This window comes from Streptomyces sp. NRRL F-5727, assembly GCF_000719555.1.
GTDB lineage: Bacteria > Actinomycetota > Actinomycetes > Streptomycetales > Streptomycetaceae > Streptomyces.
Genome location: NZ_JOGX01000015.1, coordinates 1 through 57,671, shown reverse-complemented (window position 1 = coordinate 57,671; position 57,671 = coordinate 1). Strand labels below are relative to the sequence as shown.

Here is a 57,671-nt window from a genome sequence, read left to right as displayed (position 1 = left end):
TTCAGGGGAGCGAGACCCGTCGGGTACGGCGCCGGGAGCGGGGTAGCAGTCTGGGCACGGCGGCGGCCGCGCACCCGACGGACCCGCCCCCGGCGTCGTACCGCGCCGGTCTCTCCTCGACACTTGGGGGTGTCCGTGGCACGAATCCGGGTCCTGGTGGTGGACGACCACCGCGTCTTCGCCGAGTCGCTGGCCGCCGCGCTCGCGGCCGAGCCGGACGTCGACGTCGCCGCGGCGGGCAGCGGTCCCGCCGCCCTGCGCTGTCTGGACCGGGGGGTCGCGGAGGGACGCCGCTTCGACGTGCTGCTCGTCGACGCCGACCTGGGCGCGGCGCCCGCGGCCGTACCCGCGGCGCCGGAGGGGGAGCCCGCCGGGGACGGGATCGCGCTGGTCGCCGGGGTGCGGAAGGCCCAGCCCGCGGTCCGCGCGGTGGTGCTCGCCGAGCGGGACGATCCCCGCAGGGCCGCGCTCGCGCTCCAGGCCGGGGCCTCCGGCTGGGTGGCGAAGGACTGCTCGCTCCAGCGGCTGCTCGCCGTGGTCCGCGGGGTGCTGCGGGACGAGACGCACCTTCCGCCGGCGCTGCTCACGGGGGTGCTGCGGGAGCTGACGGCGGCCCGGAAGCACCGTACGGAGAGCGAGCGCCTGGTGGAGTCGCTGACCCCGCGCGAGCGGGAGGTGCTGCGCTGCATGGTGGCGGGGCTCGGCCGGAAGGCGGTGGCGGAGCGGCTCTTCCTCTCCCCGCACACGGTCCGTACGCACATGCAGAACGTGCTGGGGAAGCTGGGTGTCCACTCGACGCTGGCGGCGGTCGCCCTGGCCCGGCGGGCGGGCGTCGGCCCGGCGCCGCTGCCGCGGCTAGCCGGGGACGTTGTCGAACGGGGCGGTCAGCCGGCGTAGCAGGGCGGCCAGTTCGGCCCGCTGCGGGCGGCTGAGCTGGGCGAGGATGGCCCGCTCCTGCGCGAGCAGCCCGGCCAGCGCCTCGTCGGCGCGGTCGCGCCCCTCGGGGGTGAGCCGGACCAGCACCCCGCGCCGGTCGCTGGGGTCGGGCAGCCGCTCGACCAGGCCCTTCTTGGTGAGCCGGTCGATGCGGTTGGTCATGGTGCCGGAGGTGACCAGGGTCTGGGTGAGGAGCTGGCCGGGGGAGAGCTGGTACGGGGCTCCGGCGCGGCGCAGCGAGGTGAGGACGTCGAACTCCCAGGGCTCCAGCTGGTGCTCCGAGAAGGCGAGGCGGCGGGCGCGGTCGAGGTGCCGGGCCAGCCGGGAGACGCGGCTGAGGACCTCCAACGGTTCCACGTCGAGGTCCGGGCGCTCTCGGCGCCATGCAGCGACCAGCCGGTCGACCTCGTCCTCCATGTGATCAGTGTAGTGGGTCTGTTGACATAAAGTCTCTTGTATTCGAGTTTCTCGATGTCATGAATCTTGACGTCGAGATATAGTTCCCGCAACTATGGGGAAGAGACCCGGCCGGAACCGGTTCCGTTTGGCCGACTCTCGCCTGCAAGGGGGCTTCGAACATGCATTCCGTCGACTCCGTCGTCGCACCGGTGTGGGACCCGCGGCAGTACCTCCGCCACTCCGCGCACCGCACCCGCCCCTTCCTCGACCTCCTCCACCGAATACCCCCGCTCCCCGGCCACGGCCGCCCCGCCCGCATCGCCGACCTCGGCTGCGGCCCCGGCAACGTCACGGCCCTCCTCGCCGACCGCTGGTCCGACGCCCACATCACCGGTTTCGACCTCTCGCCCGAGATGCTCGAACAGGCCGAGAAGGACTGGGCCGGCACCACCTCCGGCGGCGGCTGGCTCGACTTCCGCCCCGCCGACGCCGCCCACTGGACCCCCACCGAGCCCTACGACCTGATCGTCTCCAACGCGGCCCTCCAGTGGGTCCCCAACCACCCCGAGTCCTTCGCCGCCTGGATCGACGGCCTCCGCCCCGGCGGCACCCTCGCCTTCCAGGTCCCCGCCAACTTCACCTCCCCCAGCCACGCCCTCCTCGGCGAGCTCTGCGCCCGCCCCGAGTGGCGCGCACGCCTCCACGACCAGGGCCGCCGCTTCGTCCACATCCTCGAACCCGCCGACTACCTGGCCCGCCTCACCGCCCTCGGCTGCGAGACCGACGTCTGGGAGACCGTCTACTGCCAGCTCCTCCAGGGCGAGGACGCCGTCCTCGACTGGGTCAAGGGCACCGCCCTCCGCCCGGTCCTCACCACCCTCGCCGACGACCCCGACGCGACCGAAGCCTTCCTCGCCCAGTACCGCGCCCTCCTCCGCGACGCCTACCCCCAGGGCCCCGACGGCACGGTCTTCCCCTTCCGCCGCGTCTTCGCGGTGGCCCGCAAGCCGGGGTGACCGGCCGGGCCGGAAAAGCGGCCGCCCCGCACCGGAGGGATCCGGTGCGGGGCGGCCGTCGGCTGCCGTGAGGCGTCAGGAGAAGGTGTTGTAGATCTGGTAGCCGCCGCCGAGCCGGGCGCGGGCGGAGAACTTGTTCGGGCTGGTGCCCAGGTAGCGGTACAGGTCGCCGTTGGTGGCGACGCCGAGCAGGTCGGCCTTGCCGTCGGCGTTGAGGTCGCCGGGGGCGGCCAGGTGCTTGTAGGTGTTCCAGCCGCCACCGATGTGGATGCGCGTCTTGAACGGGATGGTGCCGTTGCCGGTGCCCGTGTAGAGGTACAGGTCGCCGCCGGTGGTGCGGGCCAGCAGGTCGTTGCGGCCGTCACCGGTGTAGTCGCCGGCGCCGAGGATCTTGTTGTACGCGCCCCAGCCGTTGCCGACGTTGATCCGCGAGGCGAAGGCGGTGCCCTTGCCGTTGCCCTTGTAGAGGTACAGGACGCCGTTCTTGTCGCGGGCCAGCAGGTCGGCCTTGCCGTCGCCGCTCAGGTCGCCGGCACCGACGAGGGTGTTGTAGATGCCCCAGCCGGAGCCGATGATCTCGCCCTCGATGGACAGCTCGCCGTCGAACACCACGGCGACGTCGGACGACGCGTCCGGGTTCATCGAGGACAGGTGCGTGTAGTTGATGCCCTGGAACAGACCCGGGGACTCGAAGATGTCCTCGCGCGGGTAGAGGCCGCCCTTGGTGTTGTTGGTGTACCACCACAGCGTGCCGGCCGAGTCGCGCCCGAAGACGCCCTCCTTGCCGGTGTACGGGTTGCTGCCGGAGCCCGCGAACTGCGCGATGCCCTGGAAGTCGCCCGCGCCGCCGTACATCTGGCGGCCGGCGAGGGTGCCGTCGCCGTTCGGCGCGTAGAAGTACATCGTGCCGTTGTTGTCGCGGGCGAAGAGGCTGCCCTCGCCGGCGGGCAGGATCTGGTTGTACGTGTTCCAGCCGGTGCCGATGGCCTTGCGGGTGGCGAACGGCCTGCTGTTGACGCCGGTGCCGGCGTAGAACCACAGGGTGCCGGTGTAGTCGCGGGCGTAGAGGTCGCCGCGGCCGTCGCCGTTGCCGTCGCCGAGGCCGGCCACCTGGTCGTAGATGTGCCAGCCCGGGCCCACGGAGATCCGGCTGCCGAGCGGCTTGGCCAGGTCACCGGTCGCCAGGTACAGGTACACGTTGCCGGTGGTGTCGCGGGCGAGCACGTCGGCGCGGCCGTCGCCGTTCATGTCACCGGGCGACGTGATCTTGTTGTAGACCTGCCAGCCGCCGCCGACCCGGTAGGTGTACGGGGTGCCGGACGGGTCGACGTCCTGGTACAGCGTGAGCGTGCCGTCCTCGGAGAGGACGAGCACCTCGGGCTCCTCGGTGTAACCGCCCTGCTGGCCGATCGGGACGATCTCCTTGGCGACACCCTCCTCGTAGCGGTGCAGCTCGAACGTCTCCTCGCCGGGGACGTCCGTGTACAGGTCGCCGTCGATCCCGCGGAAGATGAGGTCGTCGATGCCGTCCAGGTTCAGGTCCGACAGCAGCGGGGAGGCGGCCTCGGCGGCGGCGGCACCGGCACGGGCGCCGTCCTGGCCGGGGCGCGGCAGCTGCTTCGGCGGGGTGAAGGACGGAAGCCGCTTCTCGACCGACGGGCTCGGCGCCGGGGTGTCGGCCGAGGCCGGCGTCGACAGGAGCATGCCGGCGGAGAGGGCGAGAGCGGTGCACGCGGCGATGCGGCGGCCACGCCCGGAGAACACGGAGCGCAAAAGATCCCCCCCTGGGGAACGAAGAGAAATGGGTATCCGGACGGGTTCGCGACGCCTGCGCGCGCGTACTCGCGTGCGCGGGGCGAACATCCACCCGAATATGAGCGTGAGTGTAACGCGCCCCACCGACACCGAGGCGAACGGATAAAGAACGGGGCGCCCCGCACCGGGAAACCGGCACGGGGCACCCCGCCGGGGCCCCAAGGCGTCAGCCCATGAGGTTGTAGACCTGGAAGCCGGTACCGAGCTGGGCGCGCGGCGCGAACCTGCCCGGCGCGGTGTTCGTGTAGCGGTACAGCGTGCCGCCGGACGTCGCCGCCAGCAGGTCCGCCTTGCCGTCGGCGTTCAGGTCGCCGGCCGCCACCAGGTGCTTGTAGCCGCCCCAGCCGCCGCCGATCCTCACCCGGCCCTTGAAGGGCGACGTCGGGTTGCCCGTACCGGCGTACAGGTACAGGTCGCCGGCCTTGGAGCGGGCCAGCAGGTCCGTGCGGCCGTCGCCGGTGTAGTCGCCGGCGCCGAGGAGCTTGTTGTACGCGCTCCACCCGTCGCCGACCCGGATCCGGGACGAGAACGCGCTGCCGAGGCCGTTGCCCTTGTACAGCCACAGGACGCCGGAGCCGTCGCGGGCCAGCAGGTCGCCCCTGCCGTCGCCGCTCACGTCGCCCGGGCCGACCAACGTGTTGTACGCGCCCCAGCCCCAGCCGATGAACGTGTTGTCGACGTACAGGCCGCCCTGGTACACCTCGGCGAAGTCGGACGCGGCGTCCGGGTCCAGCGACGAGAGGTGGGTGAGGGCGGCGCCCGCCCAGCCGCCCACGGAGCCGTACTGCTGCCGCGGGAACAGGACGCCGCGCGTCGTGTTCGTGTACCAGTACAGCGTCCCGCCGTTCGAGCGGGCGATGATGCCCTCCTTGCCCGTCGTCGGGATGCTGCCGGCGTTCGCGAACTGCGCCACGCCGGACCAGCCGCCCGTGTCGCTGGACTTCACCCGGGGCGAGAGGACGCCGCCGCCCCGGGGGTTGTACGTGTACACCGTGCCGGCGTTGTCCCGGGCGCCCAGCCGGCCGTTGCCCGCGGGGACCAACTGGTTGTAGACGCCCCAGCCCTGGCCGATGTACCGGCGGGTCGAGAACGGGTGGCTCAGGTCGCCGGTGCCGGCGTAGAACCACAGCCGGCCGGTGAAGTCGCGGGCGTAGACGTCGGCGACGCCGTCCCCCGTGTTGTCCCCGACACCGACCACCTGGTCGTAGCCGCCCCAGCCGCCGCCGATCCGCTTCCGGGTGGACAGCGGGCCGGTCCGGTGGCCGGTGCCCAGGTACAGGTACAGCTCACCCGCGTGCGTCCGGGCGAGGACGTCCGCGCGGCCGTCGCCGTTCACGTCTCCCGGCGAGACGACCTTGTTGTAGACCTGCCAGCCGGTGCCGACCCTGGTCTCGGAGTACGAGCCGTAGTAGGCCGCGTCCTCGTACATCATCATCGTGCCGTTCTCGGAGAGGACGAGCACCTCCGGACCGGTCCCGCCGTACTGGTTGCCGACCGGGACCAGGTCCTTGGCGACCTCCGCGCCGCGGCCCCCCAGCTGGAACTCGCCGTCGTGTCCGTGGTCCAGCGTCGTCGCCGCGTAGACCTTGCCGTTGATCGAACGCAGGACCGTGTCCTCGTAGCCGTCGCCGTCGACGTCCGACAGCAGCGGGTCGATCGCGGTGGCCGCGGCGGCGCCCGCGCGGCCCTCGGCCGCGGGCAGCAGCGCCCGCTTCGGCAGCTCGGACGGGACGGCCGGCTTCTCGGCCGACGGACGCGGCGCCGGCGAGTCGGCCGACGCGGGGCCCGCCAGCAGCATGCCGGCGGAGAGGGCGAGCGCGGTGCACACGGCGACACGGCGGGCGCGCCCGGAGAAAGCGGTACGCAAAGTGATCCCCCCCTGGGGAACGTGAGAACAGGCATCCGGGCCGGGGCTCCGCACCACCTCCGCGCGGCACACATACAAGGCCACGTGCGGAGGGCGGAACAACCCCCCGGATGTGGGGGGATCATAGCGTTGATCGTTGAGGTGACAACGAATCTTTTCGCGATGCGCAAGAACGGGCCCGGCGGACATCCGCCGGGCCCGAACAGGCGCTCAGTTCTTCCGGTGCCCTATCAGCCGAGGCTTCTGCTCCAGCCCGTCCAGACCGTGCCACGCCAGGTTCACCAGATGCGCCGCCACCTCGGCCTTCTTCGGCTTCCGCACGTCCAGCCACCACTGGCCCGTCAGCGCCACCGACCCCACCAGGGCCTGCGCGTACAGCGGCGCCAGCTTCGGGTCGAAGCCGCGGGCCTTGAACTCGAGACCCAGGATGTCCTCGACCTGCGTGGCGATGTCGCTGATCAGCGACGCGAACGTGCCCGTCGACTGCGCCACCGGCGAGTCACGGACCAGGATCCGGAACCCGTCCGTGTAGTTCTCGATGTAATCCAGAAGGGCGAAGGCCGCCTGTTCGAGCAGCTCCCTCGGGTGGCCGGCGGTCAGGGCGCCCGTCACGCCGTCGAGCAGCTGCCGCATCTCCCGGTCGACCACGACCGCGTACAGCCCCTCCTTGCCACCGAAGTGCTCGTACACCACCGGCTTCGACACCCCGGCCTTCGCCGCGATCTCCTCCACCGACGTGCCCTCGAAGCCCTTCTCCGCGAAGAGCGTCCGGCCGATGTCCAGAAGCTGCTCCCGGCGCTCGGCGCCGGTCATCCTCACCCGGCGGCCACGCCGGGGCTTCTGCTCGCTGGTGCTGCTGGAACTGCCGTCGATCGCCACGTCATCCATCATGCCGCGTCGGCGGGCGTGGCCTGGCGCCGGGCGTCGATACGGGACCGCGCCGGCCAGCGCACGTCCGTCGCCCAGCCCGCCAGCTCGAACCAGCGGATCAGCCGGGCGCTGGAGTCGATCTGCCCCTTCAGCACCCCGTGCCGGGCCGACGTCGGGTCCGCGTGGTGCAGGTTGTGCCAGGACTCGCCGCACGAGAGGACCGCCAGCCACCACACGTTCCCGGAGCGGTCGCGCGACTTGAACGGACGCTTGCCCACCGCGTGACAGATCGAGTTGATCGACCACGTGACGTGGTGCAGCAGGGCCACCCGGACCAGCGAGCCCCAGAAGAACGCCGTGAAGGCGCCCCACCACGACCACGTCACCAGACCGCCCACCACCGGCGGGATCGCCAGCGACACGATCGTCCACAGCACGAACTGGCGCGAGATCCGCCGGATCGCCGGGTCCTTGATCAGATCCGGGGCGTACTTGTGCTGCGGCGTCTGCTCCTCGTCGAACATCCAGCCGATGTGCGCCCACCACAGGCCCTTCATCAGCGCCGGGACCGTCTCCCCGAACCGCCACGGCGAGTGCGGGTCGCCCTCCGCGTCCGAGAACCTGTGGTGCTTGCGGTGGTCCGCCACCCAGCGGACGAGGGGCCCCTCGACCGCCAGCGAGCCCATGATCGCCAGCGCGATCCGCAGCGGCCGCTTCGCCTTGAACGAACCGTGCGTGAAGTACCGGTGGAAACCGATTGTGATGCCGTGGCAGCCGATGAAGTACATCGCCGTCATCAACCCGAGGTCCAGCCAGCTCACCCCCCAGCCCCACGCCAGCGGCACCGCCGCCAGCAGCGCCGCGAACGGCACCGTGATGAACAGCAGCAGCGTGATCTGCTCGACGGAACGCTTGCTGTCCCCGCCGAGCGTGGCGGAGGGGAGGGTCTGGACCGGATCGGTCGCCTCGGACGCCGAGGTCACCTCGGGGCTGATGGTCATGCGTGTCCCTGGGGGGTGTAAGGGAGGGGGTGCGTACGGTGAAGAGCGCACCGAGGCTACGGCTGCGTAACCTACGGCGACGTAAGTATGGCAGCGCGGCGGCACGCGGCAAGAGGGCACAAGCGGGGGGCTCCCCGACGTCCAGGGAATGGACACCTATCCTGGGTCCGTCGGACAGCGCGGTCCGCAAGCCTCCAGAACCCTCCAGACGTGCTTGAACACTGCAAGGAGCCGCACCTGTGAGCAGTGCCGACCAGACTCCCACCACCAACGCCGAGCTGCGCGCCGACATCCGCCGACTGGGCGATCTCCTCGGCGAGACCCTCGTGCGCCAGGAGGGCCACGAGCTCCTCGACCTCGTCGAGAAGGTCCGCCGCCTCACCCGAGAGGACGGCGACGCCGCCGCCGAGCTGCTCCGCGGCGTCGAACTGGAGACGGCCGCCAAGCTCGTCCGCGCCTTCTCCACCTACTTCCACCTGGCGAACGTCACCGAGCAGGTCCACCGCGGCCGCGAGCTCCGCGAGAAGCGCGCCGCCGAGGGCGGCCTGCTCGCCCGCACCGCCGACATGCTCAAGGACGGCGACCCCGCCCACGTCCGCGAGACGGTCAAGAACCTCAACGTGCGCCCCGTCTTCACCGCGCACCCCACCGAGGCCGCCCGCCGCTCCGTCCTCAACAAGCTCCGCCGCATCGGCGCACTCCTGGAGACGCCGGTCATCGAGGCCGACCGGCGCCGCCACGACCTCCGCCTCGCCGAGAACATCGACCTCATCTGGCAGACCGACGAACTCCGCGTCGTCCGCCCGGAGCCCGCCGACGAGGCCCGCAACGCCATCTACTACCTCGACGAACTGCACGCGAACGCCGTCGGCGACGTCCTGGAGGACCTCGCCGCCGAACTGGAGCGCGTCGGCTTCGAGCTCCCCGCCGGCACCCGCCCGCTCACCTTCGGCACCTGGATCGGCGGCGACCGCGACGGCAACCCCAACGTCACCCCCCAGGTCACCTGGGACGTCCTGATCCTCCAGCACGAGCACGGCATCACCGACGCCCTGGAGCTCATCGACTTCCTCCGCGGCCTGCTCTCCAACTCCATCCGCTACACCGGAGCCACCCAGGAACTCCTGGACTCCCTCCAGCGGGACCTGGACCTCCTCCCCGAGATCAGCCCCCGCTACAAGCGGCTCAACGCCGAGGAGCCGTACCGCCTCAAGGCCACCTGCGTCCGCCAGAAGCTCCTCAACACCCGCGAACGCCTCGCCGCCGGCACCCCCCACCAGGAGGGCCGCGACTACCTCGGCACCGCCGAACTCCTCCGCGACCTCACCCTCATCCAGACCTCCCTGCGCGAGCACCGCGGCGGCCTCTTCGCCGACGGCCGCATGGCCCGCACCATCCGCACCCTGTCGGCCTTCGGCCTCCAGCTCGCCACCATGGACGTCCGCGAGCACGCCGACGCCCACCACCACGCCCTCGGCCAGCTCTTCGACCGCCTCGGCGAGGAGTCCTGGCGGTACGCCGACATGCCGCGCGACTACCGGCAGAAGCTGCTCGCCAAGGAGCTCCGCTCCCGCCGGCCGCTCGCCCCCACCCCGGCCCCGCTCGACGCCCCCGGCCAGAAGACCCTCGGCGTCTTCCACACCGTCAAGGAAGCCTTCGAGCGCTTCGGCCCCGAGGTCATCGAGTCCTACATCATCTCGATGTGCCAGGGCGCCGACGACGTCTTCGCCGCCACCGTCCTCGCCCGCGAGGCCGGCCTCATCGACCTGCACGCCGGCTGGGCCAAGATCGGCATCGTGCCGCTCCTGGAGACCACCGACGAGCTCAGGGCCGCCGACGTCATCCTCAACGACATGCTCGCCGACCCCTCCTACCGGCGCCTCGTCTCGCTGCGCGGCGACGTCCAGGAGGTCATGCTCGGCTACTCCGACTCCTCCAAGTTCGGCGGCATCACCACCAGCCAGTGGGAGATCCACCGCGCCCAGCGGAGGCTGCGCGACGTCGCCCACCGGTACGGCGTCCGGCTCCGCCTCTTCCACGGCCGCGGCGGCACCGTCGGCCGCGGCGGCGGCCCCTCGCACGACGCGATCCTCGCCCAGCCCTGGGGCACCCTGGAGGGCGAGATCAAGGTGACCGAGCAGGGCGAGGTCATCTCCGACAAGTACCTCATCCCCTCCCTCGCCCGGGAGAACCTGGAACTGACCGTCGCGGCCACCCTCCAGGCGTCCGCCCTGCACACCGCGCCCCGCCAGTCCGACGAGGCCCTGGCCCGCTGGGACGCGGCCATGGACACCGTCTCGGAGGCCGCCCACACCGCGTACCGCAAGCTCGTCGAGGACCCGGGCCTGCCGGCGTACTTCCTCGCCTCCACCCCCGTCGACCAGCTCGCCGACCTGCACCTGGGCTCCCGGCCCTCCCGCCGTCCCGGCTCCGGCGTCTCCCTCGACGGACTCCGCGCCATCCCCTGGGTGTTCGGATGGACCCAGTCCCGCCAGATCGTCCCCGGCTGGTACGGCGTCGGCTCCGGCCTCAAGGCCCTGCGCGAGGCCGGCCTCGAAGCGGTCCTCGGCGAGATGCACGAGCGGTGGCACTTCTTCCGCAACTTCCTCTCCAACGTCGAGATGACGCTGGCGAAGACCGACCTGCGGATCGCCCGCCACTACGTCGACACCCTCGTCCCCGACGAGCTCAAGCACGTCTTCGAGGCCATCGAGGCGGAGCACGCGCTCACCGTCGAGGAGGTCCTCAAGGTCACCGGCGGCGAGAAGCTGCTCGACTCCAACCCGGTCCTCCAGCAGACCTTCGCCATCCGCGACGCCTACCTGGACCCGATCTCCTACCTCCAGGTCGCCCTGCTGGCCCGCCAGCGGGCCGCCGCCGAGGCCGGCGAGGACCCGGACCCGCTGCTCGCCCGGGCCCTGCTCCTCACCGTCAACGGCGTGGCCGCGGGCCTCCGCAACACCGGCTGACGCCACCGGACACGAGAAGTGCCCCCACGGGAATCCCGTGGGGGCACTTCTCACCAGCGGGGTACGTCAGTTCTGCGCGGCCTTGCGGCGGCGCAGCACCAGGAACGCACCGGCGGCCGCGAGAGCGGCGGCCACGCCGGCCAGCACGCCGACCGGCGCGCTCGAACCGGTCTCCGCGAGGTTGCCCTCCTCGGAGCCGCCCTTGGTGTCGGTCTCGCCCTTGACCTCGCCCGTGGCGGTGGTCTCGCCGGTGGCCGTGGTCTCGCCGGTGGTGGAACCGCCGGTCGCGGTGGTCTCGCCGGTGGCGGTCGACTCGCCGGTGGTGGTCTCACCGGTGGTGGTCTCGCCCGTGGTGGTCTCACCGGTCGTGGTCTCACCCGTGGTGGTCTCACCCGTGGTGGTCTCACCGGTGGTGGTCTCGCCGGTCGTCTCGCCCGTGGTGGTCTCACCGGTCGTGGTCTCACCGGTGGTGGTCTCGCCGGTCGTCTCACCCGTGGTGGTCTCGCCGGTGGTCTCACCGGTGGTGGTGCCACCGGTGGTCTCCTCGCCTTCGGCGGCGCAGGTGTGGGACAGGTTGAAGAACTTCACCTGCTCGCCCTTGACCGTCGCGACGGCGGAGGTCAGCTCCGCGCCGGCCTCGGAGGCCACGTACGCGTGGTCGTCCTTCGGCGGGCCGAAGGAGGTGATCTCGATCGGGGTCCCGTTGTCGAACGTGACCGTCAGCTTCACGAAGTCCGTGCCGCCGCCGGGGATCACGAAGTGCCACCCGTCCTGGTCGGCCGGGATGGTGTCGGGGCACTCGCCCTGCTCGAAGTCGGCAGCCTTGATCGGCGTCGTCTGGTGCAGCTTGAGCTCGTACTCACCGCTGGTGGCGGAGGCGGTCGTCGCCAGGGCCAGGGAGCCCGCCATGGCCGCGACAAGCGTGGCGGCGGGAATCAGGGAGCGTCGCATGTGCAGTCGTCCATCTGTGGGATGAGGGATGCCGTGGGAGGTGGCGGGGGCAGCCTATCCGTCGCTTTAAGCCACGCTTAACCCAGAGGGTGATAACGATCCCGCCAGGAACTGGTTGAATCCGGCCGTACCGCGCGGTCTCCGTCAGAGCGCGACGAACGCCGCCACCCACAGACCGGCCCCCGCGCCCGCCAGCGACCAGGCCGTCCGCCGCAGCCGCAGACCCCCCGCCACCAGCGGCGCCGCCAGCACCAGCGCCCCGCCCAGCGGCAGCCAGGCGTGCAGCCCGCCGCCCCAGCCGGTCCGCACGCCCTCGTCCGTCCCCGGCTTCACCACCACCGGGATCACCGACCCCGGCCCCGCCGCCACCGACCGCTCGACCACCAGCGTCCGCCGCGGCGAACCGGCGTCCTCCGGCGCGTACGTCCCGGAACACCGCTCGTCCGTGCACCCGGTCACCGTCAGCGTCCCGTGTTCACGCCCCTTCGCCAGCAGGACGTGCTGCGCCGACCCCCACGACGCCCACACCCCCGCCACGACGAGCAGGACGGCGACGAGGACCATGGCGGCGTTCCGGACGTGCGTCATGACCCGCGATCGTACAGTCGTACGGCCGAAAGTCGACGGTCAGGAGTTGTACGCCGACTGGGCCCGCTCCAGACCCTCCGTCACCAGGCACTCCACCGCGTCCGCCGACCGGTCCACGAACCAGTCCAGCTCCTTGCGCTCGGTCGACGAGAAGTCCTTCAGCACGAAGTCCGCCACCTGCATCCGGCCCGGCGGACGCCCGATCCCGCACCGCACCCGGTGGTAGTCGGAACCCATCGACTTCGTCATCGACTTCAGGCCGTTGTGCCCGTTGTCCCCGCCGCCCAGCTTCAGCCGCAGCGTCGCGTAGTCGATGTCCAGCTCGTCGTGGATCGCCACCACGTGCGCGGTCGGCACCTTGTAGAAGTCCCGCAGCGCCGTCACCGGACCACCGGACAGGTTCATGTACGACATCGGCTTCGCCAGCACCACCCGCCGGTTGGCCGGACCCACCGGACCGAGCCGGCCCTCCACGACCTGCGCCTGCGCCTTCTGCGCCCGCTTGAACTTCCCGCCGATCCGCTCCGCCAGCAGATCCACCACCATGAAGCCGATGTTGTGGCGGTTGCCCGCGTACTCCGGCCCGGGATTGCCGAGGCCGACGATCAGCCAGGGCGCGTTCGCGTCGTCGGTCACCGACATCTCCTCGCGTCGAAAAAAGAAACGGGGTGACGGGCCGCACGGCCCGTCACCCCGTCACGTCGGACAAGAGCCTACGGCTCAGGCCTCGGCGGCGGCCTCGTCGCCCGCGGCGGCCTCGGCGGCCGGCTCCTCGGCCTGGGCGGCCAGGACCTGGAGGACCACGGCGTCGGCCTCGGTCACCAGGGTGACGCCCTTCGGGAGCGCGATGTCGGCGGCGGTCACGGACGCACCGGCCTCCAGGCCCTCGACGGAGACCGTCACGGACTCGGGCAGGTGGGTGGCCTCGGCCTCGACGGAGAGGGTGTTGAGGACGTGCTCCAGCAGGTTGCCGCCGGCGGCCAGCTCGCCCTCGGCGACGACCGGAACCTCGACGGTGACCTTCTCGCCGCGCTTCACGAGGAGGAGGTCGACGTGCTCCAGGTCGCCCTTCAGCGGGTCACGCTGGGCGGCCTTCGGGATGGCCAGCTCGGAACCCTTGCCCTCGATGTCCAGGGACAGCAGGACGTTCGGGGTACGCAGCGCCAGCGTGGTCTGGTGCGTCGGCAGCGTGATGTGGATCGGCTCCGAGCCGTGGCCGTAGACGACCGCGGGGACGTTGCCGGAACGACGGATCTTGCGGGCGGCGCCCTTGCCGAACTCGGTGCGGACGGCGGCGGCGAGCTTCACCTCGGACATGTGCACTCCTCGTAATGGTGGTGACGGTTGCGACTGTCACCCGGCCGCCGACTGGCGATGGCCTGCTACGAAGAGCGCGTCGATAACGGAGCGCCGACCCTTGACGGGCACGGCCTCCCTCGCCGAGCAACCTCAGCAGTCTACCCGGCCGCCCCCGACCCCCCAAATGGATCACACCCCCGGCAACGGCGGAGGGCCGCCTCCCCCGAACGGGGAAGACGGCCCTCACCGGAACCTGTGGCTCAGTGCTCCTCGAAGAGGCTCGTCACCGAACCGTCCTCGAACACCTCGCGCACCGCGCGCGCGATCGTCGGCGCGATCGACAGCACCGTGATCTTGTCCAGCTCCAGCGAACCCGGCACCGGCAGCGTGTCCGTGAACACGAACTCGCTCACCTTCGAGTTCTTCAGACGGTCCGCGGCCGGACCCGACAGGATGCCGTGCGTCGCCGTCACGATGACGTCCTCGGCGCCGTGCGCGAAGAGCGCCTCGGCCGCCGCGCAGATCGTGCCGCCGGTGTCGACCATGTCGTCCACCAGGACGCAGACGCGGCCCTTCACGTCACCGACGACCTCGTGGACGGTCACCTGGTTGGCGACGTCCTTGTCACGGCGCTTGTGCACGATCGCCAGCGGCGCGTCCAGCCGGTCGCACCAGCGGTCGGCGACCCGCACGCGGCCCGCGTCCGGGGAGACGATCGTCAGCTTCTCGCGGTCGACCTTGCCGCCCACGTAGTCCGCCAGGACCGGCAGCGCCGACAGGTGGTCCACCGGGCCGTCGAAGAAGCCCTGGATCTGGTCCGTGTGCAGGTCCACGGTGAGGATCCGGTCCGCGCCGGCCGTCTTCATCAGGTCCGCCACCAGACGGGCCGAGATCGGCTCACGGCCACGGTGCTTCTTGTCCTGACGGGCGTAGCCGTACGACGGCACGATCACGGTGATGCTCCGGGCCGAGGCCCGCTTCAGAGCATCGATCATGATCAGCTGCTCCATGATCCACTTGTTGATCGGAGCCGTGTGGCTCTGGATCAGGAAGCAGTCCGCGCCGCGCGCCGACTCCTGGAAGCGGACGTAGATCTCACCGTTGGCGAAGTCGAACGCCTTGGTCGGAACGAGACCGACACCCAGCTGGTGCGCGACCTCCTCGGCCAGCTCGGGGTGGGCGCGGCCGGAGAAGAGCATCAGCTTCTTCTCGCCGGTCGTCTTGATCCCGGTCACAGCACTGTCTCCTCAGACGTGTTCTCTGGCCGCAAGACCCGCGCTCCCGGAGCTCCCGGGCGCGTGTGCGAACCAGCCGAATTTGTGTGCACGTATCACGGTACGCCGACTTCGACGTACCTGTTTCCGGTCAGCTTGCGCCGGCGGACCCTTCCGAGCTCGCCTCGGCCGCCTGCGCGGCGGCGCTGCCGGGCCGCTTCCGGGCGACCCAGCCCTCGATATTCCGCTGCTGGCCCCGGGCCACGGCCAGCGCACCCGCCGGCACGTCCTTCGTGATCACGGACCCGGCGGCCGTGTAGGCGCCGTCCCCGATCGTGATGGGAGCCACAAACATGTTGTCCGAACCGGTCCGGCAGTGGGACCCGATCGTGGTGTGGTGCTTGGCCACGCCGTCGTAGTTCACGAAGACGCTCGCCGCGCCGATGTTCGAGTACTCGCCGATCGTCGCGTCGCCCACGTACGACAGGTGGGGGACCTTGGTGCCCTCGCCGATCGTCGCGTTCTTCATCTCGACGTAGGTGCCGGCCTTCGCCTTCGCACCGAGCCGGGTGCCCGGCCGGAGGTAGGCGAACGGGCCCACGGAGGCACCCTCGCCGATCACGGCGGAGTCGGCCACGGTGTTGTCCACCCGGGCGCCGCGGCCCACGGTGGTGTCCCTCAGCCGCGTGTTCGGCCCGACCTCGGCGTCCTCGGCGACGTGCGTGGCGCCCAGCAGCTGCGTACCCGGGTGGATCACCGCGTCCGGCTCGAAGGTCACCGTCACGTCGACGATCACGGACGACGGGTCGACCACGGTCACGCCGGCCGTCATCGCGGCCTCCAGCAGCCGCCGGTTCAGCAGCGCGCGGGCCTCCGACAGCTGCACGCGGTTGTTGATCCCGAGGATCTCGCGGTGGTCGGCGGCCACGGACGCGCCGACCCGGTGGCCCGCCTCGCGCAGGATCGACAGCACGTCGGTGAGGTACTCCTCGCCCTGGCTGTTGTCCGTCCGCAGCTGCTTGATCGCCTCCGCGAGCAGCGCGCCGTCGAAGGCGAACACGCCGGAGTTGATCTCCCGGATGTCCAGCTGGCCCGGGGAGGCGTCCTTGTGCTCCACGATCGCGGTCACGGCACCGGTGGCGACGTCCCGCACGATCCGCCCGTAACCGGTCGCGTCCGGCACCTCGGCGGTCAGCACGGTGACGGCGTTCCCGTCGGCGGCGTGCGTCTCGGCGAGGCCCCTCAGGGTCGCCCCGGACAGCAGGGGGGTGTCGCCGCAGACGACCACGACGGTCCCCTCGGGCGCGGCCCCCAGCTCCTCCAGCGCCATCCGCACCGCGTGCCCGGTGCCGTTCTGCTCCTCCTGCACGGCGGTACGGGTCCCCGGGTACACCTCCTCCAGGTGCCCCCGCACCTGCTCCCGCGCGTGCCCCACGACCACGACGAGGTGCTCGGGCTCCAGCTCGCGGGCGGCGGACACGACGTGCCCGACGAGCGAACGCCCGGCGATCTCGTGCAGCACCTTGGGGGTCTTGGACTTCATGCGGGTGCCCTCACCCGCTGCGAGGACGACGACGGCTGCCGGGCGGTTGGCGCTCACGGATATGCCCTTCGGCTTTGGGTGGTGGACGCACGAAGGATACCGGGGCGTTGTAGGGCGGCCATGAGGAAGGGCCCTGACCTGGGAGGTCGGGGCCCTTGACGGTCGCGCGCGAGCGCTGGCTCCCCCGCAAGGATTCGAACCTTGTCCTGCTGGTACCAAAAACCAGTGTGCTGCCAGTTACACCACAGGGGACGGCGCCTCAGACCATACCGGAGACGGTTCGCGGAAAGGGCTCCGTCGAGATGCCGCCGAAGACCCAGGGGGGCGCCCGTAGGGTGGGGGCATGACCGCAACGGGGGCAGATCGGGACGCGCCGGGCGCGCGGGCCGTGTGGTGGTGGGAGCGGCGGCGGAGTGTCGTGCTCGATGTCGGGCTGGCGCTGGCGTCGGCGGTGGAGTGCGCCGTCGAGGGGGTGTCGTTCGCCTCGAAGGCGGGGGCGCCGGAGGCGCTGGGGGCGCTGTTCGGGTTCCTGGTGGGGGCCGTGCTGCTGGTGCGGCGGCGGTGGCCGATCACCGTGGTGCTGGTGTCGATCGCGGTGGCGCCGGCCGAGATGGGTTTCCTGATGGGGATCGTCGGGCTGTACACGCTGGCGGCGTCGGAGGTGCCGCGGCGGTACACGGCGCTGCTCGCGGGGATGGCGACGGTCGCCGTGTTCGTCGTGACGGCGGTGGAGATGCGGCGGGACATCGCCGCGCAGGCCGACGACTTCGATCCGAGCACCTGGTACGTGCCGGTGATGGCGCTGTTCATGACGCTGGGCCTGAACGCGCCGCCGTTGCTGTTCGGGCTCTACATAGGGGCGCGGCGGCGGCTGATGGAGAGCCTGCGGGAGCGGGCGGACTCGCTGGAGCAGGAGTTGTCGCTGCTCGCGGACCGGGCGGAGCAGCGGGCGCAGTGGGCGCGGCAGGAGGAGCGGCGGCGGATCGCGCGGGAGATGCACGACGTGGTGGCGCACCGGGTGTCGCTGATGGTGGTGCACGCGGCGGCGTTGCAGGCGGTGGCGCTGAAGGATCCGGAGAAGGCGGTGCGGAACGCGGCGCTGGTGGGTGACATGGGGCGCCAGGCGTTGACGGAGCTGCGCGAGATGCTGGGGGTGCTGCGGGAGGAGGAGCCCGCGGTGGCTCCGGCGGCGGTGCCGCTGGCGGCGGTGGGGCGGGCGGCCGCGGCGGCGGCGGAGGCGGCGGCGGGGCCGGGGCTGGGTGCCCTGGAGGAGCTGTGTCAGGAGTCGCGGCTGGCCGGGACCGTGGTGGAGCTGGTGGAGCTGGGGGAGGCGGGGGCGTATCCGCCGGAGGTGGAGCGGACGGCGTACCGGGTGGTGCAGGAGGCGCTGACGAACGTGCACAAGCACGCGCCCGGTGCGGAGGTGGTGGTGCGGCTCGCGCACCGGGGGTCCGAGGTGGCGATGCAGGTGGAGAACGGTCCGTCGGACGCGGGTGCGGCGGACGCGGGGCTGCCGAGCGGGGGGAACGGTCTGGTGGGGATGAAGGAGCGGGTGGCGCGGCTGGGCGGCGTCTTCGTGTCGGGCCCGACGGACGCCGGCGGCTTCAAGGTGTCGGCGGTGATCCCGGTCGGGGACTAGCCGGCCGTGAGGCGGGTGGGCTGGGTGCCGGTGACGAGGGTGGCGAGGGCGGCGTCGATGTCGCGGCCGAGGTACCAGTCGCCGGCGTGGTCGAGGCTGTAGACGCGGCCTTCGGCGTCCATGGCGAGGACGGCCTGGTGGTCGCCCTCCTCGCCGAGGGGGGCGAGTTCGGTGCCGAGGGCGCGGCCGAGGTCGGCGAGGGTGCGGGCGAGGTGGAGGCCGGCGAGGGGGTCGAAGTGGAGGGTGGCGGGCGCTATCTGGCGTCCGTGGCCGGGGGCGGTGAGGCGGAGGCCGCCGAACTCGGCCCAGGCTTCGACGGCGGCGGGGAAGACGCTGTGGCGGTGGCCGGCGGGGGAGACGTGGGCGCGGAGGGTGTCGGCCCATTCCTCGGCGCGTTTGATGTCCCAGCGTCCGGGCTGCCAGCCGGCGTCGCGGAGGGCGGCGTCGACGTTGACGGGGAAGCGGGTGGTGTCGGACATGGGCCGGGTCAGCCGTTCTCGGTGGGGGTGACGGTGCGGACGCCGAAGTGGTCGAGGAGTGCGGCGCAGGAGCGGCAGGGGGCGGCGTAGCTGCCGTGGAGGGGGTCGCCGTCCTCGCGGATGCGGCGGGCGGTGATCTTGGCGTGTTTGAGGCTGCGGCGGGCCTCGCCGGGGGTGAGGGGCTTGCGCTGGGCGCGCTTGGAGCGGTTGTTCTCGGCGGCGCTGAGGTGCCGGGAGAGCAGGATGGCCTCCGGACAGCGTCCGGTGAAGCGTTCGCGCTGGCCGCTGGTGAGCGTGTCGAGGAAGTCCTGCACGAGGGCGTGGAGGACGGGCGGGTTGTCCCCGCGGCCTGCGGTGCAGGTGAGGGTCTCGCCGCGGACGGACAGGGCGGCGCCGACGGCGGGGAGGATGCCGTCGCGGCGGTGGAGCAGTAAGGGGGCGCGCCCGTGGTCGGTGTCGCTGCTCCAGTTGAGGCGTGGGTCACCCTGCGTGGGCGTCGTGCTGGCGTACATGGTGCTGGTCTTCCCCTCCTGCAATCCCCCGAGTTGCGGTGCACAGCCTGCCAAATAGGGAGCCATATGGGGAAGCTGGGTGGGGGTTTCGGCTTGTCGGTGTGTCGGAGCCGTGGTCGGCCTGTCATGGCTTCGTGACGGTTGGTGACGGTGGGTGTGCGGGGCGGGCCGGTGGGGGCGCGGGCCGGTTCGTGGTCTTGTGGCAGCGCATAGGCTGTGCGGGATCGGTCGGGCGCGGCTGCGTGCAGTGGCGTCCGGCAGCAGGAGCAAGCAGCAGCCAGTGACGCCATGCAGGGGGCAACCGCCATGACGACAGGTCGGCTCGGTCAGTCCGTGCCACCGAACGCGGCCTATGCCGGGCAGGTCGTGCGTTTCCCGGATCCGGTGCGCGCCTCGCGGCATCCGCGCGGGGTCCGGGTGGACGAGCGTGGGTTTCCGGACTTCTCGCCGTACGCGCGTGCGGCGGCGGAGATCGCGGAGCCTCCGGAGGGCTTCGGCGTCGACGAGCTGCGGCTGACGGACTACGTGTCGGCGAACGCGGCGATGGCGGCGACGGGTCACGAGCTGTGGGACACGATTCCGGCGGTGGCGACGCCGCACGGCTGGACGTGGCACCACGTGGCGGGTTCGCGGCGGCTCGAGCTGGTGCCGGTCGAGGTGAAGGCGCTGCTGCGGCATCACGGTGGTGTGGCGACGGCGGCGGTGGACCACGCGAAGCGGGGCACGCGGCCGCTGCAGGAGACGCGTCCGGTGCACTTCGGGCTGCCGAAGGGCCGGGTGGCGGTGTCGGAGCAGCAGTTGCAGGGCGTCGAGGAGGACCTGGGCTACCGGCTGCCGGGGGCGTACCGCTCGTTCCTGAAGGCGGCGGGCGGGTGCGCTCCGGTGGGCGCGGCGCTCGACGCGGAGCTGGGGCTCCTGGTGGACCAGCCGTTCTTCACGGTGCGCGAGGAGGCGGGGGTCAACGACCTCGTCTACGTCAACAAGTGTCTGCGGGACCACCTGACGAAGGACTACCTGGGGGTGGCTTTCGTGCAGGGTGGTCTGATCGCGGTGAAGGTGCGCGGTGCGGCGGTCGGTTCGGTGTGGTTCTGCGCGTACGACGACGTGCGGGACTCCGGCGAGGAGGCCGCCGGCTGGTCGGTGAACGAGCGGGTGGAGCGGCTGCTGCTGCCCTGTGGTGTGGACTTCGACGCGTTTCTGCTGCGGCTGGCGGGCAATCCGCCGGAGCTGGAGACGGTCGCGAACCTGATGGTGGACGGCGGCTTCGCGCGCGCCGTGCCCGTGGTCCCGGTGGGAGGCTGAGCCGGCTGTGGTGACGTTCGCGCAGGCGCAGGAGCGCGCCGAGGAGTGGATCAACGGTGATCTGCCTCCGTATCAGCACCAGGAGGTGCAGGTGCGGGAGTTCGGGCTGGGTTTCGTGGTGTGGGCGGAGGACCGCGAGGGCGGTCCGACGGCCGACACGGGCCGGCAGCGGCTGGTGATCGCGCGGGATTCGGGCGAGGGCACGCTGTGGCCGGGGCTGCCGGTGGGTGAGGTGATCCGGCGGTACGAGGAGGAGTACGGGGCCGCGGGTGAGGAGGCCGCGCCGGCCGCGTCGGCGCCGCCGGCGCGGATCGACCTGAACCAGACGTCGTTCCTGCTGAGTCCGCCGGAGTGGCTGCAGGACGCGGCGGACAAGATCGGTCTGCCGCAGCGGCCGAACGCGTCGCAGGAGGAGCGGTCCGAGGCGGAGTCCGAGGAGCCCGAGGGGCCCGAAGCGGGTGCCGGCACGGGCGGTGTCGCGGGTTCGGTGTCCTCGGAGGAGTCGGACGCGGAGTACGAGCCGACGGCGATGGACGGGGTTCCGGCGTCGGCGCCGGCCAGCCCGTGGGTGGACGCGAACGCGTCGTCCGGCGGGGTGGAGGGGGTGCCGCTGCCGGCGACGGTGTTCGCGCCGCCGCTGTCGGGCGCGGACGACGACGACTCGCCGGTGCCGGTGGTGGGCGCGGACGCGCCGACGGCGCTGATGCAGGGCGGGAGCGCGCTGCCGAAGACGGCCGTGGCGCCCCGTCTGGACCCGGCGGCGCCTCCGCCGCCGGGTGCGACGCCGCCGCCCGCGGTTCCGGGTCCGGTTCCGGCCGCGGCGCCGGGCGTGACGCCGGCGCCCGCGCCGGGGGCGACGCCGCCTCCGCCGGCGGTTCCGCCGGTCGTGCCGGGGGCCGGGGACATCGCGGACGCGGCGACGAGCAAGGCGACGCTGCCGCCGAAGAAGGCGGCGGCCCGTGGGCCGGTGGCGCCGCCGCCTCCGCCGGGGGCGCCGGGGGTTCCCGGCGGGACCTCGGGCGGGGCCGCGCCCGCGCCCGCGTACGTACCGACGCAGCTGGTGCCGCAGACGCCGCCGCCCGTTCCGGGGCAGCAGGGGACGCCTCCGCCGCCCGCGCCGCCGGGTCCGGTGACGCCTCCGCAGCCGGTGCACCACGCGGCGACGATGCTGGCGCATCCGGGGCCCGCCGGTCCCGGTGGCGGCCAGACGCCGCCGCCCCCGCCCCCGCCGCCGGGCGCTCCCGGTGGTCCGGGGACGCCGGCGCACGGGATCGAGCACGCGCCGACGATGCTCGCCCAGCCGGGTCCGGCCGGTCCGGGCGCGCCGCTGCCGCCGCCGGGGCCCGCTCCGGCGGCGCCGCGGCCGCCCGCGCCGGTGCCCGCCCCCGCGCCTGCCCCCGCTCCGGCTCCGGCTCCGGCGTACGGGTATCCGCAGCAGCCGCCGGCCGGCGTGCCGACGGTGGGCCCCGGGTACCAGGCGGTGCTGCGGTACCGGGCGCCGGACGGTTCGGAGCAGCAGATCATCCGGCGTTCGGCGCCGGGCACCCCGCATCCGGAGTGGCAGATCCTGCACGAGCTGCGCGGGCTCGGTGTGCCGCCGCAGCAGGTCCTCGAGCTGCACACGGAGCTGGAGTCCTGTGAGCTGCCCGGTGGCTACTGCGCGCGGATGATCCGCGAGACGTGGCCGCAGGCGCGGATCACCAGCATCGCCCCGTACGGCCGGGATCACGCCGGCCGGCAGCAGGGCATGCGTCAGCTGCTCACGCACCAGGGCGAGTTGCACCAGGTGGCGGACGGTCCGGCGCGGCCCGCGCCGGTACGGGCTCCGCTGCCGCAGGTGCAGCCGGCGCCGCCGCTGCCGCCGGAGGGCGTGGCGCAGGAGCTGGCGGGTGCGTTCGGGCCGGGGATCCTCCGGTTCGACCAGCGGGCGGTGTCGCGCCAGGGGGTGCCGGAGCTGGTGGCGGTGACGCTCATGTGGGCGGGCCTGCCGGCGGACTTCGGGCCGTTCTTCTGGGCGCAGCCGGCGATGCCGGTGGTGCCGACGCTGGCGGAGCTGGCGCAGCAGCGGCAGGTGCAGGCGGCTCCGGACGCGAGCTCCTACCTGGTGCTCGGTTCGGACTTCGGGCGGGCGATCTGCGTCCAGTACGGGACCGCGCACATCGTGGCGGTGCCGGTGGAGGCCGGGCCCGGCGGGGCGTCAGTGCCGCCGCAGTTCGTGTCCACGGGGCTGCCGGAGTTCGTGCGGTCCATGGCGCTGCTGGGGCGGATGTGGCGGCTGCGGTTCGGGCTGACGCCGGAGCAGGCGGGGCGCTGGACGGTCGACTTCCAGGCGCAGCTGGCGATGCTGGACCCGGCGGCGCTGTCGTCGCCGGAGAACTGGTGGTCGGTGCTGCTGGAGCAGATGTGGGACGGCCTGCTCTGACCTGCGCCTGAGGCTCCGTCAGAGCAGAATGTGACGAAGGGCGCTCGATGTGTGATCACGTCGGGCGCCTTTTGTCCGTTCTTATGCCGCATCCTGGAGGGGACCGGAGGGAAGGGGCGCCAGGATGAGTTTCGCCGTCGGACGGGGGCGGGGGTACCGCCCGGAGCAGGTCGACCGCTACCTCGCCGCGCTGTCGGGGGACCGCGACGAGGCATGGGAGCGGGCCGCGCGGCTCACCGTCCTCGCCAAGGAGATGGAGACGGAGCTGGCGGCGCTGCGGGAGGCCGTCGCGGCGCTGAAGCCGCAGCGGTACGAGGAGCTGGGCGAGGCCGCCCAGCAGATCCTGAAGCTCGCGGAGCAGGAGGACGAGCGGCTCGTCCGCGCCGCCGAGGCGGAGGCCCAGGCGCTCGCGGAGGCGGCGGACGCGGCGGCCCGCGAGGCCCGGGAGGCGGCCGGCGCCTACGCGGAGGGGGTACGGGCCGCGGCCGAGGCGCAGGCCCGCGCGACCCTGGAGGCCGCCCGGGAACGGGCCGAGGAGTTCGGCACCATCGCCCGCCGCGACGCCGAGGGCGCCAGGACGGCGGCGGCGGAGGCGTACGAGGAGACCGGGCACCGCGCGGCCGAACTGCTGGACCGGCAGGCCGAGGAGCACCGCACCCGCCGCGCCGAGGCGGAGCGCGCCGCCGAGACCGCCGCGGCGGAGCTGGACGCCCGGCACGCCGCCCAGGTCGCGGAGGCCGAGGCCCGCCTGGAGGAGGCCCGCCGCGCCCTCGCCCGCACCGAGGAGGAGGCGCGGCACGGCCAGGAGGACGCCGAGGCGCGGGCGGAGGAGATCCTGGCGGAGGCCCGGATGAAGGGCGAGCGGATCGAGCGCGAGACGGACCGCGTCCTGCGCGAGCACGACGAGGCGCGCGAGGAGATCCACGCCCACATGGAGCACATCCGCACCTCGCTGGCGGCCCTGACGGGCCGGGTGACGGCCCCGCAGCCGGACGGGAAGGAGGCGGCCGGGGCGGCGGGGGAGCCCGGGCCCGGTCCGGGGGCCGGTCCGGGTCGGGGTCCGGGGGCCGGTCCGGGTCCGGGTCCGGGGGCCGGCTCCGGTGAAAACCCCGAGGCGGAGGACGGCGCCGCCTCCTAGGCTCCCGCCCATGCCTCTGCGGATGCGGCTGACGGCCGTGAACCTGGACTGCCCCGACCCGCTCGCCCTCGCCGCGTTCTACGCGCGGGCGACCGGGCTCCCGCTGCACGAGCGCTCCGACGCGGAGTTCGCGGGCCTGGTCGGGGAGCACGGCCTGGTCCTCGGCTTCCAGCGGGCCGACGACCACCGGCCGCCGACCTGGCCGGACGGCGAGGTCCCGGCCCAACTCCACCTCGACTTCGAGGTCGACGACCTCGACGCGGCGGTGACCGAGCTGACCGCCCTCGGCGCCACCCTCCCGCCCACCCAGCCCCACCCCGACCGCTGGCGCGTCCTCCTGGACCCGGCGGGCCACCCCTTCTGCCTCTCGCCCAGGAAGCCCCACAGCACCTGACCTGCGGGAAGCGGTACTCTCTCGATCTTTCACCAGGGAGGGGAACCCGCACACATGATCCACGCACGTCCGCACGGCGGCAGAATCGCCGCAGCAGCGCTCACCGTCGCCCTCGCCGCCGCGGGCGTCACGGCCCCGGCGTTCGCCGCGCCCGGGGCGGCGTACGCGGCGGAGGACCAGCAGTCCACGACGGTGCCGTACCCGAAGGGGTACGTGGAGCTCCTCGGGGGCGGGGAGAAGGGCTTCTTCACGCGGTTCCGGTACACGGTGAGCTGGACCTCCTACGCGACCGGGGTCTCGCAGGTGGTGCACGATGCGCCGACCGGCGACCGGTACGTCGTCGGCGCCTCAGACGTCCTCGTGACGGGGAACCACTCGACCTCGCTGGCGGAGGCGCGCGTGTTCACCGTCCGCGACCTGGCCTCGGGGGCGCAGCCGTACGTCGTGGACCTCGACGCGCTGGCGGAGGACGGCGAGCGGTACGTCTACCGGGGGGCGGTGGGCGGCACTCTCGTCACCCATCTGAAGAAGGCGGACGGGACGGTGGAGGGGCGGCTGGTCACCCCGGGCCCGGACGGCCCGCAGCAGCGACCGGTGGCGGGGCTCCCCACCGACATCAGGGGATTCCGGGTCACCGAGACCACCGCCGGCACGGCCGCCCTGGTCGTCGTCGCCGGGCCGGAGGATGCCCCCCGGTACACCCGGAGCGTCCTCGACGTCGCCTCGGGCACGGTCACCGACGACTTCCCCCGGGCCAACCCCTACAACAGCCCGCCCGTCTCCGTCTCGGCGTCGCACGTCGCCTGGGTCGACGAGACGGCCCCGACCCGAGTGGCCGTCGCCGCCCGGGGGACAGGCGGGACGGGGCCGGTCCGGACAACCGGCGTCGCGGCCTTCGACCCGTACGCCCTGCTCGGCGGATGGCTGGTGCACGGTGGGATCACCCGGCCCGAGACGATCAGCACCGGCGGAGCGCTGATGGCGGAGCGCGCGGACGGCAGCGGGACGCCCGTGCGGGTCCTCGACACGATGGGCTGGCTCGTGCCGGGGCCGGGCGGCTCTCTGATGGCGCGGGGCGGCTCGGTCGAGCACGGCGAGGGTCTGTACCGGATCACCCTGGACCCTGCGGGGCTGCCCGTCGCGGAGCTCGTCGCGAGCACGGGCGAGCCGTCCGTCCTCGTGTACGGGGGCGCCGAGGTGCCCGACACGATCGACCTGAGCCGGACGAAGTCGGAACTGTTCCGGTGGAAGCTGGCCGGGCGGATCGGGAACGCGCGCGTCACGATCACCCGCATGGACGGTCCCCTCGGCGACGAGCCGGTCGTGATCGGGAACCTGGTGCCGATGGGGCCGGACGGGATCGGTTTCACGTGGAAGGGCGAGGATTTCAACACGCTGGGCCGTCCCGCCGAAGCCGGCCGGTACAGCTGGAAGTTCGAGGCGAGGCAGTTCAGCGGGCTCGGTGAGCCGGTCAGTGCCTACGGGACGTTCACCGTCCACCGCGCCCTCGGGCTCCACGACTTCGACGGCAACGGCTCGCCCGAGCTTCTGACGCGGACCGGCGGACGCGCGAAGGCCGTGGACCTCGTCCTCGACCCGGCCACCAGGGCACCCTTCGCCTTCCAGGAGGCGGCGTTCGGCGGTGACTTCGACTGGGCGGCGTACGACCGCCTGGAGTCGGTCGGCGACGTCGCCGGCTCGCGGCTCGCCGATGTCGTCGCACGGGACCGGAGCGGAGTGCTCTGGCTGCACCAGGGCGCGGGCGACCTGCGGCAGCCGCTCCGCCAGCGCGTCCGGATCGGCGGCGGGTGGAACACGTACGACAGGCTCGCCGGCGGCTCCGACCTGACCGGTGACGGCCGGGCGGACCTCGTCGCCACCGACCGGGCGGGCGTGCTGTGGCTCTACGCCGGCACCGGGAACGCCTCGGCGCCGTTCAAGACCCGCAAGCGGGTCGGCGGCGGCTGGGGGATCTACAACGACCTCACCGCCACCGGGAACCTCGGCGGCGACCGCGCGGGCGACCTGGTCGCCCGGGACCGGTACGGGGTCCTGTGGCTGTACCTCGGCAAGGGCGACGGCACCTTCGCACAGCGCGTGCGGATCGGCGGTGGCTGGGGGGTCTTCCGTCAGCTCGTCGGCATCGGCGACGCGAACGGTGACGGGCGGCAGGACCTGCTGGCCTCCGACGGCTCCGTCGACTTCTTCTACGCCGGTACGGGCGACTGGCGGGCGCCGTTCAGGGCGTCCCTGCGGACCGGGCTGGCGCCGGGGGCGACCGAGCGCTTCTGACCCGGCCGAGCCCCCGCCGCCCGGCCCCGGGCGACCACCGGGAGCCGGAGCCGGGGACGCCGAAGGCCCCGAGGACCGGTCCTCGGGGCCCTCGGCTCCGGATCGACTCCCCCGAGCCCGACCCAGAGCCTCAGGGGGTCACGGGGTGGCGCCGCCCGTGCAGATCAGCCCGGAGAGACCGAAGTTGCCGTACGTGTTGGAGCTGGCGCCGCCGGGCTGGATCGTCCCGTCGTACTTGTACCCGTACGACATCTTGCTGTAGACGGCGGCCTTCACGGGGAGGTTGTTCCTGTACGAGGCGATGCCGAACTCGAAGTCGTACGGCCCGAGGCCCGCGATGCTGACGCACGCCTTCGTGCTGGCGATCGTCGCGTGGATCGTGTTGAGGTCGTAGTACTCGGAGAGGCAGAGCCGGTCCGCCGGGCACGTGGCCGCCGCCGCGGTCGGGGCCGTGGCCGTCATCCCCGCGAGGGCGAGCCCCGTGGCGAGTACCGCCGTGCCCAGTCTGCGCTTCGTTCCCATGGGTGTCGTTCCTCCTCGTTCCGCCAAGGGGCGCGCGGTGCGTCGGCGCATCCGGCGCGGTCCCGTGTCGGGAGCAGAGTCTTCCTCCTGCCGGATGTCCCTTTCCATGCGAGGAAATCGCAGACAATAATCTTGGCCGTCCGGAAGCTCTTCGCCGGCCGCCCCTGCGGCCCGACCGACGAGGTGGGTCCCCAGGTGCGCCTCTCCCCTGACGACAGACGCTCCCTGAAGCGGGTCCTCCAGGAGCGCCGGGCCGCGATCGATCCCACGAGCAGGGGCTTTCCCCGGCGCTCGCCGGGGCCGGGACGGCGGGCCGCCGGGCTGAGCCAGGAACAGATGGACGACCTGCTGCTGCGGTCCCGGGGCACGTACAACCGTTTCGAGAACGGCAGACTGCCCCGGCCGAGCGGGGATTTCCTCGCTGCGGTCGCGAAGATCCTCGGTCTGAGCGAGCAGGAGTGGACGTTCCTCTGGCGGCTGACCCGCAAGGAGAACCCGCCCCGCACGCTGCACAGCGGCTCGGGCATGTCCGTCGCCGGCATGTGGCAGCAGATCGTCGACAGGATCGACGGCGCGGTGGCGTACGTCAGCGACGCCGAGTACACCGTCATCGCCCACAACGCCGAGTTCCGGCGTCTCTTCCCGCCGGGCCGGGCGCCGCTCAACGTCATGCGGTACCTGCTGCTGGACGTCCGGGCCCGCACCGAGACCCTGACGGACTGGGAGACCCGCTGGGCGCCGGCCATGGTGCCCCACTTCAAACAGAGCGTGGAGGCGCGCCCCGACAGCCTCCTGCTCGCCTCCCTCGAACGCGCCGTCCTCGCCGACCCGCTGGTCGGCCCCCTCTACCGGGCCAGTGCCTCCGTCCCCGTCGCCTACGCGGACGGCTCCGAGCTCCCCATCCACCACGCCGTCCACGGCCCCGGCGTCCTCACGACCTGCCTGGCCGAACCGGTCTCCGCTCCCGGCGCCCGCGTCAACCTCAGCTTCTACACCCCGGACGCGCCGGGGCCGCCCGTCCCGCCGGGGCGTGGCCACCGCCCGTGACGGGGGTGTGCGACGGGCTACTCCTGCGACGCCCAGGGCGCCGCCAGCAGGTCCGCCACCGGGCGGCGTTCGCGGAGGCGGGCGGGGGGTTCGGCCGCCCGGCCCAGGGCGATCATCGAGACGATCGCCCAGCCGGGAGCCGGGTCCAGGTCCTTGGTGAGGGCGTCCAGGTCGAAGGCGCGGAACTGGTGGGCGGCCAGGCCCATCGCCTGGGCCTGCACCGTGATGTGGGCGACGGCCTGGCCGAGGTCGTAGTCGGCGAACTCGGAGTACTGGACGTCCGGTTCGCCGACGTACCGGCGGGTGAGCGTGACGACGAGCAGGCCCGCGTCCGTCGCCCAGCGGGCCGAGCTGGGCGCCAGGTGGGGGAGGAGCCGGGCGTGGTCCGGTTCGCCGGGGCGGGCCGTGAAGAAGCTCCACGGCTGGGAGTTGCCGGCGGACGGCGCCCAGCGGGCGGCCTCCAGGAGCAGGCCCAGCGTCCGGTCGTCGACGGCGGCCGACGGGTCGAAGCGGGAGGGGCTGAACCGGTCGGCCAGCAGGGGGTGGAGGGAGTCGGGGCTCTCCGCGGCGGGTCGCATGATGCGCTCCAACCCGCCGCTGTCCGGGGGTATTCCGTCCGCTCGGGCGGGCGCCCCGGCGGCCGCTAGCGTCGCTCGTCCGTGGCGTCCTTCAGGACCGGGAAGCGGCGGGGCGCCAGGACGAGGAGGGCCAGCAGGGCGAGGGCCGCCGCGGCCGCCGCACCGAAGTAGACGCGGTCCACGGCGGCGTCGACCGCGTGGCGGACGGTCTCCGTGGCGGGGAGGGAGCGGGCCAGGGTGTCGAGGTCCGTGTCGGCGCCGAGGCGGGCGGCGAGGACGCCGTTCGCGACCGCGCCGAACGCCGCCGCGCCGAGGCTCTGGCCGACCTGGCGGCAGAAGAGGACGGACGCCGTCGTCGTGCCCCGCTCCTCGTACGGGACGGTGGACTGCACGCCCACGATCAGCGGCAGCTGGAAGAGGCCGAGGCAGCCGCCGAGCACCAGCATCAGGAGGGCCGGCTGCCACGCCTCGCCCGGGTAGGGCAGGAACGGGAAGGCGAGCAGGCAGGCCAGGGCGCCCGAGATGCCGAGGACGGCGGTCAGCCGGAAGCCGACGCGGGTGTAGACGCGGTCGGAGAAGGCGGCCGTGATCGGCCAGCTCAGCGTCCACGCGGAGAGGACGAAGCCGGCGGCGACGGTGCCGAGGCCGAGGACCGTCTGCGCGTAGGTCGGCAGGAAGACGGTCGGGGCGACCATCAGCAGGCCGAGCGCGCCCAGCGCCACGTTGACGGCGGCGATCGTGCGCCGCCGCCACACCCAGCCGGGGATGATCGGCTCCGCCGCCCGGCGCTCGACGACCACCGTGACGGCGGCGAGCACCGCCGCGCCGCCCAGCAGCCCCAGCGACGGCGCCGACAGCCAGGGCCAGGCGACGCCGCCCTGCACCAGGGCGGTCAGCAGCAGCACGCCGGTCGCGAAGACGCCGAGCGCGCCCGGCCAGTCGACGCGGACCGGGACGGTACGGGGGGCCCTGGCGGGTTCCCTGAGGTGGCGGAGGATCAGCCAGAGGGCGAGCCCGCCGACCGGCAGGTTGACGAGGAAGATCCAGCGCCAGTCCGCGTACCCGGCGAGCAGGCCGCCGGCCGCCGGGCCCGCGACGGCGGCGGTGGCCCACACGGAGGAGAGCCGCGCCTGGATCCTGGGGCGCTCGTCGAGCGGGTACAGGTCGGCGGCGATCGTCTGGACGGTGCCCTGGAGGGCGCCGCCGCCGAGGCCCTGGACGACGCGGAAGGCGATGAGGGCGGCCATGTTCCAGGCGGCGGCGCAGAGGAGCGAGCCGACGAGGAAGAGGACCGTTCCGGCGACGAGGACGGGCTTGCGGCCGAAGGTGTCGCTCAGCTTGCCGTAGACGGGGAGGGTGACGGTGACGGCGAGGAGGTAGCCGGAGAAGAGCCAGGAGAAGACGGAGAGTCCGCCGAGGTCGCCGACGATCTGCGGGACGGCGGTGGCGACGATCGTGCCGTCGAGGGCGGCGAGCGCCATGCAGAGCATGAGGGCGGCGACGACGGCGCCGCGGCGGCGGTCCGCGGGGGGCTCCTCCTGGCCGGTCCGTCTCGGGGCCGTTCTCCCGTCCGTCACCACGCGACGCTTCCTTTCTTCGTACACCTAAATGTGCGCGGACAGGGTCTCACTCCGACCAGGGGCCGAGGAACCCCTAGGGGGACCTCCCCCATACGAGCCAGGGGACGGTCGTTCCGGCGGAGGACGAGAACCGGCCAGGCCCGTTCTTAGCTTGTTCTTACAAGCCACCACCACCGCGTAGGAGAGAATCGTGACCACGGCTGTGACCATCCCCAGGCACGGGGGTACTGGAGGGCGTACGGCCGTCGCGCGGGCGCGGCAGGTCGTCAAGGCGTACGGCTCCGGGGAGACCAGGGTCGTCGCGCTGGACCACGTCGACGTGGACATCGCCCGCGGCCGGTTCACCGCGATCATGGGCCCCTCGGGGTCCGGCAAGTCGACCCTGATGCACTGCCTCGCCGGCCTCGACACCGTCACCGGCGGGCAGATCTTCCTCGACGAGACCGAGATCACCGGGCTCAAGGACAAGAAGCTCACCCAGCTGCGCCGGGACCGGATCGGCTTCATCTTCCAGGCGTTCAACCTGCTGCCGACGCTGAGCGCCCTGGAGAACATCACGCTGCCCATGGACATCGCCGGCCGCAGGCCCGACCGGGCGTGGCTGGACCGGGTCGTGGACACGGTCGGGCTCGCCGGGCGGCTGAAGCACCGGCCGGCCGAGCTCTCCGGCGGCCAGCAGCAGCGGGTCGCCGTCGCGCGGGCGCTCGCCGCCAAGCCGGACATCATCTTCGGGGACGAGCCGACCGGCAACCTCGACTCGCGGGCCGGCGCCGAAGTCCTCGGCTTCCTGCGGCAGTCGGTGGACGAGCTGGAGCAGACGATCGTCATGGTCACCCACGACCCGGTCGCCGCCTCCTACGCGGACCGGGTGCTGTACCTGGCGGACGGGCGGATCGTGGACGAGATGGAGCGGCCGACCGCCGACGCCGTCCTCGACCGCATGAAGGACTTCGACGCGCGCGGGCGGACGTCGTGACCGTCTTCCGCACCTCGCTGAGAAACCTCCTCGCGCACAAGGGCCGGATGGCGCTCTCCGCCGTCGCCGTGCTCCTCTCGGTCGCGTTCGTGTCCGGCACGCTGGTCTTCACCGACACGATGAACACGACCTTCGACAAGCTCTTCGCGGTCACCGCCTCGGACGTCACGGTCTCCGCGAAGGGGGCCGACCCGTCGGACGAGACCCCGGACACCGGCCGCCCCGACTCCTTCCCCGCCTCGGTCGTCGCCGAGGTGCGGAAGGCGGAGGGCGTCGCCGAGGCGCAGGGCTCCGTCACCTCGCTGGGCGTCACCGTCGTCGACGCGCGGAACAAGAACGTCGGACCGACCGGCGGCGCCCCGACGATCGCCGTCAACTGGAGCCCGTACGAGCTCCGTTCGGTGCAGCTCGCCGAGGGCCGTGAGCCCCGCGGGCCGGCCGACGTGGTCGTGGACCGCGGCACCGCCGACAAGCACGGCCTGAAGCTCGGCGCCACCCTCCGGACGATCTCCGCCGCGGGCGACTTCACCGCGACGGTCTCCGGCATCGTCGAGTTCAAGGTCACCAACCCGGGCGCCACCGTCGTCTACTTCGACACCACGACCGCGCAGCGGCAACTCCTGGGCGAGGAGGGCCTGTTCACGCAGGTGATGGTGGAAGGGAAGCCGGGCGTCCCCGACGAGACGCTGAAGGCGCAGGTCGCCGCCGCCCTCGGGGACGGCTACACGCTCCAGACCGCCGCCGAGGCGGCCGACGCGGGCCGGGAGGACGTCGCCGGCTTCCTCGACGTCATGAAGTACGCGATGCTCGGCTTCGCCGGTATCGCCTTCCTCGTCGGCGTCTTCCTCATCGTCAACACCTTCTCCATGCTGGTCGCCCAGCGCACCCGCGAGATCGGCCTGCTGCGGGCCATCGGCGCCGACCGCCGGCAGATCAACCGGTCGGTGCTGGTCGAGGCGGTCATGCTCGGCGTGATCGGCTCGGTCGCCGGTGTCGCCGCCGGTGTCGGCCTCGCCGTCGGCCTGATGGAGCTCATGTCCACCATGGGCATGGAGCTGTCCACCCGCGACCTCACCGTCGCCTGGACCACCCCGGTCGTCGGCCTCGCCCTCGGCGTCCTCGTCACCGTCCTCTCCGCCTACGTCCCGGCCCGCCGGGCCGGCAAGGTCTCCCCGATGGCCGCCCTCCGCGACGCGGGCACCCCCGCCGACGGGCGGGCCGGCCGGCTCCGCGGCGCCCTCGGCCTGCTGCTGACGCTCGCCGGCGGCGGCGCGCTGTGGGCGGCGACCCAGGCCGAGAAGGCCGGGACGGGCTCCCTGTGGCTGGGCGTCGGCGTCGTGCTGTCGCTGCTCGGCTTCGTCGTCGTCGGCCCGGTCCTCGCGGGCGGGGTCGTACGGGTCCTCGGCGCGGTCGTCCTGCGGGTCTTCGGCCCGGTCGGCCGGATGGCCGAGCGGAACGCGCTCCGCAACCCGCGGCGGACCGGCGCCACCGGCGCGGCCCTGATGATCGGCCTGGCGCTGGTCGCCTGCCTCTCGGTGGTCGGCTCCTCCATGGTCGCCTCGGCCACCGAGGAGCTGGACCGGTCCGTCGGCGCCGACTTCATCGTGCAGAACCCGATGGGCGCGCCGATCGTGCCGCAGGCGCAGGCGGCGGTGGAGAAGGCGGCGGGCCTGGACCACGTCACCGAGTACCGGCCCGTCGACGTGCGGATCACGGACCCGGCGGGCGGGGTCTCCCAGGAGTGGCTGGCCGCGACCGAGCCCGCGTACGCGCGGGACCTGAGGCGCGAGGTCGCCTCCGGGGACCTGGCGGCCGCCTACGGGCCGGGCGCGATGTCCGTCGGCAGCGACTACGCGACGGCGCACGGCGTGCGGGTCGGCGACACCCTCTCCGTCGCCTTCGCCCACGGCTCGACCGCGAAGCTGAAGGTCGCGGCGATCACGCTGGACAGCGGGAACGTCGACAACGGCGCCATGTACACGAACGTCACCACCGCCCGGGCGCACGTGCCGGCCGAGCGGATGCCGGCCCCGGTGCTGCTCCTCGCGAGCGCCCGGGACGGGCAGCAGGAGGCGGCGTACGCGTCGCTGAAGGAGGCGCTCGCGGCGTACCCCCAGTACAAGGTCTCCAACCAGGCCGACTACAAGGAGGCCCTCCAGAAGCAGGTGGGCCAGCTCCTGAACATCGTCTACGGGCTGCTGGCGCTGGCGATCGTCGTCGCGATCCTGGGCGTGGTGAACACCCTGGCGCTGTCGGTGGTGGAGCGCACCCGCGAGATCGGCCTCATGCGGGCGATCGGTCTCTCCCGCCGCCAGCTGCGGAGGATGATCCGCCTGGAGTCGGTGGTGATCGCGCTCTTCGGCGCGCTGCTCGGACTCGGCCTGGGCATGGGCTGGGGCACGGCGGCCCAGCGGCTCCTCGCCCTGGAGGGCTTCGGCGTCCTGGAGATCCCCTGGCCGACGATCGTCACGGTCTTCGTCGGCTCGGCCTTCGTGGGCCTCTTCGCGGCCCTGGTCCCGGCCTTCCGCGCGGGCCGCATGAACGTCCTGAACGCGATCGCGAGCGACTAGCGGGAGCGGTGGTACGCGTACGGCCCCGGCGCCTCTGGTGCGCGCCGGGGCCGTACGGCTGCCCGGACCGTGGACGTCGGGCCCCCGATCCCGCAGCCGGGAGGGCGAGGGTGATCCCCCGCGCCCCCGGCGGGCCGCCGTCGTAGGGTGGAGGCCCCGGCCCGTGTGACGTGTCGGGCCGTTCGCGTTGTCCACTCCTCCGTTCACCCTCGTACGTACCGGGATGGAAGCCCCATGAGCCTGCACGGTCTGCTCGACCTCGTCGTCAAGGACGCGGCCCTTGAGGAGGCGATGACGGCCGCTTTCGACGGGAACCGTCCGCACGTGGACCTGGTCGGGCCGGCCGCCGCCCGGCCCTTCGCCGTGGCCGCGCTGGCCCGGGACTCGGGGCGGCCGGTGCTCGCGGTGACGGCGACCGGCCGGGAGGCCGAGGACCTGGCGGCGGCGCTGCGGTCGCTGCTCGACCCGGACACCGTCGTGGAGTACCCGTCCTGGGAGACGCTGCCGCACGAACGGCTCTCGCCCCGCTCGGACACCGTCGGCCGCCGCCTCGCGGTGCTGCGGCGGCTCGCCCACCCGAGCCCGGACGACCCGGCCGCGGGGCCCGTCTCGGTCGTCGTCGCGCCCATCCGGTCCGTCCTCCAGCCGCAGGTGAAGGGGCTCGGGGACCTGGAGCCGGTGGCGCTCAGGACCGGGCAGACGGCGGACCTGAACGACGTCGTCGAGGGGCTCGCCGCCGCCGCGTACGCGCGCGTGGAGCTGGTCGAGAAGCGCGGCGAGTTCGCCGTCCGCGGCGGCATCCTGGACGTCTTCCCGCCGACCGAGGAGCACCCGCTCCGGATCGAGTTCTGGGGCGACGACGTCGAGGAGATCCGCTACTTCAAGGTCGCCGACCAGCGCTCCCTGGAGGTCGCCGAGCACGGCCTGTGGGCGCCGCCCTGCCGTGAGCTGCTGCTGACGGACGAGGTGCGGGGGAGGGCCGCGGCCCTCGCCGAGGAGCACCCGGAGCTCGGCGAGATGCTGAACAAGATCGCCGAGGGCATCGCGGTCGAGGGCATGGAGTCGCTGGCGCCGGTCCTCGTCGACGACATGGAGCTGCTGCTGGACGTCCTGCCCACCGGGTCGATGGCCGTCGTCTGCGATCCGGAGCGGGTCAGGACCCGGGCCGCGGACCTCGTCGCCACCAGCCAGGAGTTCCTCCAGGCGTCGTGGGCGGCGACGGCCGGCGGCGGCGAGGCGCCGATCGACGTCGGCGCGGCCTCCCTGTGGGGGATCGCCGACGTCCGGGACCGGGCGCGGGAGCTCGGCATGATGTGGTGGTCGGTGTCGCCGTTCGCGGCGGACGCCGAGGCCGACGGCGACACCCTGACGCTGGGCATGCGCGCCCCCGAGACGTACCGCGGCGACACCGCCCGCGCGCTCGCCGACACCAAGGGCTGGCTGGCCGACGGCTGGCGGACGGTGTACGTGACGGAGGCCCACGGCCCCGCCTCCCGCACCGTCGAGGTGCTGGGCGGCGAGGGCATCCCGGCCCGGCTGACGGCCGACCTGACCGACGTCGACCCGGCCGTCGTGCACGTGGCCTGCGGTTCCATCGACTTCGGCTTCGTCGACCCGGCGCTGAAGCTGGCCGTGCTGACCGAGACCGACCTGTCCGGCCAGAAGGCGGCGGGCAAGGACGGCCAGCGGATGCCGGCCAAGCGGCGCAAGACCATCGACCCGCTGACCCTGGAGGTCGGCGACTACATCGTGCACGAGCAGCACGGCGTCGGCCGCTACCTGGAGATGGTGCAGCGCACGGTGCAGGGCGCGACCCGCGAGTACCTGCTCGTCGAGTACGCCCCCGCCAAGCGCGGCCAGCCCGGCGACCGGCTCTACATCCCGACGGACCAGCTGGAGCAGGTCACCAAGTACGTCGGCGGCGAGGCGCCCACGCTGCACCGGCTCGGCGGCGCGGACTGGACGAAGACGAAGCAGCGGGCGAAGAAGGCGGTCAAGGAGATCGCCGCCGACCTGATCAAGCTGTACAGCGCCCGGATGGCGGCCCCCGGCCACGCCTTCGGCCCCGACACCCCGTGGCAGCGGGAGCTGGAGGACGCCTTCCCGTACGCGGAGACGCCCGACCAGCTGTCGACGATCGCCGAGGTGAAGGAGGACATGGAGAAGACGGTCCCGATGGACCGGCTGATCTGCGGCGACGTCGGCTACGGCAAGACGGAGATCGCGGTGCGCGCCGCGTTCAAGGCGGTGCAGGACGGCAAGCAGGTCGCGGTCCTGGTGCCGACGACCCTGCTCGTCCAGCAGCACTACGGCACCTTCTCCGAGCGGTACGGACAGTTCCCGGTCAACGTCCGCGCGCTCTCCCGCTTCCAGTCGGACACGGAGGCCAAGGCGACCCTGGAGGGGCTGAAGGACGGCTCGGTCGACGTGGTCATCGGCACCCACCGGCTCTTCGCCTCGGAGACAAAGTTCAAGGACCTGGGCCTGGTCATCGTCGACGAGGAGCAGCGCTTCGGCGTCGAGCACAAGGAGCAGCTGAAGAAGCTCCGGGCCAACGTCGACGTGCTCACCATGTCGGCGACGCCGATCCCCCGGACGCTGGAGATGGCGGTGACGGGCATCCGGGAGATGTCCACGATCACCACCCCGCCGGAGGAGCGGCACCCGGTCCTCACCTTCGTCGGCCCGTACGAGGAGAAGCAGATCGGCGCGGCGATCCGCCGCGAACTCCTCCGCGAGGGGCAGGTGTTCTACATCCACAACCGGGTGGACTCGATCGACCGGGCGGCGGCGCGGCTGCGCGAGATCGTCCCGGAGGCGCGGATCGCGACGGCCCACGGCCAGATGAGCGAGAGCGCCCTGGAGCAGGTCGTGGTCGACTTCTGGGAGAAGAAGTTCGACGTGCTGGTGTCGACGACGATCGTCGAGTCCGGCATCGACATCTCCAACGCGAACACGCTGATCGTGGAGCGCGGCGACAACTTCGGCCTGTCGCAGCTGCACCAGCTCCGGGGCCGGGTCGGACGGGGCCGCGAGCGCGGCTACGCCTACTTCCTCTACCCGCCGGAGAAGCCGCTCACGGAGACCGCGCACGAGCGGCTCGCGACCATCGCCCAGCACACCGAGATGGGCGCGGGCATGTACGTGGCGATGAAGGACCTGGAGATCCGCGGCGCGGGCAACCTGCTCGGCGGCGAGCAGTCCGGTCACATCGCGGGCGTCGGCTTCGACCTGTACGTACGGATGGTGGGCGAGGCGGTCGCCGACTACCGGGCCTCGCTGGAGGGCGGGGTCGAGGAGGAGCCGCCGCTGGAGGTCAAGATCGAGCTGCCGGTCGACGCGCACGTCCCGCACGACTACGCGCCCGGCGAGCGGCTGCGCCTCCAGGCGTACCGGGCGATCGCCTCGGCGAACACGGAGGAGGACATCAGGGCGGTACGGGAGGAGCTGACCGACCGTTACGGCAAGCTGCCGGAGCCGGTGGAGAACCTGCTCCTGGTGGCGGGGCTGCGGATGCTGGCGCGGTCCTGCGGGGTGGCCGAGATCGTCCTCCAGGGCCCGAACATCCGCTTCGCCCCGGTGGAGCTGCGGGAGTCGCAGGAGCTGCGGCTGAAGCGCCTCCACCCGAAGTCGGTGGTCAAGCCGGCCGTCCACCAGATCCTGGTGCCGCGCCCGGCGACCCGGCCGATCGGCGGCAAGCCGCTGGTCGGGCGCGAACTGCTGGCCTGGACCGGGGAGTTCCTGACGACGATCCTGGACTGAGTCAGTCCTCGGGCCCCGTGAGGAGGCCGGTCAGGCGGTCGAAGTACTCCTCCGGGGGCAGGGAGCCCACGGCGTCCGTCACGTTGTGCGTGAGGTACAGGGTGGCGAAGCCGTGGGCGAGGGACCAGGCGGCGATGCCGGTGGTGCGGGGGTCGCCGCCGGGGAGGCCGGCGACGCCCGCGCGGAGTTCGGCGGAGGCGCGGGCGCGGGCCGCCGTCAGCTCCGGGTCGTCGGGGCGGAGCAGGTCCGGGGCGAACATGACCTGGAAGTGGGCCGGATGGTCCGCGGCGAAGCGGACGTAGCGCCGGCCCCGGTCCGCCAGGGTGGTGCCGCCCGCCAGGGCGTCGGCGAGGAGGCCGAAGCCCTGGGCGGCGATGGCGGTCAGCAGGCCCGTGCGGTCGCCGAAGTGGTGGGCGGGGGCCGCGTGGGAGACGCCGGCGCGCCGGGCCAGGTCGCGCAGGCTCAGGGCGCCGGGGCCGTCCGCCGCGATCGCCTCCAGGGCCGCCGACAGGACCGCCTGCCGCAGGTCGCCGTGGTGGTACGAGCTCCGCTTCGCGTTCCCGGGTGTCATGGGGCCAGCCTAGCCCGCATCTAGCCATTGACAAGTTCTGCCGTGCGCGCGCAATCTTGTCAGTGGATAGATTCCTGCTGGATTCGCGCACCGCCGTCCCGGAGGTCCCCATGGACACCGCTCGCACCCGCCAGATGTGGCACCTGCTCGAACCGCTGCACGCCCTGCACTACTACGCCCCCGAGGCGTTCGAGGAGGCCGCCGCGCTCGGCTACGACACCGGCGAGCGCTGGCCCGCCTACTTCGCCTGGCGGTCCGCACCGCTCGGGGCCGTCGGACCCGCCCGGGTCGCCGCCGCCTTCTACAGCTTCAGCCCGGCCATGGTCGCCCGGTACGTGCCCGCCGCCTGGGAGACCGCCGCGCCCGGCGCGGTGCTCGCCGCGCGGCTGCGGGGCGTGGACCGGACGTACCGGCGGCTGCTCGACGTGACCGGGCTCGACGAGGCCGCCGGGCTCGCCCGCCGCGCCGCCGAGGCCGCCGGCACCGCCGGGCGGCCGCTCGCCGCCGCCCACGCCGAGCTCGACTGGGCCGACGCGCCGCACCTGGTGCTCTGGCAGGCCGCGACCCTGCTGCGCGAGCACCGGGGGGACGGGCACGTCGCCGCGCTGCTCGCGGCCGGGCTCGACCCGGTCGAGGCGCTGGTGTCGTTCGCCGCCGTCGGGGCCGCGCCCGAGAGCGTCTTCGCGAGCCGGGGGTGGAGCGAGGCGGAGTGGGCGGCCGCCCGGGAACGGCTCGCCGGGCGCGGGCTCGTGGACGCCGAGGGCGCCGCCACCCCGGCCGGCCGGGAGCTGCGGGCCGAGGTCGAGCGGCGCACCGACGAACTCGCCGCCGCGCCCTGGGCCGCGCTCGGCCCGGACGCCACCGCCCGGCTCGCGGAGCTCCTCGGCGGGCCCTGGCTCGCCGCGATCGGCTCGGGGCTGCTGCCCTCGGAGAACACGCTCGGGATCGGCAAGATCTGATGAAATGATCACTATCGGCGCTTTTCCGCCTAGGATTCCCGGGTGCTGATACGCCGAAAGCCGCCCCGCGCCGCCGCTCCCGCCGCCGTCCTCTCCGGCCTCGTCCTGCTCGCCGGGTGCACCCTGCCCGACGGCGGCGGCCAGGAGTCCTCCGGCGGGTCCGCCCCCGCCGGCCGGGTCACCAGCCCCCTGCGGAACCCCGACGGTACGCGGCCGGGGCTCGCACCGGTGACGGCGGAGGCCGAGCGGGCCCGCGCCCGCGCCCTCATCGACGGCCTCGCCACCAAGGGACGCGGGCCGCGCACCGGCTACGAGCGGGACGCGTTCGGGCACGCCTGGCTCGACAAGGCCGACGGCGTGCCGTTCGCCCGGAACGGCTGCGACACCCGCAACGACCTGCTCCGCCGCGACGGCCGCGACCTCCGCTTCCGGGACGGCTCGGACTGCGTGGTCGTGGCGATGACGCTGGACGACCCGTACACCGGCACCACCATCGACTGGCGCAAGCAGAAGGCCGCCGAGGTCCAGATCGACCACGTCGTCCCGCTCTCCTACGCCTGGCAGATGGGCGCCTCCCGCTGGTCCGACGCGAAGCGGAAGCGGCTCGCCAACGACCCGCTCAACCTGCTGCCGGTGCAGGGCCGCGCCAACTCCGCCAAGGGCGACTCCGGTCCGGCCTCCTGGCTGCCGCCGGCGAAGGGGATCCGCTGTGCCTACGCCGTCCGCTTCGCCCAGGTGGCGGAGAAGTACGAACTGCCGGTGACCGCCCCGGACCGGACGGCGATGGCAGGCCAGTGCGGCGGCTGACCGGTCCGGTCCGATAATCGGTTGGCGCGCTGTCAGGAGGCCCCTAACCTGCGGAGCATGGACCAGGAACTGACGATCACCACGCTCGCCGAGCGGCCCGAGCTCGAAGGGCCGATGTGGTCCATGAAGGACCTCTGGCCCGAGTTCATGATGTACGACCCGGTGGGCTGGTCCCACATGGGCCGGATCGTCCGCGACTTCCCCGAGTACGTGCTCGTCGCCACCGACGCGGACGGCTCCGTCGTCGCCCGCGGCTTCAGCGTGCCCTTCCGGCTGGACGCGGACGGGCGGCGGACCCTGCCCGAGCGGGGCTGGGACGAGGTGCTGCTGTGGGCCTTCTCCGACCTGCGGCACGGACACGTCCCGGACACGGTGAGCGCCATCGAGATCACCGTCGACACCAGCGCCCTGGGGCGCGGGATCTCGCACCGGATGCTCGCCGCGATGCGGGACAACGTGCGCCGGCTCGGCTTCTCCGAGCTGGTCGCGCCGGTCCGGCCCAACGGCAAGCACCTGGAGGCCGCGGCCTCCATCCACGAGTACGCCTTCCGGACCCGGGAGTCCGACGGGCTGCCGCACGACCCCTGGCTGCGCGTGCACGTCCGCGCGGGTGGCCGGATCGAGGCGGTCGCCCCCGCGTCCATGACGGTCTCCGGCTCCCTGGAGCAGTGGCGGAAGTGGACCGGGCTGCCCTTCGACACCGAGGGTCCCGTGGAGGTCCCGGGCGCGCTGCTGCCCGTCCACTGCGAGGCCGCGCGCGGGTACGCGGTCTACGTCGAGCCCAACGTGTGGGTGCGGCACGCGGTCCCGACCGCGTGATCCCGGGCGGAGGTACCGCCCCCGCGGGGTGATCTCCAGGACGGGCGCTGTAGCGTACGGCGTCCCCTGTCGTACGCGCGCGCAAAGAACCGCGCGCGGCCAGCCTGAGAGGTCCCGACCCGTGAACCAGCCCGTCGTCCTGGAGAAGGGCGCCGTCCCGCGCCGCGAGGGGCCGCCCCGGCTCGCCGCCCGGGCGGCGCTGGCCGCCGTGCCGGTGCTCAGCCTCGGCGTCCTCGGCTGGGTGCCCTCGGTGGCGCTCGCGCTGTACCGGGGGACCCGCGCGGAGTGGCTGGCCGCGCTCCTGTTCACGGCCGTCTCCGTCGGCTGGTGCTTCCAGATCGCGCTGACCCCCGTCGACACCGCGGGCGGCGCCTTCCTCCTCGACCTGCTGCTGCTCACCCTCTCCACGGTGGGCGCGGCCGCGCACGTCCTGCTCGCGCGCGGGAAGGGACGGGCCGCGTGAAGACCAGACGTACGTGGCGCACCCGCGCCCCGAAGGCGGAGACCCGCTCCACCACGCCCGACGTGCTCGCGGCGGCGGCCGGGATGCTGCGCGGCCGGGCCGGCTGGGCGGTCGGCTCGGTCCTGGTGGTGCTGCTCGGACTGCTCGCGGCCCGGCTGGTCTCCGGCGCCGCCGGCGACGAGGGGGGCACACCCCCGGACACCCGGTCCCGGGCCTACGCGGACCGGGACGCCTGCCTCCTGACGGACGAGCGGGGCATCGTGTCGGGCGCCCCCGCCGCGCCCCTGTGGGAGGGCATGCAGCGCGCGTCCGCGGACGGGCGGGTGCGGGTGACGTACGTGCCGGTGATGGGGGAGCGGACGGCGGCGAACGCGCGCCCGTTCGTCAACGGGCTGGTGCAGCGCGACTGCGAGATCGTCGTGGCCTCGGGCCCGGCCCAGGTGGCGGCGGCGACGGAGGCCGCGGCGAAGAACGGCGGTGTCCGGTTCGTCGTGGTCGACGAGGGCTCCGGCGCCGGTGAGCTGCCGGGGAACGTGACGCGGATCGCGGCCGGCGAGAAGGCCGGCGGCGAGGTCGAGGCGGTCGTGGCGCGGCTGGCCCGGGAGAAGTGACCGTTCGGGGCGAAGGCGGCGGAGGGGACGGATCCGGGCCTACCGGATGTTCCCCCTCCGCTTTCTAAAGGCAAAGTAAAAAAGGTACCCCTGGATCACGGGCGCGATCGGCCATCGGGAAGGCTCGCGAGGCTTTGTAAGCAACGCTTAAGTAAAGGCCGACCCATGAAGACACGCCGGGTCCGTGGCCCTCGCCTCTTTCCGCCAGGCCGAACTGGCAGACGCAGGTTGAGGGCTACGGCTCTTTCCACGCTCATAGCGTTCTTCCTCATGCTCACCACCGAGACGGCGATGGCCACCGGAGCCGTCCTCGAACCGGTGCGCATGCCCGAGATATCCCTCTCGGGCCTGTGGAAGTGGCTGAAGAACGACGATCCCCTCGACACCCCCGACCAGCAGGGCGGCACCGCCCGCGGCAAGAGCCACAAGGCGTCCGCCGACGCCACCAGCGCCGAAGGCGGCGTCGGGCGCAAGCCCGGCAAGGGCAAGGGCGAGCTCGCGCCGTTCCAGCGCGAGACCGACGACCCCGCCGAGGTCCGCACCGGCGAGGCGCCGGGCAACGCCAAGAGCTTCGACGAGCGCACCAGCAAGCGGGACGCCAAGAAGTCCACGGCCACCTCGGACTTCTACGTCAACGCCGACGGCTCCACCAGCGTCCGCCACTACACCGGCCGGACCAACTTCAAGGCCGCCGACGGCACCTGGAAGCCGATCGACACGAGCCTGACCGAGGACAAGGACGGCCGCCTCCAGCAGACGGCCAACTCCCTCGACGTCGAGTTCGCGCCGACCGCCGCCGACAAGGCCCTCGCCTCCGTCGACTTCGGCAAGGGCCGCACCCTGGCCTACGCCCTGCGGGACGCGGCGAAGACCGCGCCCGTCGTCGACGAGAAGACCGGCACCGTCACCTACGCCGGGGTCCTCCCCGACACCGACGTGCAGCTCGTGCCGCTCGCCGAGGGCTTCAAGGAGAACGTCGTCCTGCGCTCCCCGCAGGCCGCGAACTCCTGGACCTTCCCGCTCGACGTGAAGGGCCTCACCCCGCGCGTCGCAGCCGACGGCGACGTCGAGTTCACCGACGCCGACGGGAAGGTCACCGCGACCATCCCGCACGCGTACATGGAGGACTCCAAGGTCGACCCGCGCTCCGGCGACGCCGCCCAGTCGCGGAACGTCACCTACGAGCTCACCACCGTCGACGGCAAGGCCGACGGTCAGCCCGCCCTGCGGATGACCGCCGACCGCGCCTGGCTCGACGACCCGGCGCGCGTCTACCCGGTGACCGTCGACCCGACCATCACCGCGTCGAACTCGACGTACACGCAGAACACCATCGGCGGGGACCACTCCACCGAGACCCAGATCAAGGTCGGCTCGTACGACGCGGGCACGAACAAGACCAACTCGTTCCTGCAGTTCAGCACCCTGGGCACCACGCTCGCCGGGCAGCGGGTCACCGCCGCCAGCCTGAACGTGTACGCCCTGTGGTCCTCGACCTGCTCCGCCCAGTCGTTCTCGGTCCACCCGGTCACCCAGTCGTGGACGCCGTCCGGCGTCACGTCCTACCCCGGACCGTCCTACGGCGCGGCGATCGGCTCGGCCACCCCGGCGCCCGGAGCCTCCTGCTCCAACACCTCGGGCTCCGCGAGCGTCGGCGTCAAGATGCCGGTGACGCTGTCGACCACCTGGTTCAACAACGTCGCCGGAGGCGCGGCCAACTACGGCCTCGCGCTCACCGCGCCGACCGGTGACAACCTGCACTGGAAGAAGTTCCACTCGGACAACTCGGCGACCGCCGGCTTCCGCCCGGCCCTGGTCCTGACCTACACGCCGAACTCGGCGCCGCAGATCAACGCCCAGTACCCGCCGGCCAACTTCCAGGCCAACACGCTCCAGCCGGAGCTGCTGGTCTACGCCAGCGACGCCGACAACGGCCCGAACCCGCTCGCGTACACCTTCGAGGTCTACGACGACGCCGGCGCCCTGGTGGCGACCTCCGGCTCGATCGCCAGGAACAGCTGGAAGGTGCCCGCCGGCAAGCTGAAGTGGGCGGAGAGCTACGACTGGTACGCGGAGGTCAGTGACGGCACCTCCGCGGTCGTGGAGGGCAGCCGCTTCATCACCGCCGTGCCGCAGCCGCCGGTCACCTCCGGCCTGTCGATGAACACCGACGGCCACGAGTTCGACCCCTCCGACGGCAACTACACGACCGAGGACACCGACGCCGACGTGCCGGTCATCGGTCCGTCGCTGGAGATCGACCGCTCCTACAACAGCCTCGACCCGCGCGTGGACTCCGCGTTCGGCGCCGGCTGGTCGACGATCGCCGACATGAAGGCCGTCGAGGTCAAGGACGGCACCGGGGCGCTCACCAGCGTGATCATCACCTACCCGGGTGGTGAGCAGGTCGCCTTCGGCCGCAACTCCGACGGCACCTTCGTGCCCCCGCTCGGCCGCTACGCCCGCCTCGCGGCGGTCACCGGCGGCTACACGCTCACGGACAAGGACTTCACGGAGTACGCCTTCAAGCAGGCGACCGCGACGACCGGCACCTACGCGCTGAGCACCATCAAGGACTACGCGGGCCGCACGGAGACCTTCACCTACGACGCGAACAAGCGTCTGACGAAGATCACCAACGTCACGTCCAAGCGGAACCTGGGCCTCACCTGGTACCAGCCCGCCGGCGCGACCGCCTGGCACGTCCAGACCGTCTACACCGACCCGTCCACGGTCGGCGACGCGAACTCGGTCCAGACCTGGCAGTACAGCCACACCGGTGACCAGCTCACCAAGGTGTGCCCGCCGGCCGACTGGTCGAAGTGCACCACGTACAGCTACGCGACCGGCAACCACTACCGCACCACGGTCCTGGACGCCGACCCGTTCGCGTACTGGCGGCTCGGCGAGACCTCCGGCACGGTGGCGAAGGACGCCCTCGACGCCAACCAGGGCCAGTACAACGGCCTGTACAAGAACGTGACGCTGGGTGGCACCTCCGTGCTGGCCGGCTCCACGCAGAAGACGGCCACGTTCAACGGCACCACCTCGTACGTCGAGATGCCGGTCGCGCCGGGCGCCACGCCCTCGTACACGACGGTCTCCCTGTGGTTCAAGACCACCCAGGCCGGCGGTGTCCTCTACTACTACGGTGACAAGCCGCTGAGCGACCCGGACCCGGTCGCCAACACCGTCAAGAACACGCCGGCGCTGTACGTCGGCACCGACGGCAAGCTGCGCGGCTGCCTGGCGACGGGCGCCTGCGGTACCACCATCACCTCCGCCGCATCGGTCAACGACGGCCAGTGGCACCAGGCGGTGCTGACGGGTGCGGGCAGCACCCAGACGCTCTACCTGGACGGTGTCGCGCAGGGCAGCAAGGCCGGTGAGATCAAGGACTGGGACACCCCCTACATCGCTTTCGGCGCCGGTGTGAACAACCGCGGCTGGCCGGCGATGAACGCCAATGACCAGCTCGGCCACTACGCCGGGCAGCTGGCCGAGGTCGCGATCTTCGCCGAGCCGCTGTCGGCCGAGGTGATCGGGGCGCAGTACCAGGCCGCCAAGCGGTCCGCCGGACTGCTCCAGAAGATCACCACGCCCAACCTGAAGACCCAGGCGTCGGTCGTCTACGACACCACCGATGACCGCGTCCTCCAGGCCACCGACGGCAACGGCGGCACCTGGAAGCTCAACCCGCCGACCATCACCGGCTCGTCCCAGGTCTACCGCTCCGCCGTCATGGGCTCCGCCCCGGCCGGCTACTGGCGGCTGGACGACACCCAGGGCGCGGCGCAGGCCGCGAACCAGGTGAACACCGGATTCGGCACGTACAACAACGTCATCCAGGGCACCGAGGGTCCCTTCGGCCCCGGTGACGCGAGCGCGGCGACCTTCGACGGGTCGACCTCCTTCGCGGAACTCCCGTACGGGCCGCTGCACGCCAAGGCCGACCGCTCGGTCGAGCTCTGGTTCAAGACCGCCGAACCCGGCGTGATCATGAGCGACCAGAGCGTCGCCCCGAACAACCCGGGCGGCGTCACCGGCAGCTGGAGCGACCTGCTCTACGTCGGTGCCGACAACAAGCTGCACGGCCACTGGTGGTCGAGCACCTGCAACGGAACCGCCACCATCGGCTCCAAGGGCACCGTGACCGACGACAAGTGGCACCACGCCGTGCTGTCGGCCGCGGGCACCACCCAGACGCTGTACCTGGACGGCGTCAAGCAGGAATCCTGCACCGGAGCGCCGAACGACCAGACGACGTCCCGGACGTTCATCGGCGCCGGCTTCTCCAAGTGGTACAGCTCGCCGGGCGACGTCTCCTACTTCACCGGCTCCCTCGCCGAGGTCGCGGTCCACGCCAAGGGCCTGACCGACGCGGACGTGGCGGCGCACTGGTCGGCCTACAAGGCGTCCTCCGGCATCGCCCCGGTCAAGACGGTCAAGCTCACCGACCCGACGGACAAGACCCTCACCTACGTGTACGACGCCGAGATGGGCAACCGCCTGCTCGCCGCGATCGACACCGAGGGCGCCCGCACCACCTACGGGTACGACACCGGCGGCTTCCTGCACACCGTCACGGACGCCAACGGCAACCGCTCGATCACCGGCCACGACGTGCGCGGCAACGCGGTCTCCCAGACCACCTGCCAGAACACCGCGGCCAACAAGTGCTCGACGGAGTACTTCACCTACTACCCGGACGCGACCACGGCCTTCCCGCCGATGGACCTGCGCAACGACCTGCTCCTCACCGAGCGCGACGGCCGTTCCTCGGGCCCGACGGACAACGCGTACCTGACCAGCTACAGCTACGACACCGGCGGCAACCTGCTGTCGGTGACCACGCCCCCGGTGGCCGGGCACCCGAACGGCCGCACCGCGACGACCACGTACACCACCGCCACCACCCCGGCGGCGGAGGGCGGCACGGCGGTCGCGCCGGCGGGCCTCGTGGCACAGGTCGTGACGCCGGGCGGCCGGAAGACCACGTACACCTACTACGCCAACGGCGACCTGGCCCGGATCACCGACGCCAACGGCGCCAAGGTCGAGTACACGTACGACAACCTGGGCCGCGAGATCTCCAAGAAGGAGATCTCGGACGCGAACCCGGCCGGTCTCGTCACGACCCAGACGTACGACAAGAACGACCAGGTCCTCACCGAGACCACCCCGGCGGTCACCAACCGGGTCACCGGCGCCAAGCACCAGGCGAGGACCACCACCGCCTACGACCCCGACGGCAACATCCTGTCGCAGTCGGTCGAGGACCTCACCGGCGGTGACGCGGCCCGCGTCACGTCCATGACGTACGACGCGCACAACCAGCTGGCGAGCCGGACGGACCCGGGCGGCGACACCACGTCGTTCGAGTACGACGTCTACGGCAACAAGGTGAAGGAGACCGACCCCATGGGGACGGTCAACACCTACACCTTCGACGGCGAGCAGCGACCGCTCACCACCAACCTGCTGAACTACACCGGCGACCCGTTCAACCCGACGGCCCCGACGACGCTGGTCCAGGAGTCCCGGGCCTACGACCCGGCCGGCCGCCTCGCGTCGATCACCGACCCGATGGGCTGGCAGACGGCGTACACCTACACCGACGACGGCCTGTCGGCCACCGTGGTCCGCAAGGACCCCGCGACCGGCAAGTCCTTCACGGAGCAGGCGAACACCTACGACGCCGCCGGCAACCTGATCGAGCAGATCACCAACGACGGGCAGACCCGCACCACCTTCACGGTGGACGCGGCCGACCGCACCGTCTCCGAGGTCCTCGACCCGGGCGGCCTCGCCCGCACCACGCAGACCGGCTACGACCCGGACGACAACGTGGTGACCGAGACGGACCGCGACCCGGCGACGGGTGACGTGTCCACCACGGACACCCGGTACGACGCCCTGGGCAACGTCACCGGCACCACCGTCCACGACGGCACCACGGCCCCGGTGGCCCGCTACAAGCTGGACGAGACCACCGGCTTCGGCCTCGCGGACTCCTCCGGCGCCAACAACACCGGCAGCCACGGCACCGGCATGCACTGGAACACCGACCGGGGCGGCAGCGCCGTCTTCGACGGCAACGCCGAGTCGTGGGCGCAGACCACCGGCCCGGTGGTGAACACCAACGGCAGCTTCACGGTCTCCGCCTGGGTCAAGCTGGGCTCCACGACGGCCAACCGGACCTTCGTCGCGCAGGACGGCAAGGAAGCCTCCGGCTTCCAGCTGTACTACTCGACGGCCTACGGCTGGACCTTCAACCGGCACGCCACCGACACCTACGACCCGGCCATCGTGCGGGTCTCGTCGGGCACCGCCGCCGTCACCGCCAACACCTGGACCCACCTCGTCGGCGTCTACGACCAGGCGAACGCCAAGCTCCGCCTGTACGTGAACGGCGTCGAGAGCGGCACGGCCGCCACCTTCGGCACGCCGTGGGAGGCCACCGGACCGCTCCAGCTCGGCCGCCGCTGGTACAAGGGCGCGTACGGCGAGAACCACCTCGGCGGCCTGGACGACGTCCAGGTCTACTCCGAGGCGCTGACCGCCGCGCAGGTCTCCGCCGTCAAGGGCGGCACCCTGCCGGCCGCGGGCTCCACGGTCCGCACCACCTCGTGGAAGCTGGACCAGCGCGGTCTGCCGGTGTCCCAGACGGACACCGCGGGCAACGTCACCGACTACGGCTACGACGAGATCGGCCAGCAGACCTCGGTCACCGAGCCGGCCGTGATGGCGGAGCAGAACGGCGGGACGCCGGTCTCGGTCCGCCCGGTGACGATGACCGGGTACAACACCTTCGGTGAGCCGACCGAGTCCTCGGACCCGCTCGGCAACGTGGTCACCACGGCGTACGACGCCGAGGGACAGGAGTCCTCGACCACCACGCCGGAGTACCTGGCACCGGGCGCCACCACGCCGATCCGGGCCACGTCCTACAACGAGTACAACAAGCTCGGGCAGGTCACGGCCGAGGTCGACCCGCTCGGCAACCGCACCACGTACACGTACACGCAGCTGGGCGACCTGGCCTCGGTCACCGAGCCCGGTGGCGGTACGACGCGGTACACGTACGACGCCAACGGCGACCAGCTGTCGGCCACCCGGCCGAACGGCGCCCGCCAGGAGTCGACCTACGACTACCTGGGCCGCGAGCTGACCAGCACGGACATCGTGCGCCAGCCCACGCAGCGGGCCTACACGGCGATCAACGAGTACAACGCGCCGGGCGGCGAGCTGTCCCGCGTCGTCTCGCCGCAGGGCGTCTCGGAGTCGTACAAGTACAACGCCGTGGGTGAGGTCACCGAGGTGACCGACGGCGCGGGCAAGGTCTCGCGCTTCACCTACGACATGGACGGACAGCCGCTCACGGCCACCGAGCCCGACGGCACCAGCACCCGCAACACGTACGACGGCTTCGGCCAGCTGGTGAAGACGGAGGACCTGGACGAGACGGGTGCCGTGCTGCGCACGGCCCGGACCGGTTACGACCGGGCCGGGAACATGGTCTCGGCGACCGATCACCGCGGTCACACCAAGACCTTCACGTACGACTCCTCGGGTCTGATCACCAAGGTGGTCGAGCCGGTCTCCGCGACCGAGTCGATCACCACGACCTACGGGTACGACGCGGCGGGCAACCAGACCCGCTTCACCGACGGACGGGGCAACCCGTTCCTGACGACGTACAACACGTGGGGTCTGCCGGAGAACCAGATCGAGCCGTCGACGCCGACGCATCCGAACCTCGCGGACCGGACGTTCACGGCCGTCTACGACGGCGCCGGCCGGATCAAGGAGTCGCGTTCCCCGGGCGGGGTCACGATCTCCTTCGAGTACGACGTGAAGAGCCGGCTGGTCCGCCAGTCGGGTACGGGTGCGGAGGCCGCCACGGCCGACCACACGTACAGCTACGACGCCGACGACCGGATCACGGAGGTCGCGGGGCTCGGCACGGAGAAGAACACCTTCTCCTACGACGACCGCGGTCTGCTGCTGACGGCCAACGGCCCCTCGGGCGCCTCGTCCTTCGCGTACGACGGCGACGGCGGGATGACCTCCCGCACGGACGCCGCGGGCACGTCGACCTTCGGCTACGACACCGCCGGGCGCCTCAGGACGCTGAACGACGGTGCCACCGGTTCGACGGCGACGTACGGCTACGACATCAACAGCAACGTCACGTCGATCGACTACGGCACGGGCAAGGCGAAGCGCACCTTCGGGTACGACAAGCTGGAGCGCCCGGTCAGCGACACGCTGACCTCGCCGACGGGCAAGACGCTCGCGTCCTTCACCTACGGGTGGGACGAGAACGACAACCTGACGTCGAAGACGACGACGGGGCTCACCGGCTCGACGGCCAACACGTACACGTACGACTGGGCCGACCGCCTGGCGTCCTGGAACAACGGGACGACGACGGAGGTCTACGGCTACGACGCGTCCGGCAACCGGACCCGGGTGGGTGGCGACACCTACACCTACGACGCCCGGAACCGGCTCACGTCTGACGGCCACAGCACGTACACGTACACCGCGCGCGGCACGCTGAGCTCGGTGACGGACGAGGCCAGCCGCGTCACCAACATGAAGGTGGACGCCTTCAACCGGGTCATCCAGGAAGGAAACCGCACCTACACCTACGACGGACTCGACCGGGTCCTGAACGCCAAGGACGAGACGGGCAGCGCGCTCTACTCGTTCCAGTACTCCGGTGCCGGCAACGACGTGGCCTCGGACGGCGTGACGTCCTACAGCCGCGACGCGGCGGGCAGCCTGGTCGGCGTGAAGACGGCGGCCTCGGCGGTGCTGGCCCTCACGGACCTGCACACCGACGTGGTGGCGCAGTTCACCACCACGGGCGAAGCGCTCACCGGTTCGACGACGTACTCGCCCTTCGGCAAGGTCCTCCAGACCTCCGGAGCGGTGGGCGCGCTCGGCTACCAGTCCGGCTGGACCGACCCGGCCACGGCCAAGGTCAACATGGCCGCGCGCTGGTACTCGCCGGAGACCGGCCAGTTCAACAGCCGCGACACCGTCGGCCTCGACGGGATCCCCAGCTCGATCTCGGCGAACCGGTACGCGTACGCGGACGGCAACCCGATGACGGGCATGGACCCGACCGGCCACTGGCCGGACTGGGCCGACAAGATCGTCAAGAAGGTCAAGAAGAAGGTCAAGAAGACCGTCAAGTCGGCCTACAAGAAGGTCAAGAAGGCCGTCAAGAAGGTCGCCAAGGTCGTCAAGAAGGCCGCCAAGAAGGTCAAGCGGGCCGTCAAGAAGGCGGTGAAGCGGGCCAAGCGGGCGGTGCGGAAGGCCGTCCGGTACGTCGCCGACAGCGTCAGGAAGGTGAAGAGATACGTCAAACGCGTCTACAAGCGCGTGAAGCGTGTCGCCCACAAGGTCGTCAAGCACGTCAAGAAGGCGGTCCGTAAGGTCGCCAAGGCCGTCAAGCACGTCGCCAAGAAGGTGGTCAAGGCAGCCAAGAAGGTGGGCCGGGCCGTCAAGAAGGCGGCGAAGGCGACAGCCAACTTCGTCAAGCAACACGCCTCGACCATCGCCTCGGTGGCCACCGGCATCGCCGTCTTCGCGGGCTGCACCGCGATCACGGCCGGTGTGGGTGCCGTCGGCTGCGCCGCCCTCGCGGGCGCGGCGGCCAACGGCGTCGGCTACATGATGAGCGACGGCCCGAAGTCGGTCGGCGGTTTCCTCGGCGCGGTCGCCATCGGCGCCGTGACCGGTGCGGCCGGCGGCGTCGGCGGCCGTCTCGCGGCGAGCGCCGCGGGCAAGCTGCTCTCCGGCACGGCGGGCAAGATCGCGACCGGTGTCGCCGAGAACGCCGGCGAGGAGGCCCTCACCGGGGCCGTCGAGTACGGCACCTCCTGTGTGAACAGCGAGGAGGGCTGCTCGGTCGCCGGAGCCGCGAAGGCGGCGACGATCGGCGCGGTCATGGGCGGCGCGTTCGGCTCGAAGGGCAAGGGCAACGGCCCGAAGACGAAGTCGTCTCCGGAGCCGGACGGCGGCTCGGGCGGCGGTGGTTGCCCGGTCCGTCGCGGCAGCACGCCGCACAGCTTCACCGCCGCGACGCCGGTCCTCATGGCCGACGGCACGACCAAGAAGATCTCCGAGGTCAAGGCGGGCGACAAGGTCCTCACGGCCGAGCCCGGCAAGAAGACCAAGGAGGTCCACGAGGTCAAGCAGGTGATCGTCACCAAGACCGACCGTGACTACGTCGATGTCACCATCGCGACGAAGTCCGGCCGGAAGACGATCCAGACCACCGAGCACCACCAGTTCTACGAGTCCACCCGCAACGCCTGGACGCAGGCGGGCGACCTCCAGGTCGGCCAGAAGCTCCAGAACGGCGAGGGCGCCCCGACGGCAATCGTCGAGGTCAAGTCGTACGAGGCCCAGCGGACCACGTACGACCTGAGCATCGAGGGCCTGCACACGTACTTCGTTCTGGCCGGTTCGATCGCCATCCTGGTCCACAACGACAACGCGGGCCCGCCGGAGTTCTGCCAGCTCCCGCTCTTCGTGCTGCGGGACGGCGAGACCGCTTCGCCGCGGCAGATGGCCGCGAGCCGTGGCGGGGCGACGGCGAAGAAGACCGTCCCCAGTTCGATCCGGGACGCCATGGTCGCCAAGGCCCAGGCCGAGGGCGGCGGTGTGCTGCAGTGCTGGCGCTGCGGCATGACCACCACCAACGCGGACAACGTCCAGATCGGCCATGTCAACGTCGCCCGGAGCAAGGGTGGCAATCTGGAACCGGAGAACCTCTGCATCGAGGGCGCGGCGTGCAACAGCAGTGCCCAGAATCGAGGGGCTCCGACCAAGGGCAAGTCATGTGCGGAGAGGGGAGGCTGCGGTGCCGGTTTCAAGAGATGGGACTGACGGCGACGGCTTCACCGGGATTCGGCTCACGGTCGAGTCCCAGCAGGGAGCCACTGCCGACGAAGTCGTCGCGGTCACCCCGATGAATGACGGCCACTACCTCGTCCGGCTGTCCCCCGGGTTCTTCCGGGGGATCGCGGCCGGTGACGTGATCGCCTATGACGAGGGCGCCAAGAACGCGGAGGTCGTCGCGAGAGGCGGGAACGTCGCGGTCCAGGTGTTCCACAGCGGCATCCCGGACGAGGCCGTCGCGTCCCTCAAGCGCAGAGCGGTGGGCATCGGCGGTCGGGTCGATGGCGAGCTGGAAACGCTCGTCGTCCTGACCTTCCCTATCGAGGTCGGCTTCCCTGCGATCGAGGCGGTGCTGGCCGAGCTCCCCGAAGAGGGAGTGGAATGGGAATACGGAAACGTATTCGATGAGCAGGGCGAGCCCCTCTCCTGGTGGGAGGGGATCGCCTGACGTGTGAGGTACCGGGGGGCCGGTGACTCAGGGCCTGATCCACAGGTCCGGGGTCACCGGCCCCCCAGTGCTGTGGCCGCGGCGTCGGCCACATCTGCCCGAGGGCCGGCCGCGCACGCCTCCAGGAACGCGCGGACCCGCTCACCGGGCCAGCCCGCGGCCGCGACCGCGGCCCAGTAGCGCAGCCCGTCGTAGGGATCCAGCGGCTCAAGGAAGTCGAGGACCCGGTCGACGGTCCTGCCGTCGGGAACTCCGCCCAAGGCGGCGACGGCGCGCAGGGCGCCGTCGGCCAGTGAGGGATCCCCCTGGTCCAGACACCACTCCAGAGGAGCCGCGAAACCCTCCTCGGGGCTTCGCAGGCGCACGATGGCGTCACCCAGGGCCAGGTGGACGGCGTCGTCCTCGGTGGGACGCCCGGCCAGTTCAGCCAGGAAGCCGGCGGCGGGGAGGTGACCGCACAGCCCGAGCGCCATGATCATCTCGTACTGGGTCTCCCACGTCCGACGCCTGCCCACCTCGCGGCGGAGTGCGTCGAGCAGGGCGGGTCCCGCGGTCGCGTCGGCCAGTGCGCCCAGTCGTTTCGCGGCCGCACGACGCTTCGCCGAAGCCTTGTCCTCCAGCTGGGCGACCGCCTCTGTCAGGGTCAGCGCCATCGTTCGTCCTCCCGCAGGTCCGCGCCGGTGCACGGGCACGCTATCGCGGGGCCCGGGTGCCTCCCGTCGTCGACGGGCTCCCCGGGGCCGCCGTCAGCCCGTCTTCGTCCAGTCGCCGCAGCCCGCCGTCTTGAAGTAGGCGTCCTTCGCGGTGATCTTGACGACCGCGGTGCCCGTCACGTTGTCGTTCGCCAGGATCGAGTCGACGCCGTGGCTCGCGTCCTTCGCGCGCTCCCAGTAGCACTCGGCGTCCTTGTTGCCGGTGGACTTGTAGGTGCCGGGGGCGATGTCGACGCCGACCTTGAGCGTGCCGGCGGAGCCCTTGACGGTGGTGCCGGAGGGGGTGCCGGCGGCCTTGGGGTCGACGGCCTCCCAGGTGCCGCAGCTCGTGGACGTGAAGAGCTTGTCGGACGCCTTGATCTCGACGTAGGCCGTGCCGGTCACGTTGTCGTTGGCGAGGATCGAGTCGACCTCGCCGCTCGCGTCCTTGGCGCGCTCCCAGTAGCACTCGGCGTCCTTGTTGCCCGTCGAGCGGTAGAGGCCGGGCTTCACGTCGGAGCCGACCTCGAAGTCGCCGTCGCCGTCGATGGTGACGGCCTTCGGCTTCTCCGGGGCGGGGGCCTCGGAGGCGGAGGCCCCGGCCGAGTCCTTCGAACCGGAGGCCGCCGGGGCGGAGGACTTCGCCTCGGGGGTCTTCGTGTCCTCGCCGCCCCCGCCCATCGCCGCGCCGATGGCGACGACGACCACGATCGCGCCGGCCGCGGTGAGGATCTTGTGGCGGGCGAACCAGTTGCGCTGCTGCGTCTGCGACTTCGACATGGCTGTGAACACCTTTCAGGTGTCGAGGGGATTCCTGTGTGGACTCCGTGCTTCGATGACGTAATCACAGCAGAGCTTGTGAACCGAGTCAACCTCGTTCACAGGTTTCGTCTCGGCTCACACCGTGAACGGGGTTCCTCGGTATGCTCGGTGTGCTCGGTGTTCCCCACAGGACGGACGGAGGGTGCAGGTGCCCGAGGACAGCGCTACAGAGGTCACCGCCGCAGGCATCGCCCGGCTCGCGGGCGTCGGCCGGGCCGCCGTCAGCAACTGGCGCCGCCGCCACGCCGACTTCCCCAAGCCCGTGGGCGGCACCGACACCAGCCCCTCCTTCTCCCTCGCCGAGGTCGAGCAGTGGCTCCGCGAGCAGGGCAAGCTCGCCGAGGTCCCGCTCCGCGAGCGCGTCTGGCAGCAGCTCGCCGGCCACCCCGCCGGCACGGTCGCCGGCCTCGTCCACACCGGCGCGGTCCTGCTCCTCCTGCGCGAGCGGCCCCCCGGCCTCGCCGCGCTCGCCGCCCTCCCCGACCCGCGCTTCACCGAGGCCCTGCCCGGCGCCCTCGAAGAGGTCCTCACCGTCCGCTTCGGCATCCCGCGGGCCGTCTCCACCCCCACCGCCGCCGAACTCGCGCCCGCCGCCCCGCTGCTGCGCGCCGCCGTCGAGCTCGCCGCCGAGCTCGGCGGACCCCGCCAGTGCTTCGAGTTCCTCCTCGGCCGCCACCTGGACGCCAACCCCCGGCAGTACACGCTCACCCCGCCGCCGCTCGCCGAGCTGATGGCCACCCTCGCCGCCGCCGCGACCGCCGACGCCGGCGACCCGCCCGCGACCGTCTTCCTCGACCCCGCCTCCGGCACCGGGGGCCTGCTCCGTGCCGCCGCCCGCCCCGCCGAACTCGCCGTCCAGGACGCCGACCCCGAGCTGGCCGCGCTCTCCGCCCTCCGCCTCGCCCTGCACGGCGACGCCGACATCCGCTCCGCCGCCGGCGACACCCTCCGCGCCGACGCCTTCCCCGCCCTGCGCGCCGACACCGTCCTCGCCCACCCGCCGTTCAACGAGCGCGCCTGGGGCCACGACGAACTCGCCTACGACCCCCGCTGGGAGTACGGCTTCCCCGCCCGCACCGAGTCCGAGCTCGCCTGGGTCCAGCACGCCCTGGCCCGGCTCCGCGACGGCGGCACAGCCGTCCTCCTCATGCCCCCCGCCGTCGCCTCCCGCCGCTCCGGCCGCCGCATCCGCGCCGACCTGCTGCGCCGCGGCGCCCTGCGGGCCGTCGTCGCCCTCCCGGCCGGCGCCGCGCCCCCGTACGGCATCCCGCTCCACCTCTGGGTCCTGGTCCGCCCCGCCGCCGACCGCCGCCCCCCGGCCGAGACCCTCTTCGTCGACACCGCCGGGCTCGTCCCCGACGCGGGCCGCGACAAGCTGCCGTGGACGGCCCTGCAGAACGCGGTCCTCGACGCCTGGGCGGGCCGCGCCGCCGACGACACCCTCGCCCGCGCGGTCCCGGTCATCGACCTCCTCGACGACGAGGTCGACCTCGCCCCCGCCCGCTACCTCACCGCCCCCGACGCGGGCGGCTCCGCCACCGACCTCGCCGCCGTCCGCGAGCGCCTGGACGCCACCCTCGTCCGCACCCGCGCCCTCGCCCCGGCCCCCGAACCGGCCCGCCCCGCGCCCCGGCCGCTCACCACCGTCGGCGAACTGGCCCGCACCGGCGCCCTCCAGCTCCGCACCGGCGGCCAGGGCACCGCCCTCGCGGGCCGCGAGGTCCCCGTCCTCACCGAGCACGACGTCCTCACCGGCGCCGCCCCCTCCGGCACCCTCCCCGAGGCCGCCGACGGGCAGACCGAGGACCCGGTCCTCGTCCGCGAGGGCGACGTGGTCGTGCCCGTCCTCGGCGGCGGCCCCGCCGCCCGCGTCGTCGACGCCGCCACCGCCGGCGCCGCCCTCGGCCGCAGCCTCCAGCTGCTCCGCCCCGACCCCGACGCCCTCGACCCCTGGTTCCTCGCCGGCTTCCTGCGCGGCACCGCCAACAACCGGCAGGCCAGCAGCTTCGCTTCGACCGCCACCCGGCTCGACGTCCGCCGCCTCCAGCTGCCCCGGCTCCCGCTCGCGGACCAGCGCCGGCACGGCGTCCAGTACCGCGCCCTCGCCGACTTCGAGGAGGCGCTGCGACTCGCCGCGCGGCTGGGCGAACAGCTCGTCCAGGGCCTCTACGACGGCCTCGCCGACGGGAGCGTCCGGTCCGGCTGACGCCCCCCGCCCGGCCCCGGGCGGCGACCCGGCCGGGCCCGCGTGACGACCTGCCCGGGGCGGGTGACGGCCCCCGCCCGGTCCCTTACCCTCGAAGCCTGATCAGCTTCCTGGGGGGAACACGCATGTACGGACCGTCGCCCGCTCCCGCGCCGAGACCGGGCGGCTCGTCCGCCGGGGCCATCGCGGTCCGCGTGCTCCTCACCGTCCTCGTCGTCGTCTCCCTCGGCTTCCTCGCCTGGGTCGCGATGCTCCGGATCGCGATCATGCGCCGTACGGGACGGGACTGGGCCCTCTTCTGGGCCCACCTCGTCCTCAACGTCGCCTGCGTGGTCCCGCTGGAACAGCGCTTCGCCGACACGTGGATGAACACCGCCGGCATGATCGTGCTGCTCGTCCAGATGCTCGCGGTGGTCTGCTACTACCTCATCGTCGACACCCGCCACCACCACGCCCCGGCCCCGGCCACGGCCCTCCCCCCGGTCCCGCAGCCGCACGCGCCCGCGTACGGGTACCCGCCGGTGAACCCGGCGACGGCCGTCACCGTCCCGAGCCCGTACGCGCCGCAGGCCCCGCAGCCGCAGCCGCAGCCGCACCAGCACCCGGTCCCGAACCCGTACGCGACCACGCCCCCGCCCCCGCCCGTGCCCGTGCCCCCGTCCCCCGTGAACC

Annotated in this window: 40 protein-coding genes, 1 tRNA gene and 1 pseudogene; 22 read left to right on the top strand and 20 right to left on the bottom strand. The window is 72.6% G+C overall.

The features are described from left to right. Window positions 1-123: 123 nt before the first annotated feature. Entirely contained in the window at window positions 124-897 is a 774-nt protein-coding gene (locus IF73_RS0113745; protein ID WP_199806643.1) for a LuxR C-terminal-related transcriptional regulator, read from the top strand. On the opposite strand, the gene IF73_RS0113740 is transcribed toward IF73_RS0113745, so the two are convergent. Further along, window positions 856-1,353, bottom strand: coding sequence for a MarR family winged helix-turn-helix transcriptional regulator (locus IF73_RS0113740; RefSeq protein WP_030494707.1), 498 nt, complete (start codon window positions 1,351-1,353; stop codon window positions 856-858). The two genes, IF73_RS0113745 and IF73_RS0113740, sit on opposite strands and share 42 nt — an antisense overlap. A 161-nt stretch (window positions 1,354-1,514) precedes the next feature. On the opposite strand from IF73_RS0113740, the gene IF73_RS0113735 reads away from it, so the two are divergent. Then, a complete protein-coding gene (locus IF73_RS0113735; protein WP_031007253.1) occupies window positions 1,515-2,351 on the top strand; it encodes a trans-aconitate 2-methyltransferase in 837 nt (278 codons plus the stop codon). Window positions 2,352-2,597: 246 nt separating this feature from the next. Here IF73_RS0113735 and IF73_RS42845 read toward each other — a convergent pair. From IF73_RS42845 to IF73_RS0113715, 4 genes and pseudogenes are all read right to left on the bottom strand, one after another. Continuing rightward, window positions 2,598-3,599, bottom strand: a pseudogene (locus IF73_RS42845) (FG-GAP repeat domain-containing protein); the annotation flags it as partial. Window positions 3,600-4,332: 733 nt separating this feature from the next. Beyond that, on the bottom strand, window positions 4,333-5,994 hold the full coding sequence (locus IF73_RS0113725; protein ID WP_051716758.1) for an FG-GAP repeat domain-containing protein: 1,662 nt from the start codon (window positions 5,992-5,994) through the stop codon (window positions 4,333-4,335). A 249-nt stretch (window positions 5,995-6,243) separates the two neighbouring features. Then, window positions 6,244-6,924: a TetR/AcrR family transcriptional regulator gene (locus IF73_RS0113720; RefSeq protein WP_078868049.1), complete on the bottom strand. Its 681-nt coding sequence runs from the start codon at window positions 6,922-6,924 to the stop codon at window positions 6,244-6,246. Beyond that, window positions 6,921-7,904: an acyl-CoA desaturase gene (locus tag IF73_RS0113715; protein ID WP_031007245.1), complete on the bottom strand. Its 984-nt coding sequence runs from the start codon at window positions 7,902-7,904 to the stop codon at window positions 6,921-6,923. The genes IF73_RS0113720 and IF73_RS0113715 overlap by 4 nt, the downstream gene beginning before the upstream one ends. A gap of 239 nt (window positions 7,905-8,143) precedes the next feature. Between IF73_RS0113715 and ppc the strand changes: the two genes are divergently transcribed. Then, entirely contained in the window at window positions 8,144-10,873 is a 2,730-nt protein-coding gene (gene ppc, locus IF73_RS0113710) for a phosphoenolpyruvate carboxylase (protein ID WP_031007243.1), read from the top strand. 66 nt (window positions 10,874-10,939) lie between these two features. Here the strand turns inward: ppc and IF73_RS39080 are convergent, their stop codons facing one another. From IF73_RS39080 to IF73_RS0113675, 7 genes are all read right to left on the bottom strand, one after another. Next, complete coding sequence (locus IF73_RS39080) at window positions 10,940-11,824, bottom strand: LPXTG cell wall anchor domain-containing protein (protein ID WP_031007241.1); 885 nt, start codon at window positions 11,822-11,824, stop codon at window positions 10,940-10,942. 144 nt (window positions 11,825-11,968) lie between these two features. Next, window positions 11,969-12,412 carry a hypothetical protein gene (locus tag IF73_RS0113700; protein ID WP_031007239.1) on the bottom strand — a complete coding sequence of 148 codons (444 nt, stop codon included), beginning with the start codon at window positions 12,410-12,412 and terminating at the stop codon, window positions 11,969-11,971. 39 nt (window positions 12,413-12,451) lie between these two features. Continuing rightward, window positions 12,452-13,054 (bottom strand): aminoacyl-tRNA hydrolase, encoded by a 603-nt coding sequence (pth, locus tag IF73_RS0113695; protein ID WP_031007238.1) that lies wholly within the window; start codon window positions 13,052-13,054, stop codon window positions 12,452-12,454. A 78-nt stretch (window positions 13,055-13,132) separates the two neighbouring features. After that, a complete protein-coding gene (locus IF73_RS0113690) occupies window positions 13,133-13,729 on the bottom strand; it encodes a 50S ribosomal protein L25/general stress protein Ctc (protein WP_031007236.1) in 597 nt (198 codons plus the stop codon). Window positions 13,730-13,971: 242 nt separating this feature from the next. Continuing rightward, the gene (locus IF73_RS0113685; protein WP_031007234.1) at window positions 13,972-14,946 is read right to left on the bottom strand and encodes a ribose-phosphate diphosphokinase; all 975 of its coding nucleotides are present in this window, start codon (window positions 14,944-14,946) and stop codon (window positions 13,972-13,974) included. Window positions 14,947-15,076: 130 nt separating this feature from the next. Next, complete coding sequence (gene glmU, locus IF73_RS0113680; RefSeq protein ID WP_031007232.1) at window positions 15,077-16,525, bottom strand: bifunctional UDP-N-acetylglucosamine diphosphorylase/glucosamine-1-phosphate N-acetyltransferase GlmU; 1,449 nt, start codon at window positions 16,523-16,525, stop codon at window positions 15,077-15,079. Window positions 16,526-16,644: 119 nt separating this feature from the next. Next, window positions 16,645-16,720: transfer RNA gene (locus IF73_RS0113675), tRNA-Gln, on the bottom strand. A gap of 91 nt (window positions 16,721-16,811) precedes the next feature. Between IF73_RS0113675 and IF73_RS0113670 the strand changes: the two genes are divergently transcribed. Beyond that, the gene (locus IF73_RS0113670) at window positions 16,812-18,107 is read left to right on the top strand and encodes a sensor histidine kinase (protein ID WP_031007230.1); all 1,296 of its coding nucleotides are present in this window, start codon (window positions 16,812-16,814) and stop codon (window positions 18,105-18,107) included. Here the strand turns inward: IF73_RS0113670 and IF73_RS0113665 are convergent. Further along, window positions 18,104-18,586, bottom strand: a complete 483-nt coding sequence (locus IF73_RS0113665) for an SUKH-3 domain-containing protein (protein ID WP_031007228.1) — start codon at window positions 18,584-18,586, stop codon at window positions 18,104-18,106. The genes IF73_RS0113670 and IF73_RS0113665 overlap by 4 nt on opposite strands. 8 nt (window positions 18,587-18,594) lie before the next feature. Continuing rightward, window positions 18,595-19,098, bottom strand: a complete 504-nt coding sequence (locus tag IF73_RS0113660; RefSeq protein ID WP_031007227.1) for a YwqJ-related putative deaminase — start codon at window positions 19,096-19,098, stop codon at window positions 18,595-18,597. A 306-nt stretch (window positions 19,099-19,404) separates the two neighbouring features. Between IF73_RS0113660 and IF73_RS0113655 the strand changes: the two genes are divergently transcribed. The 5 genes from IF73_RS0113655 to IF73_RS0113635 all read left to right on the top strand — a co-directional run bounded on the left by IF73_RS0113655 (window position 19,405) and on the right by IF73_RS0113635 (window position 26,646). Next, window positions 19,405-20,400, top strand: coding sequence for an SMI1/KNR4 family protein (locus IF73_RS0113655; RefSeq protein WP_031007224.1), 996 nt, complete (start codon window positions 19,405-19,407; stop codon window positions 20,398-20,400). 7 nt (window positions 20,401-20,407) lie between these two features. Beyond that, on the top strand, window positions 20,408-22,822 hold the full coding sequence (locus tag IF73_RS38620) for an SUKH-4 family immunity protein (protein WP_051716756.1): 2,415 nt from the start codon (window positions 20,408-20,410) through the stop codon (window positions 22,820-22,822). A 124-nt stretch (window positions 22,823-22,946) separates the two neighbouring features. Beyond that, entirely contained in the window at window positions 22,947-23,960 is a 1,014-nt protein-coding gene (locus IF73_RS0113645) for a cellulose-binding protein (RefSeq protein ID WP_234338226.1), read from the top strand. A 10-nt stretch (window positions 23,961-23,970) separates the two neighbouring features. After that, complete coding sequence (locus IF73_RS0113640; RefSeq protein WP_031007217.1) at window positions 23,971-24,354, top strand: VOC family protein; 384 nt, start codon at window positions 23,971-23,973, stop codon at window positions 24,352-24,354. A gap of 54 nt (window positions 24,355-24,408) precedes the next feature. Continuing rightward, window positions 24,409-26,646: an FG-GAP repeat domain-containing protein gene (locus tag IF73_RS0113635; protein WP_031007215.1), complete on the top strand. Its 2,238-nt coding sequence runs from the start codon at window positions 24,409-24,411 to the stop codon at window positions 26,644-26,646. 138 nt (window positions 26,647-26,784) lie between these two features. On the opposite strand, the gene IF73_RS0113630 is transcribed toward IF73_RS0113635, so the two are convergent. Then, window positions 26,785-27,168, bottom strand: coding sequence for a hypothetical protein (locus tag IF73_RS0113630; RefSeq protein ID WP_031007213.1), 384 nt, complete (start codon window positions 27,166-27,168; stop codon window positions 26,785-26,787). 132 nt (window positions 27,169-27,300) lie between these two features. On the opposite strand from IF73_RS0113630, the gene IF73_RS37620 reads away from it, so the two are divergent. Next, window positions 27,301-28,215 (top strand): helix-turn-helix domain-containing protein, encoded by a 915-nt coding sequence (locus IF73_RS37620; RefSeq protein ID WP_051716754.1) that lies wholly within the window; start codon window positions 27,301-27,303, stop codon window positions 28,213-28,215. A 17-nt stretch (window positions 28,216-28,232) separates the two neighbouring features. Here the strand turns inward: IF73_RS37620 and IF73_RS0113620 are convergent, their stop codons facing one another. Together IF73_RS0113620 and IF73_RS0113615 are read right to left on the bottom strand one after the other, a co-directional pair. Then, complete coding sequence (locus IF73_RS0113620; RefSeq protein ID WP_031007209.1) at window positions 28,233-28,793, bottom strand: nitroreductase family protein; 561 nt, start codon at window positions 28,791-28,793, stop codon at window positions 28,233-28,235. 65 nt (window positions 28,794-28,858) lie between these two features. After that, window positions 28,859-30,370, bottom strand: a complete 1,512-nt coding sequence (locus IF73_RS0113615) for an MFS transporter (protein WP_234338225.1) — start codon at window positions 30,368-30,370, stop codon at window positions 28,859-28,861. A 193-nt stretch (window positions 30,371-30,563) separates the two neighbouring features. Here IF73_RS0113615 and IF73_RS0113610 point away from each other — a divergent pair, with 193 nt between their 5' ends. The 3 genes from IF73_RS0113610 to mfd all read left to right on the top strand — a co-directional run bounded on the left by IF73_RS0113610 (window position 30,564) and on the right by mfd (window position 37,681). Continuing rightward, the gene (locus tag IF73_RS0113610; protein ID WP_031007205.1) at window positions 30,564-31,349 is read left to right on the top strand and encodes an ABC transporter ATP-binding protein; all 786 of its coding nucleotides are present in this window, start codon (window positions 30,564-30,566) and stop codon (window positions 31,347-31,349) included. Further along, complete coding sequence (locus IF73_RS0113605) at window positions 31,346-33,919, top strand: ABC transporter permease (protein WP_031007203.1); 2,574 nt, start codon at window positions 31,346-31,348, stop codon at window positions 33,917-33,919. The genes IF73_RS0113610 and IF73_RS0113605 overlap by 4 nt, the downstream gene beginning before the upstream one ends. Before the next feature lie 234 nt (window positions 33,920-34,153). After that, complete coding sequence (gene mfd / locus IF73_RS0113600) at window positions 34,154-37,681, top strand: transcription-repair coupling factor (protein WP_031007201.1); 3,528 nt, start codon at window positions 34,154-34,156, stop codon at window positions 37,679-37,681. Window position 37,682: 1 nt separating this feature from the next. On the opposite strand, the gene IF73_RS0113595 is transcribed toward mfd, so the two are convergent. Continuing rightward, a complete protein-coding gene (locus tag IF73_RS0113595) occupies window positions 37,683-38,252 on the bottom strand; it encodes a TetR/AcrR family transcriptional regulator (protein WP_031007198.1) in 570 nt (189 codons plus the stop codon). Between the two features lie 110 nt (window positions 38,253-38,362). Between IF73_RS0113595 and IF73_RS0113590 the strand changes: the two genes are divergently transcribed. The 7 genes from IF73_RS0113590 to IF73_RS0113560 all read left to right on the top strand — a co-directional run bounded on the left by IF73_RS0113590 (window position 38,363) and on the right by IF73_RS0113560 (window position 53,279). Beyond that, complete coding sequence (locus IF73_RS0113590; protein ID WP_031007196.1) at window positions 38,363-39,211, top strand: SCO6745 family protein; 849 nt, start codon at window positions 38,363-38,365, stop codon at window positions 39,209-39,211. A gap of 42 nt (window positions 39,212-39,253) precedes the next feature. Beyond that, on the top strand, window positions 39,254-40,018 hold the full coding sequence (locus IF73_RS0113585) for an HNH endonuclease family protein (RefSeq protein WP_051716749.1): 765 nt from the start codon (window positions 39,254-39,256) through the stop codon (window positions 40,016-40,018). A 57-nt stretch (window positions 40,019-40,075) separates the two neighbouring features. Further along, a complete protein-coding gene (locus tag IF73_RS0113580) occupies window positions 40,076-40,837 on the top strand; it encodes a hypothetical protein (RefSeq protein WP_031007191.1) in 762 nt (253 codons plus the stop codon). 121 nt (window positions 40,838-40,958) lie between these two features. Then, window positions 40,959-41,300: a hypothetical protein gene (locus tag IF73_RS0113575; RefSeq protein WP_051716747.1), complete on the top strand. Its 342-nt coding sequence runs from the start codon at window positions 40,959-40,961 to the stop codon at window positions 41,298-41,300. Next, the gene (locus IF73_RS0113570) at window positions 41,297-41,911 is read left to right on the top strand and encodes a hypothetical protein (RefSeq protein ID WP_031007187.1); all 615 of its coding nucleotides are present in this window, start codon (window positions 41,297-41,299) and stop codon (window positions 41,909-41,911) included. The genes IF73_RS0113575 and IF73_RS0113570 overlap by 4 nt, the downstream gene beginning before the upstream one ends. A gap of 270 nt (window positions 41,912-42,181) precedes the next feature. Next, window positions 42,182-52,819 (top strand): LamG-like jellyroll fold domain-containing protein, encoded by a 10,638-nt coding sequence (locus tag IF73_RS0113565; protein WP_234338224.1) that lies wholly within the window; start codon window positions 42,182-42,184, stop codon window positions 52,817-52,819. Continuing rightward, the gene (locus tag IF73_RS0113560; RefSeq protein WP_031007183.1) at window positions 52,794-53,279 is read left to right on the top strand and encodes a DUF4265 domain-containing protein; all 486 of its coding nucleotides are present in this window, start codon (window positions 52,794-52,796) and stop codon (window positions 53,277-53,279) included. The genes IF73_RS0113565 and IF73_RS0113560 overlap by 26 nt, the downstream gene beginning before the upstream one ends. A 53-nt stretch (window positions 53,280-53,332) precedes the next feature. Here IF73_RS0113560 and IF73_RS0113555 read toward each other — a convergent pair whose 3' ends face one another. Both IF73_RS0113555 and IF73_RS0113550 read right to left on the bottom strand, forming a co-directional pair. Next, window positions 53,333-53,932, bottom strand: a complete 600-nt coding sequence (locus IF73_RS0113555; protein WP_031007181.1) for a hypothetical protein — start codon at window positions 53,930-53,932, stop codon at window positions 53,333-53,335. Between the two features lie 93 nt (window positions 53,933-54,025). After that, on the bottom strand, window positions 54,026-54,751 hold the full coding sequence (locus IF73_RS0113550) for a hypothetical protein (RefSeq protein WP_051716746.1): 726 nt from the start codon (window positions 54,749-54,751) through the stop codon (window positions 54,026-54,028). A 190-nt stretch (window positions 54,752-54,941) separates the two neighbouring features. On the opposite strand from IF73_RS0113550, the gene IF73_RS0113545 reads away from it, so the two are divergent. Both IF73_RS0113545 and IF73_RS38615 read left to right on the top strand, forming a co-directional pair. Continuing rightward, the gene (locus IF73_RS0113545) at window positions 54,942-56,999 is read left to right on the top strand and encodes an N-6 DNA methylase (protein ID WP_031007176.1); all 2,058 of its coding nucleotides are present in this window, start codon (window positions 54,942-54,944) and stop codon (window positions 56,997-56,999) included. Between the two features lie 125 nt (window positions 57,000-57,124). Beyond that, window positions 57,125-57,671, top strand: a 547-nt coding sequence (locus IF73_RS38615) for a hypothetical protein (protein ID WP_051716744.1), incomplete at its 3' end; no start/stop codon positions are given.

Excerpts from the sequence above, each read along its gene's own strand:
- IF73_RS0113630 (WP_031007213.1), bottom strand. The coding sequence starts at position 27,168 with ATGGGAACGAAGCGCAGACTGGGCACGGCGGTACTCGCCACGGGGCTC.
- IF73_RS0113595 (WP_031007198.1), bottom strand. The coding sequence starts at position 38,252 with ATGACACCCGGGAACGCGAAGCGGAGCTCGTACCACCACGGCGACCTG.
- IF73_RS0113690 (WP_031007236.1), bottom strand. The coding sequence starts at position 13,729 with ATGTCCGAGGTGAAGCTCGCCGCCGCCGTCCGCACCGAGTTCGGCAAG.
- IF73_RS0113720 (WP_078868049.1), bottom strand. The coding sequence starts at position 6,924 with ATGATGGATGACGTGGCGATCGACGGCAGTTCCAGCAGCACCAGCGAG.
- IF73_RS0113660 (WP_031007227.1), bottom strand. The coding sequence starts at position 19,098 with ATGTACGCCAGCACGACGCCCACGCAGGGTGACCCACGCCTCAACTGG.
- IF73_RS0113645 (WP_234338226.1), top strand. The coding sequence starts at position 22,947 with ATGAGTTTCGCCGTCGGACGGGGGCGGGGGTACCGCCCGGAGCAGGTC.
- IF73_RS0113620 (WP_031007209.1), bottom strand. The coding sequence starts at position 28,793 with ATGCGACCCGCCGCGGAGAGCCCCGACTCCCTCCACCCCCTGCTGGCC.
- IF73_RS0113735 (WP_031007253.1), top strand. The coding sequence starts at position 1,515 with ATGCATTCCGTCGACTCCGTCGTCGCACCGGTGTGGGACCCGCGGCAG.
- IF73_RS0113715 (WP_031007245.1), bottom strand. The coding sequence starts at position 7,904 with ATGACCATCAGCCCCGAGGTGACCTCGGCGTCCGAGGCGACCGATCCG.
- IF73_RS0113550 (WP_051716746.1), bottom strand. The coding sequence starts at position 54,751 with ATGTCGAAGTCGCAGACGCAGCAGCGCAACTGGTTCGCCCGCCACAAG.
- IF73_RS0113565 (WP_234338224.1), top strand. The coding sequence starts at position 42,182 with ATGCTCACCACCGAGACGGCGATGGCCACCGGAGCCGTCCTCGAACCG.
- IF73_RS39080 (WP_031007241.1), bottom strand. The coding sequence starts at position 11,824 with ATGCGACGCTCCCTGATTCCCGCCGCCACGCTTGTCGCGGCCATGGCG.
- pth (WP_031007238.1), bottom strand. The coding sequence starts at position 13,054 with ATGTCGGTGACCGACGACGCGAACGCGCCCTGGCTGATCGTCGGCCTC.
- IF73_RS0113655 (WP_031007224.1), top strand. The coding sequence starts at position 19,405 with ATGACGACAGGTCGGCTCGGTCAGTCCGTGCCACCGAACGCGGCCTAT.
- IF73_RS0113670 (WP_031007230.1), top strand. The coding sequence starts at position 16,812 with ATGACCGCAACGGGGGCAGATCGGGACGCGCCGGGCGCGCGGGCCGTG.
- IF73_RS0113700 (WP_031007239.1), bottom strand. The coding sequence starts at position 12,412 with ATGACGCACGTCCGGAACGCCGCCATGGTCCTCGTCGCCGTCCTGCTC.
- mfd (WP_031007201.1), top strand. The coding sequence starts at position 34,154 with ATGAGCCTGCACGGTCTGCTCGACCTCGTCGTCAAGGACGCGGCCCTT.
- IF73_RS0113555 (WP_031007181.1), bottom strand. The coding sequence starts at position 53,932 with ATGGCGCTGACCCTGACAGAGGCGGTCGCCCAGCTGGAGGACAAGGCT.
- IF73_RS0113665 (WP_031007228.1), bottom strand. The coding sequence starts at position 18,586 with ATGTCCGACACCACCCGCTTCCCCGTCAACGTCGACGCCGCCCTCCGC.
- IF73_RS0113640 (WP_031007217.1), top strand. The coding sequence starts at position 23,971 with ATGCCTCTGCGGATGCGGCTGACGGCCGTGAACCTGGACTGCCCCGAC.
- IF73_RS0113590 (WP_031007196.1), top strand. The coding sequence starts at position 38,363 with ATGGACACCGCTCGCACCCGCCAGATGTGGCACCTGCTCGAACCGCTG.
- IF73_RS0113740 (WP_030494707.1), bottom strand. The coding sequence starts at position 1,353 with ATGGAGGACGAGGTCGACCGGCTGGTCGCTGCATGGCGCCGAGAGCGC.
- IF73_RS0113580 (WP_031007191.1), top strand. The coding sequence starts at position 40,076 with ATGGACCAGGAACTGACGATCACCACGCTCGCCGAGCGGCCCGAGCTC.
- IF73_RS0113635 (WP_031007215.1), top strand. The coding sequence starts at position 24,409 with ATGATCCACGCACGTCCGCACGGCGGCAGAATCGCCGCAGCAGCGCTC.